The sequence below is a fragment of the Arthrobacter sp. P1_D4 genome, from assembly GCF_056406115.1.
On the sequence record NZ_JBFUAU010000017.1, the window covers coordinates 1 to 57,671 of the forward strand.

The 57,671-nt window shown below is 68.8% G+C and carries 46 protein-coding genes and 1 pseudogene; 21 read left to right on the forward strand and 26 right to left on the reverse strand.

Annotation, left to right across the window (positions count from 1 at the left end; translation table 11 throughout):
- Nucleotides 1–657: 657 nt before the first annotated feature.
- The 5 genes from AC1D0A_RS16720 to AC1D0A_RS16740 all read right to left on the reverse strand — a co-directional run bounded on the left by AC1D0A_RS16720 (nt 658) and on the right by AC1D0A_RS16740 (nt 6,997).
- Nucleotides 658–2,487, reverse strand: coding sequence for an ABC-F family ATP-binding cassette domain-containing protein (locus tag AC1D0A_RS16720; RefSeq protein ID WP_243179825.1), 1,830 nt, complete (start codon nt 2,485–2,487; stop codon nt 658–660).
- Nucleotides 2,488–2,559: 72 nt separating this feature from the next.
- Nucleotides 2,560–3,522: a 4-(cytidine 5'-diphospho)-2-C-methyl-D-erythritol kinase gene (locus tag AC1D0A_RS16725; protein WP_028276492.1), complete on the reverse strand. Its 963-nt coding sequence runs from the start codon at nt 3,520–3,522 to the stop codon at nt 2,560–2,562.
- A gap of 81 nt (nt 3,523–3,603) precedes the next feature.
- Nucleotides 3,604–4,443: a 16S rRNA (adenine(1518)-N(6)/adenine(1519)-N(6))-dimethyltransferase RsmA gene (gene rsmA, locus AC1D0A_RS16730; RefSeq protein WP_476942984.1), complete on the reverse strand. Its 840-nt coding sequence runs from the start codon at nt 4,441–4,443 to the stop codon at nt 3,604–3,606.
- Between the two features lie 216 nt (nt 4,444–4,659).
- Entirely contained in the window at nt 4,660–5,805 is a 1,146-nt protein-coding gene (locus AC1D0A_RS16735) for a ubiquitin-like domain-containing protein (protein ID WP_476849065.1), read from the reverse strand.
- A 304-nt stretch (nt 5,806–6,109) separates the two neighbouring features.
- Nucleotides 6,110–6,997: a TatD family hydrolase gene (locus AC1D0A_RS16740; RefSeq protein WP_476942953.1), complete on the reverse strand. Its 888-nt coding sequence runs from the start codon at nt 6,995–6,997 to the stop codon at nt 6,110–6,112.
- Nucleotides 6,998–7,175: 178 nt separating this feature from the next.
- Here AC1D0A_RS16740 and AC1D0A_RS16745 point away from each other — a divergent pair, with 178 nt between their 5' ends.
- The 3 genes from AC1D0A_RS16745 to AC1D0A_RS16755 are packed head-to-tail and all read left to right on the forward strand — an operon-like array spanning nt 7,176 to nt 12,417.
- Complete coding sequence (locus AC1D0A_RS16745) at nt 7,176–8,333, forward strand: AAA family ATPase (protein ID WP_476942952.1); 1,158 nt, start codon at nt 7,176–7,178, stop codon at nt 8,331–8,333.
- Nucleotides 8,334–8,347: 14 nt separating this feature from the next.
- Nucleotides 8,348–9,889, forward strand: coding sequence for a DUF58 domain-containing protein (locus tag AC1D0A_RS16750; RefSeq protein WP_476946337.1), 1,542 nt, complete (start codon nt 8,348–8,350; stop codon nt 9,887–9,889).
- Nucleotides 9,886–12,417, forward strand: a complete 2,532-nt coding sequence (locus AC1D0A_RS16755; protein ID WP_476946338.1) for a transglutaminase TgpA family protein — start codon at nt 9,886–9,888, stop codon at nt 12,415–12,417. Before AC1D0A_RS16750 ends, AC1D0A_RS16755 begins: the two co-directional genes overlap by 4 nt.
- 9 nt (nt 12,418–12,426) lie before the next feature.
- Here AC1D0A_RS16755 and AC1D0A_RS16760 read toward each other — a convergent pair whose 3' ends face one another.
- Together AC1D0A_RS16760 and rsmI are read right to left on the reverse strand one after the other, a co-directional pair.
- Nucleotides 12,427–13,926 (reverse strand): NAD-dependent succinate-semialdehyde dehydrogenase, encoded by a 1,500-nt coding sequence (locus AC1D0A_RS16760; protein ID WP_476946339.1) that lies wholly within the window; start codon nt 13,924–13,926, stop codon nt 12,427–12,429.
- A 288-nt stretch (nt 13,927–14,214) separates the two neighbouring features.
- On the reverse strand, nt 14,215–15,171 hold the full coding sequence (rsmI, locus tag AC1D0A_RS16765; RefSeq protein WP_439954114.1) for a 16S rRNA (cytidine(1402)-2'-O)-methyltransferase: 957 nt from the start codon (nt 15,169–15,171) through the stop codon (nt 14,215–14,217).
- A gap of 57 nt (nt 15,172–15,228) precedes the next feature.
- Between rsmI and AC1D0A_RS16770 the strand changes: the two genes are divergently transcribed.
- Nucleotides 15,229–16,986, forward strand: coding sequence for a dolichyl-phosphate-mannose--protein mannosyltransferase (locus AC1D0A_RS16770; RefSeq protein ID WP_476946340.1), 1,758 nt, complete (start codon nt 15,229–15,231; stop codon nt 16,984–16,986).
- 61 nt (nt 16,987–17,047) lie between these two features.
- On the forward strand, nt 17,048–18,877 hold the full coding sequence (locus AC1D0A_RS16775; protein WP_476946341.1) for an AMP-dependent synthetase/ligase: 1,830 nt from the start codon (nt 17,048–17,050) through the stop codon (nt 18,875–18,877).
- A gap of 21 nt (nt 18,878–18,898) precedes the next feature.
- Here the strand turns inward: AC1D0A_RS16775 and AC1D0A_RS16780 are convergent, their stop codons facing one another.
- From AC1D0A_RS16780 to AC1D0A_RS16800, 5 genes are all read right to left on the reverse strand, one after another.
- Nucleotides 18,899–20,221, reverse strand: a complete 1,323-nt coding sequence (locus tag AC1D0A_RS16780; RefSeq protein WP_476946342.1) for a TIGR01906 family membrane protein — start codon at nt 20,219–20,221, stop codon at nt 18,899–18,901.
- Between the two features lie 112 nt (nt 20,222–20,333).
- Nucleotides 20,334–21,560 (reverse strand): L,D-transpeptidase, encoded by a 1,227-nt coding sequence (locus AC1D0A_RS16785; protein ID WP_476946343.1) that lies wholly within the window; start codon nt 21,558–21,560, stop codon nt 20,334–20,336.
- A 157-nt stretch (nt 21,561–21,717) separates the two neighbouring features.
- Nucleotides 21,718–23,205: an adenosylhomocysteinase gene (gene ahcY, locus AC1D0A_RS16790; RefSeq protein WP_476946344.1), complete on the reverse strand. Its 1,488-nt coding sequence runs from the start codon at nt 23,203–23,205 to the stop codon at nt 21,718–21,720.
- 129 nt (nt 23,206–23,334) lie between these two features.
- A complete protein-coding gene (locus AC1D0A_RS16795) occupies nt 23,335–23,583 on the reverse strand; it encodes a hypothetical protein (RefSeq protein ID WP_243179906.1) in 249 nt (82 codons plus the stop codon).
- A 93-nt stretch (nt 23,584–23,676) separates the two neighbouring features.
- The gene (locus tag AC1D0A_RS16800; protein ID WP_028276503.1) at nt 23,677–24,066 is read right to left on the reverse strand and encodes a DUF3499 domain-containing protein; all 390 of its coding nucleotides are present in this window, start codon (nt 24,064–24,066) and stop codon (nt 23,677–23,679) included.
- 144 nt (nt 24,067–24,210) lie between these two features.
- On the opposite strand from AC1D0A_RS16800, the gene AC1D0A_RS16805 reads away from it, so the two are divergent.
- Nucleotides 24,211–24,762 (forward strand): metallopeptidase family protein, encoded by a 552-nt coding sequence (locus AC1D0A_RS16805; protein ID WP_028277395.1) that lies wholly within the window; start codon nt 24,211–24,213, stop codon nt 24,760–24,762.
- 29 nt (nt 24,763–24,791) lie between these two features.
- Here the strand turns inward: AC1D0A_RS16805 and AC1D0A_RS16810 are convergent, their stop codons facing one another.
- Genes AC1D0A_RS16810 through AC1D0A_RS16820 form a run of 3 tightly spaced genes read right to left on the reverse strand, consistent with a single transcriptional unit; the run spans nt 24,792 to nt 30,404 of the window.
- Nucleotides 24,792–26,453: a DUF5719 family protein gene (locus AC1D0A_RS16810; protein ID WP_476946345.1), complete on the reverse strand. Its 1,662-nt coding sequence runs from the start codon at nt 26,451–26,453 to the stop codon at nt 24,792–24,794.
- Entirely contained in the window at nt 26,446–29,832 is a 3,387-nt protein-coding gene (locus tag AC1D0A_RS16815) for a glycosyltransferase family 2 protein (protein ID WP_476946346.1), read from the reverse strand. Before AC1D0A_RS16815 ends, AC1D0A_RS16810 begins: the two co-directional genes overlap by 8 nt.
- A 29-nt stretch (nt 29,833–29,861) precedes the next feature.
- A complete protein-coding gene (locus tag AC1D0A_RS16820) occupies nt 29,862–30,404 on the reverse strand; it encodes a WhiB family transcriptional regulator (protein WP_052355088.1) in 543 nt (180 codons plus the stop codon).
- A 368-nt stretch (nt 30,405–30,772) separates the two neighbouring features.
- Here AC1D0A_RS16820 and AC1D0A_RS16825 point away from each other — a divergent pair, with 368 nt between their 5' ends.
- Nucleotides 30,773–31,477, forward strand: coding sequence for a TIGR03089 family protein (locus AC1D0A_RS16825; protein WP_243179927.1), 705 nt, complete (start codon nt 30,773–30,775; stop codon nt 31,475–31,477).
- 33 nt (nt 31,478–31,510) lie between these two features.
- Here AC1D0A_RS16825 and AC1D0A_RS16830 read toward each other — a convergent pair whose 3' ends face one another.
- Nucleotides 31,511–32,077, reverse strand: a complete 567-nt coding sequence (locus AC1D0A_RS16830) for a GtrA family protein (RefSeq protein ID WP_476942944.1) — start codon at nt 32,075–32,077, stop codon at nt 31,511–31,513.
- Between the two features lie 268 nt (nt 32,078–32,345).
- Between AC1D0A_RS16830 and AC1D0A_RS16835 the strand changes: the two genes are divergently transcribed.
- The 5 genes from AC1D0A_RS16835 to AC1D0A_RS16855 all read left to right on the forward strand — a co-directional run bounded on the left by AC1D0A_RS16835 (nt 32,346) and on the right by AC1D0A_RS16855 (nt 38,111).
- A complete protein-coding gene (locus AC1D0A_RS16835) occupies nt 32,346–33,494 on the forward strand; it encodes a 5-(carboxyamino)imidazole ribonucleotide synthase (protein ID WP_243180399.1) in 1,149 nt (382 codons plus the stop codon).
- A gap of 83 nt (nt 33,495–33,577) precedes the next feature.
- Entirely contained in the window at nt 33,578–34,102 is a 525-nt protein-coding gene (gene purE, locus AC1D0A_RS16840; RefSeq protein WP_223914232.1) for a 5-(carboxyamino)imidazole ribonucleotide mutase, read from the forward strand.
- 22 nt (nt 34,103–34,124) lie between these two features.
- Nucleotides 34,125–35,765, forward strand: a complete 1,641-nt coding sequence (locus AC1D0A_RS16845) for an LCP family protein (RefSeq protein WP_476946347.1) — start codon at nt 34,125–34,127, stop codon at nt 35,763–35,765.
- Between the two features lie 80 nt (nt 35,766–35,845).
- Entirely contained in the window at nt 35,846–37,135 is a 1,290-nt protein-coding gene (gene manA / locus AC1D0A_RS16850; RefSeq protein WP_476946348.1) for a mannose-6-phosphate isomerase, class I, read from the forward strand.
- A gap of 4 nt (nt 37,136–37,139) precedes the next feature.
- Nucleotides 37,140–38,111, forward strand: a complete 972-nt coding sequence (locus tag AC1D0A_RS16855; protein WP_243179943.1) for a lipid II:glycine glycyltransferase FemX — start codon at nt 37,140–37,142, stop codon at nt 38,109–38,111.
- An 83-nt stretch (nt 38,112–38,194) separates the two neighbouring features.
- Here the strand turns inward: AC1D0A_RS16855 and galE are convergent, their stop codons facing one another.
- Together galE and glpX are read right to left on the reverse strand one after the other, a co-directional pair.
- Nucleotides 38,195–39,166, reverse strand: a complete 972-nt coding sequence (gene galE / locus AC1D0A_RS16860; protein ID WP_243179952.1) for a UDP-glucose 4-epimerase GalE — start codon at nt 39,164–39,166, stop codon at nt 38,195–38,197.
- 150 nt (nt 39,167–39,316) lie between these two features.
- Entirely contained in the window at nt 39,317–40,339 is a 1,023-nt protein-coding gene (gene glpX, locus AC1D0A_RS16865) for a class II fructose-bisphosphatase (RefSeq protein WP_028277383.1), read from the reverse strand.
- Between the two features lie 213 nt (nt 40,340–40,552).
- On the opposite strand from glpX, the gene AC1D0A_RS16870 reads away from it, so the two are divergent.
- The 3 genes from AC1D0A_RS16870 (at nt 40,553) to AC1D0A_RS16880 (ending at nt 43,401) form a co-directional block, all read left to right on the forward strand.
- Nucleotides 40,553–41,269: a DUF4245 domain-containing protein gene (locus tag AC1D0A_RS16870; protein ID WP_439954115.1), complete on the forward strand. Its 717-nt coding sequence runs from the start codon at nt 40,553–40,555 to the stop codon at nt 41,267–41,269.
- 9 nt (nt 41,270–41,278) lie between these two features.
- Nucleotides 41,279–41,893, forward strand: a complete 615-nt coding sequence (locus AC1D0A_RS16875) for a carbonic anhydrase (RefSeq protein ID WP_028277382.1) — start codon at nt 41,279–41,281, stop codon at nt 41,891–41,893.
- A gap of 71 nt (nt 41,894–41,964) precedes the next feature.
- Nucleotides 41,965–43,401 carry a class II fumarate hydratase gene (locus tag AC1D0A_RS16880; protein ID WP_476946349.1) on the forward strand — a complete coding sequence of 479 codons (1,437 nt, stop codon included), beginning with the start codon at nt 41,965–41,967 and terminating at the stop codon, nt 43,399–43,401.
- Between the two features lie 102 nt (nt 43,402–43,503).
- Here AC1D0A_RS16880 and AC1D0A_RS16885 read toward each other — a convergent pair whose 3' ends face one another.
- Nucleotides 43,504–44,172 (reverse strand): VWA domain-containing protein, encoded by a 669-nt coding sequence (locus tag AC1D0A_RS16885; protein ID WP_459384191.1) that lies wholly within the window; start codon nt 44,170–44,172, stop codon nt 43,504–43,506.
- Nucleotides 44,173–44,356: 184 nt separating this feature from the next.
- On the opposite strand from AC1D0A_RS16885, the gene AC1D0A_RS16890 reads away from it, so the two are divergent.
- Nucleotides 44,357–45,073 carry a TetR/AcrR family transcriptional regulator gene (locus AC1D0A_RS16890; protein WP_476946350.1) on the forward strand — a complete coding sequence of 239 codons (717 nt, stop codon included), beginning with the start codon at nt 44,357–44,359 and terminating at the stop codon, nt 45,071–45,073.
- Complete coding sequence (locus AC1D0A_RS16895) at nt 45,070–46,785, forward strand: MDR family MFS transporter (protein ID WP_476946351.1); 1,716 nt, start codon at nt 45,070–45,072, stop codon at nt 46,783–46,785. The genes AC1D0A_RS16890 and AC1D0A_RS16895 overlap by 4 nt, the downstream gene beginning before the upstream one ends.
- Here the strand turns inward: AC1D0A_RS16895 and AC1D0A_RS16900 are convergent.
- Entirely contained in the window at nt 46,766–47,401 is a 636-nt protein-coding gene (locus tag AC1D0A_RS16900) for a prepilin peptidase (protein ID WP_476946352.1), read from the reverse strand. The two genes, AC1D0A_RS16895 and AC1D0A_RS16900, sit on opposite strands and share 20 nt — an antisense overlap.
- Nucleotides 47,402–47,459: 58 nt before the next feature.
- Here AC1D0A_RS16900 and AC1D0A_RS16905 point away from each other — a divergent pair, with 58 nt between their 5' ends.
- Together AC1D0A_RS16905 and AC1D0A_RS16910 are read left to right on the forward strand one after the other, a co-directional pair.
- Nucleotides 47,460–48,287 carry a hypothetical protein gene (locus AC1D0A_RS16905; RefSeq protein WP_476942938.1) on the forward strand — a complete coding sequence of 276 codons (828 nt, stop codon included), beginning with the start codon at nt 47,460–47,462 and terminating at the stop codon, nt 48,285–48,287.
- Nucleotides 48,288–48,335: 48 nt separating this feature from the next.
- A complete protein-coding gene (locus AC1D0A_RS16910) occupies nt 48,336–48,986 on the forward strand; it encodes a GNAT family N-acetyltransferase (RefSeq protein ID WP_476946353.1) in 651 nt (216 codons plus the stop codon).
- Nucleotides 48,987–49,406: 420 nt separating this feature from the next.
- On the opposite strand, the pseudogene AC1D0A_RS16915 reads toward AC1D0A_RS16910, so the two are convergent.
- Both AC1D0A_RS16915 and AC1D0A_RS16920 read right to left on the reverse strand, forming a co-directional pair.
- Nucleotides 49,407–50,780, reverse strand: a pseudogene (locus AC1D0A_RS16915) (PhoH family protein); the annotation flags it as partial.
- A 233-nt stretch (nt 50,781–51,013) separates the two neighbouring features.
- Nucleotides 51,014–51,775, reverse strand: coding sequence for an isoprenyl transferase (locus AC1D0A_RS16920; RefSeq protein ID WP_476946394.1), 762 nt, complete (start codon nt 51,773–51,775; stop codon nt 51,014–51,016).
- 154 nt (nt 51,776–51,929) lie between these two features.
- On the opposite strand from AC1D0A_RS16920, the gene trhA reads away from it, so the two are divergent.
- A complete protein-coding gene (gene trhA, locus AC1D0A_RS16925) occupies nt 51,930–52,646 on the forward strand; it encodes a PAQR family membrane homeostasis protein TrhA (protein WP_253906810.1) in 717 nt (238 codons plus the stop codon).
- A gap of 126 nt (nt 52,647–52,772) precedes the next feature.
- Here the strand turns inward: trhA and AC1D0A_RS16930 are convergent, their stop codons facing one another.
- From AC1D0A_RS16930 to mca, 4 genes are all read right to left on the reverse strand, one after another.
- On the reverse strand, nt 52,773–53,438 hold the full coding sequence (locus tag AC1D0A_RS16930) for an HAD family hydrolase (protein WP_476946354.1): 666 nt from the start codon (nt 53,436–53,438) through the stop codon (nt 52,773–52,775).
- On the reverse strand, nt 53,435–55,759 hold the full coding sequence (locus AC1D0A_RS16935) for a thioredoxin domain-containing protein (protein WP_476946355.1): 2,325 nt from the start codon (nt 55,757–55,759) through the stop codon (nt 53,435–53,437). Before AC1D0A_RS16935 ends, AC1D0A_RS16930 begins: the two co-directional genes overlap by 4 nt.
- Entirely contained in the window at nt 55,737–56,075 is a 339-nt protein-coding gene (locus AC1D0A_RS16940) for a hypothetical protein (protein ID WP_243180018.1), read from the reverse strand. Before AC1D0A_RS16940 ends, AC1D0A_RS16935 begins: the two co-directional genes overlap by 23 nt.
- A 105-nt stretch (nt 56,076–56,180) precedes the next feature.
- A complete protein-coding gene (gene mca / locus AC1D0A_RS16945) occupies nt 56,181–57,086 on the reverse strand; it encodes a mycothiol conjugate amidase Mca (protein ID WP_028277371.1) in 906 nt (301 codons plus the stop codon).
- 116 nt (nt 57,087–57,202) lie between these two features.
- On the opposite strand from mca, the gene AC1D0A_RS16950 reads away from it, so the two are divergent.
- Entirely contained in the window at nt 57,203–57,655 is a 453-nt protein-coding gene (locus AC1D0A_RS16950; protein WP_243180020.1) for a DUF4307 domain-containing protein, read from the forward strand.
- The last annotated feature ends 16 nt before the right edge of the window (nt 57,656–57,671 follow it).

Sequence of the window (57,671 nt, forward strand, 5' to 3'; positions counted from 1 at the left end):
GGGCGCGGGTGGGCGCGGGTGGGCGCGGGTGGGCGGCGTGGGCAGGCGGTGCGGCCGGCGCCACGGGACATGCCCATTCTTGGTCTGCGCGGCCGGACATGTGCCGCAGGATTCACGCGTTCCGTGGAACGTGCCTTCCTGGGCGTGCGCAGAGACCCCGTCCCCTAAGCGGGACATGCCCAGCGTTGGTCCCGAGCAACGGACACAATGCCAATATGCCCATCCCTGGCCCGCGCCGAGGGACATGCCCTGCGGGATTTCGGCCCTCAAAGGGACATGTCCAGCGGCGGGTGCTCACGCTGGGCATGTCCCGCGGGATTCACGCGTTCCGCGGAACGTGCCTTCCCGGGCGTGCGCCGCGACCCCATTCCCTACGCGGGACATGCCCAGTGCTGGTCCCGATCAATGGACACAATGCCAATATGCCCATCCCTGGCCCGCGCCCAGCGACATGCCCAGCGGGATTTGAGCCCTGCAAGGGACATGTCCAATACTGGCCCGCGCCGAGGAACATGCCCAGCGGAAATTCAGCCCTGCAAGGGACATGTCCCGTGCTGGCCCGCGCCGAGGGACATGTCCCGCGGGTTTTGAGGGCTGCAAGGGACATGTCCATCGGTGGGTGCTCACGCTGGGCATGTCCCGGGGATGGGCAGGAGGCTACTCCCCCAGCACTTCCAGGGCCTCGAGCCATTCGAGTTCAAGGGCTTCGCGTTCCCCGGCCAGTTCCTGGAGTTTCGCGTTGAGTCCGGCGAGCTGGTCGAACTTGCTCGCGTCCCCGGCCCCGGCGGTCATCTGGGCGTGGATCTTGTCTTCCTGCTGCTTGAGTTTGCCGAGCTGGCGGTCGATCCGGTTCTTGGCCTTGCGGGCGTCGCGCTTTTCGGCCTCAGACGGGCCGCTGGCGACGGGAGCGGATCCCCCGCCGGCGGAGGTGACGGGGTTGCCGCCGCCGGTGATCGTGGAGCCTGCCAGGGCCCCTTCCCGCAGTTCGAGGTACTGGTCCACGCCGCGGGGCAGGGCGCGGATCTTGCCGTCGCCAAGGAGCGCCATCTGGTGGTCCGTGACGCGCTCGAGCAGGTAGCGGTCGTGGCTGACGACGACGAGCGTGCCGGGCCAGCCGTCGAGCACATCTTCGACGGCGGCGAGGGTGTCGGTGTCGAGGTCGTTGGTCGGCTCGTCAAGCATCAGCACGTTCGGCTCCCCCACGAGCAGGCGCAGGAGCTGCAGCCGCCGGCGTTCGCCACCGGAGAGGTCCTTGACCGGGGTCCACTGCTTTTCGTTGGTGAAGCCCAGCTGCTCCACGAGCTGGCCGGCGGTGAATTCCTTGCCGCCGACGTTGAAGGAGCGCTTTTCCCGCTCGATCACTTCGATCACACGCAGGTCCGAGACGTCGTCGAGTTCCTTGACCTCCTGGGTCAGGACCGCGGTGACCACCGTCTTGCCGCGCTTGACCTTCCCGGAGGAGGGCTGGATCTCGCCGTTGAGGAGTTTGAGCAGGGTGGTCTTGCCGGCGCCGTTGACGCCCACGAGGCCGAGCCGTTCCCCGGGGGCGAGGCGCAGCGTGATGTTGTCGAAGAGCTTCTGCCCGGGCTCGCCGCCGAGGAAGTCCAGCGAGACGTGCTCGAGGTCCAGGACATCCTTGCCCAGCCGGGCGGTGGCCATCTTGCTCAGCGCCGTCGAGTCGCGCGGCTCGGGGACGTCCGCGATCAGGGCGTTGGCTGCCTCGATCCGGAACTTGGGCTTGGCGGTGCGGGCCGGGGCACCGCGCCGGAGCCAGGCGAGTTCCTTCTTCACGAGCTGCTGGCGCTTGCTTTCCATCACTGACGCAGAGCGGTCCCGCTCCGCGCGGGCCAGGACGTAGGCGGCATAGCCGCCGTCGAACGGGTCCATGATGCCGTCGTGGATTTCCCAGGTCTTGGTGCAGACTTCGTCGAGGAACCACCGGTCGTGGGTGACCACGAGGAAGGCGCCCTGGTTGGCCCGCCAGCGGGTCTTCAGGTGCCGGGACAGCCACGCGACGCCTTCGACGTCGAGGTGGTTGGTGGGCTCGTCGAGCATGATGACGTCGTGGTCCTCGATCAGCAGCTTGGCCAGCGCCACACGCCGCTTCTGCCCGCCGGAGAGCGCGTGGACGTTGGCGTGCCAGTCGACGTCGGACACCAGCCCGCCCATGACTTCACGGATCTGGGGATTGCGGGCCCACTCGTAGTCGGCCTGGTCCCCCACGATCGCGGCGCCGACGGTGAGGTCGCCGTCGAGCACGTCGCTCTGGTCCAGGTAGCCGATGTTGACCTCGCTGCGCTTGGTCACCCGGCCGGAGTCCGGGGTGGAGCGCATGGCCAGCAACCGCATCAGGGTTGACTTGCCGTCACCGTTGCGGCCCACCATGCCGATCCGGTCGCCCTCTTCAAGGCCGAGGGTAATGCCATCGAGGACGGTACGGGTTGCATACGAGACCGTGAGGTTCTCGCCGCCGAGCAGGTGTGCCACTGGGAACTGCTTTCTTAGGTGTATCGGTGAAGTGAAGCTGTGAAGTCATCGGATGCGATGCGTCAAAAGCTCCTAAAGGAGCGTATCGGAGATGATGCGGGCCCCGTGCACCGGCCCGTGCACCGCCATGGCGTCGAGGCTGTGGTGCCGCAGCTCTTCGGCGAGCCCGGCGGCCGCGGCGGGGCTGTGTGCGAGGAACGCGACGGTGGGTCCGGAGCCGGAGACGATGCCCGCGATCGCGCCGCAGGCCTCGCCGCGGCCCAGGGTCTCGCGCAGGCCCGGGGCCAGTTCGATCGAGGCGCGCTGGAGGTCGTTGACCAGCACTCGGCTCAGGGCGTCGGCATCGCCGCTGCGCAGAGCCGTGAGCACGCCGGGATCCACGGCGTCGGGTTCGTCCACCGCCAGGCCCTCGGCCGCGCGCAGGCGGTCCAGGGTGCGGTAGACCTCAGGGGTGGGCAGGCCGAAGTCCGCGCTGACCAGGACCCAGTCCGTCTGGGCCTTGACCAGGGCCGGCGAGAGGTCATCGCCCAGGCCCAGTCCGACGGCGGTGCCGCCCAGCAGCGCGAAGGGAACATCGGCGCCGAGCTCGGCGGCCAGGTGGGCCAGCTCATCGCGGGACAGTCCGCTGTTCCACAATGCGTCGCAGGCCAGCAGGGTGGCGGCGGCGTCGGCCGATCCGCCGCCCATGCCGCCAGCCACGGGCACCCGTTTGGTGATCTCCAGGTGGACACCCGTGGAGTGTTCCGAGACGTCGGCCATGATGGCAGCGGCTTTGTAGGCCAGGTTGCGGTGATCGAGCGGAATGTCCACCCCGTCGAGGTCCACGGTGCTCGCGTCGCTGATGCTGACGGTGATCTCGCCGGTATCGGTGCTGGTGGCGGCAATTTCTTCGTAGAGCGAGACAGCCAGGTAGACGCTGGCCACGGAGTGGTAGCCGTCCGGCCGCAGCGGTCCGACATCCAGTGAGACGTTAACCTTGCCTGGAGCTTTCACCCGGACGGTCCTCGCGGCAAAGCGCCCTCTCACTGCGTTCATGGCTCCACGCTATGGCATCGCGGCCCGGGCTCCAAGCACGCAACCGCCCCCGGAGGCGCCCATGCGGAGCTCACAAGGAGCTCAGGAGTCCGGTTGTCCGTGGGCTTCGGCGATTCTGGCGAACGCCGCGATGTCGATCACTTCGCCGCGTGCGGTGGGGTCGACGCCGGCGGCCCGCAGGCAGCGTTCGGCCTCGGCGGCGCTGCCGGCCCAGCCGGCCAGCGCGGCCCGGAGCGTCTTGCGGCGCTGCGCGAAGGCGGCGTCGATCACGGCGAAGACCTGCTCCCTGGTGGCGGTCGTGACGGGGGGCTCCCGGCGCGTGAAGGCGACGAGTCCGGAATGGATCTTGGGCGCTGGCCAGAAGACGTTCATGCCGATCACGCCGGCCTTGCGCATGCTGCTGTACCAGGCGGCTTTGACGGATGGAACGCCGTAGGTCTTGGAGCCGGGGCCGGCCGCGAGCCGGTCGGCGACTTCATCCTGGACCATGACCAGGCCGTGCTGCAGGCTCGGGAAGTGCTGCAGGAGGTGCAGCACCACGGGAACGGCCACGTTGTAGGGAAGATTCGCCACGAGGGCGGTCGGTTCGACGGGAAGTTCGGTGACCCGCATGGCGTCGGCCAGGACGAGGTGGAAGTTCCCGGCGGCGTGCGGACGCCACTCGGCCACAGTGGCCGGCAGGCGCCCGGCAAGGACCGGATCGATTTCGACGGCGACCACGCTGCGGGCGGCGTCCAGCAGGCCAAGGGTCAGTGACCCGAGTCCGGGGCCGACTTCCAGGACGGTCTCATCGGCGCGGATGTCGGCGGCGTTCACGATCCGCCGGATGGTGTTGCCGTCGATGACGAAGTTCTGCCCGAGGGTCTTCGTGGGCCGCACGCCGATTTCCTCTGCCAGCCGGCGGATATCGGAGGCACCCATCAGCGGTGCGGGCGCCGCTCCGGGCAGGCTTTCGGGGGCGGAGGGGCTCGGTTCAGTCACCTAGGTATCCTATCCCGGCGCCGGTACGCCGCAGGCCGGGTCCGGAGGGAATCCGGACCCGGCCTGTGCTCTCCCTGGCTGTGGTCGGCAGCCGCGGGAGTCGGGCGTTCAGTGGCGGGCGGTCAGTGGCGGGCAGTCAGCCGCCGGCCTGGCCTGCTAGCTGGAGGCGGCCCAGCCGCAACCCCAGGGCTGCAGTCCGCGCTGGGCGTAGACCCGGTTGGCGACGGCGATCTGCTGGGCCTTGGTGGCGGCAGCGGCGTTCGGGGCGTAGGCGCCGCCGCCCGAGCTGAGCCAGGTGCCGACGTCGAACTGCAGGCCACCGTAGTAGCCGTTGCCGGTGTTGGTGGACCAGTTGCCGCCGGATTCGCACTGGGCGATCTTGTCCCACATGCCCTGGTTCATCATGGCGGGGGCGGCCGCACCGGTGTTGGCGGCGGGCTTGGGCTTTTCCTTGGTGCCGACAGTGACCTTTTCGGTGACGGGCTGGACGCTGACGGTCTCGGACACCAGGGTCCGGGAGGCTTCGCGGCCATCCACGAGGACCAGCTTGAAGTTCTTGCTGGTGGTGCCGGCGACGCCGGCCTGGGTGACCTTCTTCTCACCCTTGAACATGTCAGCACTCTCGGTGGTGAGTGTTTCGAAGGCGACGGGCTCGGTGGTGTTGGCCGTCTTGCTGACGTCGACGCGGGAGACCTTAATCACCATGTCATTGACCACCGGGGCGTTCCCGGGCTGGGATACGCGGTCGCTGGCCCCGAGCGAAAGCCCGGCGTCCTCGAGCACTTTGGCGACTGTGGCCGCCGTCGTGGTGGTCGCTGCCGCCTTGCCGTCCGCAACGAGGCTCACCTTTTTAGGCGTCGAGATGGAGACGAAGGAGCCGGAGACGGCGAGCTGGGCGTCCTTGGGCACGGAGACCTGCGAGGCGCTGGCCACGCCGAGTTCGGTCACGAGCCCCTCGACGGTGGGTGCGGTGGTGGAGATGGTCCGTTCGGCGCCGTCCAGGCTGACCTTGACGGCCTTGGCGAGGTTGACGTTGATGACTGACCCGTCCTGCACGTGGGCGTCCGCTGAAGGCGACACCCTGTCAGATGGCTGCAGTTCAACCTTGGCACTCTTGACGACTTCCCCGACGGTTCCGCCGAAGGTCTGGACGGAGCTGACTTTGCCATCCACGTTGAGTGTGATCGTCTTGTTATTGCCGACGAAGGCCACGAGGCCCAGCACCAGTGCCACCAGCACCACGAGCTGCGTGCCAACCTTGACGAAGCTGAACTTGCCGTCCGATGTGAAGAACTTGACCACAATTGCCCGAATCTCTTGGACCTTCCGGGCACGGGGAAAAGTGCACGTGGCCATCCACCGCGAGCGCGCCAACGGCGGCTCCGGACAGCGTCCGGAGCGTCACGGAACATGCGTGCACTGCCTCACCCAAAACGAGAGCGCGCATGTGGTTTGTTGGCCACAATGCACGCCCTGCTGGAGTGAAATTATCCGTAGGCCTTCCCCGACCCCGGCTAATAGTTGACCACTGTAATCGAAGCGTTATAAAGGAACCAAGAATTTGTGCATACCTGGTATCTATGCCGGGGAGCTGGATGAGGGCGGTTCAGTCCCAGGATCCGTACGCCCGCACCGTATTTGCGGCGATCTGCGCACACAGCCCGGAAAGCTCCGACCCGGTCACATCGGCCATAGCCCGCACGGTGTACGGAACCATGTAGCTCGCGTTGGGCCGGCCGCGATGCGGGTGCGGGGTGAGGAAGGGCGCGTCGGTCTCGACCAGGATCCGGCTCGGCTCAGCGATAGACAGCGCGTCCCGCAGGTCCGTCGCGTTCTTGAATGTCACAGTTCCGGCAAAGGACATGTACCAGCCCTCCGCGTTGCAGGTCCGGGCGAGTGCCTCGCCGCCGGAGAAACAGTGGAAGACCACCCGCTCCGGGGCCCCCTCTTCGCGCAGGACCTGGACGACGTCGTCGTGGGCGTCGCGGTCGTGGATTTGCAGCGTCAGTCCGAGCCGTTTGGCGATGTCGATATGGCGGCGGAACGAATAGCGCTGGTGGGTCAGGCCCTCCCCCTCGGTCCGGAAGAAGTCCAGGCCGGTCTCCCCGATCGCCCGGATCCTCGGATGGCCGGCGAGCGCCTCGATCTCGGCCAGGGCATCCTCCAGGCCGCCGCGCCGGGCGTAGCCGGGGGCGTCGTTGGGGTGGAGGGCAACAGCGCCCAGGAGCCGGGAATCGAGGTCGACCGCGTTGACCGTAAACCGGGACGATTCGAGGTCGCAGCCCACCTGCACGGCGCCTTGCACGCCCACGGCGGCGGCGGCATCGAGGGCGTCCTTGATGCCCACCTCAAGCTCCGCGTCGGGAAAGTCCAAATGCGTGTGGTTGTCCATGACCGGCACGGGAAGCGGTTCCGGTGCGGGCGGATACCCGCTGCGTCCGGTACCGTCGTTTCCAGGCGACCGGAAGGGGACGGGAGTGAGGGGATTGAGCATTCATCCACCCTAACCGGAGGCCAGATTTCCCCGGAACTCTCTGTCAGGGCCGGCAGTTGTGTTAGTAGTCTGTTAATACTCTGTAATTTCCCCGTTAGGAAACAGGTGAATGCCACTGCGGGGCCCCGGCCGCCGCGGGCGGTCAGATCCGGGACCCACCAGGGCTGAAAGGCTGCCGATGGATTACCACCGCACTTCCGTAGACGACATCCTCCCCCAGGGACAGAGTCTCCCAGGCCGCCCGTCCTTGGACCCAAACGCATCCGGACAGCGGCCCCCGCGGCATGAACTGCCGGCCATGGATGCCGACGCTTTCCACTCAGCCAGCACCCGGATCCTGACGGCGATCAATACGGTCATCGACGGCAAGGCCGAAGCGGCCAAACTGGCGCTCACGGTCCTCCTCGCCCAGGGCCACCTGCTCCTCGAAGACGTCCCGGGGGTGGGCAAGACGCTCCTGGCGAAGACGCTGGGCCGCACCATCGACTGCTCCGTCAGCCGGATCCAGTTCACCCCGGACCTGCTCCCGTCCGACGTCACGGGCGTGTCCATCTACAACCAGGCGACCCGGACCTTCGAGTTCCGGCACGGCGCGGTGTTCGCCAATATCGTCATCGGGGACGAAATCAACCGCGCCTCGGCCAAGACCCAGTCGGCCCTGCTGGAGTGCATGGAGGAGCACCAGGTCACGGTGGACGGCACGTCCTACCGGCTGGATGAGCCCTTCATGGTGGTGGCGACGCAGAACCCCATTGAGATGGAGGGCACGTATCCGCTGCCGGAAGCGCAGCGGGACCGCTTCATGGCCCGGATTTCCATGGGCTACCCGGACCGTGAGTCCGAGATGGAGATGCTCGAAACCCACCAGGCCTCCTCTCCGCTGGCGCGTGTGACGGCAGTGGTCACCGCGGCGGAAGTGGCCGCCATGATTGCCACGGTGCAGCAGGTATACGTGTCCCGGTCCATCAAGGAATACACCGTGGCCCTGGGCCGGGCCACGCGGGAAAGCGGGCTTCTCCGGCTCGGCGCCAGCCCGCGGTCCATGCTGCAGCTCCTGCGTGCGGCGAAGGCCACCGCCGCGTTGGAGGGCCGGGACTTTGTGCTGCCGGACGACGTCGTCAGCGTCGCCGAAGCGGTGCTCGCCCACCGGATCATCCTCGACCGCAAGGCGGCCAGCGCGGGTGAGACGCCGCAAAGCGTCATCCGGGCAATCATCGCCAAGATACCCGTCACCCCGGACGTGACGGCCTCACCCAACGGAACCGGCGGCCCTGGCCGGAAGAAGGCCTCGGCCATGGCAGCCGCGCCGCCGCCCAACGTGCCCAATCCGCACTAGGGAATGGCTCCGCCGTGGCGATAAGGGATCGGTTCCCCGGGCACTTCTTCAGCAGCCGCGGCTGGGGCCTGCTCGGCGCGGGTGCGGTGTCGCTGCTGGCCGCGCAGATCATGGGGCGCCGGGACCTGCTGGCCCTGGCCGTCCTGCTGCTGGTGCTGCCGGTGCTCGCCCTGGCTGGAACCCGGGTCCTGAAGCCGAGGTTCCGGGTCTACCGCGAATTCAGCCCGTCGCCGGTTGAAACGTCCGCCCGTGCCACGGTGCGGCTGGCCGTCGCGCGGACCGGGGCGGGCACAGGCCACGCCGTCATGGAGGAACACTTGCCGGCCCGGTTCGGCGAATCGCCTGTCTTCCGGTTCCCGGCCCGTGCGGCAGCCGGCGGCACCAGCCGCTATGAGTACCACCTCCGCTCGGCCAGGCGCGGCCAGTTCCTGATCGGGCCCGTCACGGCGGAATTCAGCGATCCCTTCGGGCTCTCCTTCCACCGCCACGCGATTGACGACGGCGACCTCCTCACCGTGACGCCCGCCGCCATCGAGCTGCCGGAGACCGGGCTCGCCGGTGCCCGCGGGCACGACGGTGTCACACCCACGAGGGCCCGGGCCAATCCCAGCGACGACGACGTCATGACCCGCGAATACCGCCACGGGGATCCGCTGCGCCGGGTGCACTGGGCCGCGACCGCCCGCCACGGTTCGCTCATGGTGCGGCAGGAGGAATCCGTCACGACCCCCGAGGCGACCATCATCCTGGACCAGCGGCTCTCGGCCTACCCCCACGGGGTGTTCGGCCACAGTGCACATTCCTCCGGCGGCCACCCGGGCGGCGGCGAGGGGGACGGCCACGACCTGCTGACCTCTGATGCCTTCGAGTGGGCTGTCACGGCGGCGATGTCGATCGGGGCGCACCTCGCGGAACGCAACTACTCACTGCGGTTCCTGGACAGCGCGGGCGCGCCGGCCTTCCGGAATTCGCCGTCCGCTCCCGACCCGGAAGCCGAGGAATACACCGGAACGGCCGGGCTGCAGTCCATCGCCGAAAGCCTGGCTGCCATCGAGCTTTCCGGCCCGCACCACACCCACCACCACAACCACCCGCGCCGTGACCGCCCGGCGCCCCGCCCCCAGGCCCGCCCGCAGGAGGCCGCGGCGGGAACCAGCACCGGGTCCTCCGCGGCGGGTGGATTCCGCTCCGGGGCCGCTGCGGGCACCGGGGGTGCCCCGCACGCCTTCGACGACACCCTGATGGACAAACTTTCCGCCCACCGGCTCCGCGGACCTGTCCTGGCGGTCCTGGGCAGCCTGACTCCGGCCGAGGCCCGGGCGCTGTCCCCGGCCGCCGGGTTCGGCGCGAACGCCTTCGCGCTGCTGGTCACGGACCGGGCACAGGACTCCGGCGAAGTGCCCGAGGTGCTGGAGGCGCTGCGGCTGGGCGGATGGCGGGCCCTGGCGGTATCCGCCCAGAGCTCACTGCCTGACGCCTGGGCAGCCTTCGACCAGGCAGACCCGGGGATTTCCGCCGGGGCCGACGTCCGCCGCGGCGTGGGGGGCCGGCCATGACCCTCGCCCCGCAACGCAGCCACGGAACCGGCACCGGCACGGCCGGCGAAGAAGAACCGACAGCCCTCTCCCCCGGTGCGGCGTCCCGGCCGGACGGACCCGGTGCCAAGCCCTGGGTGATGGCGACCGCCGTCGCGGTGGCCGTCGCGGGCGCGGCCCTCGGATTCAACGGCGTCCTGCGGGGCTGGGCCTGGTACTCCCCGGTGTTCAGTACCGTCCTCTCCGTTGCGTTCTCCCTCGCGGTGCTCCGGTCCCTGCGTGCCCGGCCCTGGCTGGTCACCGCCGGCGGCCTGGTGGCGCTGATCGTGGCCGTGACCTTCATCTTCTTCCGGCAGCACAGCATTGCCGGGTTCATCCCCTCCCCGGAGACCATGAACTACCTGGGAAAGTTCCTCCGGCGGGCCAGCGAAACGGTCCTGGCCGAGAGCACCCCAGTGGCCCCCAACGCCGGAATCGTCATGCTGATCTGCGCGGTCCTCGGACTGCTCGTGATCCTCATCGATGCCCTGGCGTTCCCGCTGGCGCTGCCGGCCACGAGCGGGCTCGGGATCCTGGCAATCCTCGTGGTGCCGGCCATGGTCAAGCCGCAAAGCGTGGGGGTGCTGGGGTTCGTGGGCGCCGCAGTCGGGTACCTTTTGATCCTCGGCTGCAGCCATTGGTACACGCCGGATACCCGCACCCTGGCCGACACCGCCCGCAACCCCGGGCAGCTGCGGCGCGGCACGGTCACGGCCGTCGCGGCGCTGACCCTCACGCTGGTGCTGCAGCTGGCCATCCCGGGTTTCGACCAGGGCACGTTCCCGCAGGGCTCGCGGCTGAACCCGTTCGGCGGCGCCACCGGCCTCAATCCGATGATCAGCCTGGGCAACAGCCTGCGCAGCCCCTCCGGCGAGGGCCGGATCACCTTCGCCACGAACGCGCCGACGACGCCGTACCTGCGCTCGGTGACGGTGGACACCTTTGACGGCGATGCCTGGTCACCCGATGACCGGGAGTCGAGCCGGCAGCCGGGAACAGGCCGGCTCGAGGCCGGGCATGAGACCGCCCCGGCCGAGCTCCGCGTGATTACGGCCGTCAACACCGGCCAGTACACGAGCCCGTACCTGCCCGCGCCGTATGCGCCGGAAGCGGTCAACGGCCTCTCGGGGCGCTGGAGCTGGGACCCCGCCACGCTGAGCATCAAGGGTGTGGACACAAATTCCCGCGACCAGCAATATGTGGTCTCGTCCGTGACTCCGCAGCTCACGGCAGCGCTGCTGGCGGGCGCTTCCGGGCAGGTGCGCGGTGTCCCCGAACTGTTCCTCCGGGAACCGTCGAATGTTCCGGAGGTTGTGCGCAGCACGGCTAGGACTGTGACGGCGGGTGCCAACTCGCCGTATTCGCGGGCCATGGCCATCCAGAGGTATTTGCGCTCCGCCGAGTTCACCTACTCTCTGCAGTCCCCCGTGCAGGGCGGCTACGACGGCAACGGCCTGTCCGTGCTGGCGGACTTCCTGACCCAGAAGAGCGGCTACTGCATTCATTTCGCCTCCGCCATGGCCGTGATGGCCAGACTGGAGGGCATTCCGAGCAGGATCGCCGTGGGCTACGCGCCGGGGCGGCCCACCGGGGCCACGGTGGCGGTCTCGGGCCAGGGCCCGCTTCCGGAGTTCGAGGTCGATGCCCGGGACGCCCACGCCTGGCCGGAGCTCTACTTCCAGGGCGTGGGCTGGGTCGCGTTTGAGCCGACACCGTCCCGCGGCGTCGTTCCGGCGTACGCCACGGATGCCGCCGCCCGCAGCGGTGCCAGCACCAACGACCGCAACGACGCCCTGACCCCCGGTGACGGTTCCACCCAGGCACCGTTCCCGGCCCCCGGCACGGTCCCGCTTCCCGGGGCGGGCACACCGGCGCCCAGCGGCGCGCAGGCGGCACAGGCGCTGTACGGTGTTGCCGCCGTGCTGCTGCTGGCGCTGCTGGTGGCCTCCCCGCGGCTGGTGCGCAGCGGCGTGCGGCGCCGCAGGCTCAGGACGGCGGCCCGCGGCAATCCCGGCGTCACGGCCGGGACGGCGCTGCCGGCCTGGGCGGAACTGCGGGATCTGGCCACAGACTACGGGGTGGCGCCCGGAGCGAGCGAAACGCCGCGGAATTTCTCCGAGCGGTTGCGCGCCTCGACGGTTTTCGGGGAACCCGGCGGTGCGGACGGGCCCGGCCAGCGGGCCGCGGCGGCCCTGACCGAGGACTTCGAACGTGAGCAGTACGGCCGCCCGGGCGGCGTGGCCGGCCCGGCGCGGACCGCAGGCTCCGCGGATCCGGCCGACTCCGCCGCTGCCAGGATCGCCCTGGTGCAGGCCTCGCTGCGCGCAAACGCCGGCTTCCTGGTCCGGCTGCGCGCGGCATGGCTGCCGCCGTCGGTCATGGCCGGCTGGCGGCGGGCCCTCCGGCTGCCCCGCGGGTTCCTCTCCCGGACAGCACTACGCACCCGGCGGGGGTTCGCGGGATCCTGGGGGAAGATCCGCAACTCCGTCCGCCGGGTGCGCCGCGGGTAGCTGGTGTGGCTAGCCGGCGTAGGGGTCGGCGATGCCGATGTACTGCGTGTAGAGGTATTCCTCGATGCCCTCGAGACCGCCTTCGCGCCCCAGGCCGGACTGCTTGACGCCGCCGAACGGGGCGGCAGCGTTGGAGACCACGCCGGCGTTCAGGCCCAGCATGCCGGTCTCAAGCCGTTCGCCCATCCGGATGCCCCGGTTCAAGTCCCGGGTGAAGACGTAGGCCACCAGCCCGTATTCGGTGTTGTTCGCGAGCCGGACAGCCTCGTCCTCGGTGTCAAAGGTGATGATCGGGGCGACGGGTCCGAAGATTTCCTCGGACAGGATCCGGCTGCCCTCGGTCACGCCGGTGAGGATCGTGGGCTTGTAGAAGTAGCCCGGGCCCTCGACGGCGGAGCCGCCGGTCACTGCGACAGCACCGGAGTTCACGGCGTCGGTGACGAGTTCGTGGACCTTGTCCCGGCTCTTGGCATCGATCAGCGGGCCGACCTTGGACTCGGCCTCGGTGCCCCGGGCCGTGGTCATCTCCGCCATCTTCGCGGCGAACTTCTCCGCGAACTCGGCCGCGACGGACTCGTGCACGATGAACCGGTTCGCCGCCGTGCAGGCCTCGCCCATGTTCCGCAGCTTCGCCAGCATCGCCCCGGCGACTGCGGCGTCGATGTCGGCGTCCCCGAACACTACGAACGGGGCGTTCCCGCCGAGTTCCATCGAGGTCCGGAGCACCGTCTCGGACGCATCAGCGAGCAGCCGGCGGCCGACCTCGGTGGAACCGGTGAAGGACAGCTTGCGCAGGCGCTGATCCTTGATCAGCGGACCCGTGGTGGCGCCGGCCGTGGAGGTCGGGATGACGTTCAGGACACCGGCGGGCAGGCCGGCCTCGACCATCACGGCCGCGAACAGCTGGGAGGTCAGCGGGGTCAGGTTCGCGGACTTGAGCACCATCGTGCAGCCGGCCGCGACCGCGGGGGCGATCTTGCGGGTGGCCATCGCCAGCGGGAAGTTCCACGGCGTAATCAAAAGGCACGGGCCCACGGGCTTCTTGGTCACCAGCAGCCGGGACCTGCCGTCCGGGGAGACCGAGTAGCGGCCGAACGCGCGGACGGCCTCTTCCGAGAACCAGCGCAGGAACTCGGCGCCGTAGGTGACCTCGCCACGGGCCTCGGCCAGCGGCTTGCCCATCTCCAGGGTCATCAGGAGCGCGAAGTCCTCGGCCCGTTCGGTCACCAGCTCGAAGGCGCGGCGCAGGATCTCGCCGCGTTCCCGGGCCGGGACCTTGGCCCAGGACTCCTGCGCGGCAGCGGCCGCGTCCAGGGCCGCTTTGCCGTCTTCGGGACCGGCGTCGGCAATGCTGAGCAGGACCTTCCCGGTCGCGGGATCCTCGACGTCGAAGGTCTTCCCGGACACGGCCGGACGCCATTCGCCGTTGATCAGCAGACCCGTCGGAACGGACGCCAGCAGGGCGCTCTCCCGGTCCGCGGAAACAATAGGCTGGGCAGTTACAGTCACAATGACTCCCTCGTCAGCAATTCGGTTGAACTAGTGTGGGCACAAGTTTTTGAATGAGTTTTCGTTGTAGGCGCTCGTTCCCACAGGCAGGCACGGGCGTCTGGATTACTGCCACGCTACTGCCGCGCTCACTGGCAAGTCTATGCATGTGCGCACTACTGTATCCAAACTATGCTGTGCAGCTGCACAACCGTTCTGCGTGGGCGTGGAGCCCGGTTCCGGCCCCCGAGGCACGGCGGCGCGCCGGAACCCGCCTCCCGGCACCCACCACCTGGCTCAGCGCACGGCTCAGCGCGCGGCGAGGACCGCGGCATAGAGTTCGCGCTTGCTGACCTTCGCGTCATCGGCCACTGCGGCGACGGCCTCCTTCAGCCGGATGCCCTGGGCTATCAGCCCGTTGACGGCAGCCACATGATCCTCGGGACGGCCGGGTTCGCGTTCCGGGGCGCCGCCCACTACCACGGCAATTTCGCCGCGCACTTCGCTTGACTCGGCCCATTCAAGCAGTTCGCGCAGGGTGCCGCGGATGACCTCTTCATAGGTCTTGGTGAGTTCACGGCAGACGGCGGCCCGGCGGTCGGCGCCAAAGCTCTCCCGCAGGGCCCTCAGCATGGGCTCCAGCCGGTGCGGCGCCTCGAAAAACACCATGGTGCGCCGCTCGGTGTCGAGATCGGCCAGCCGCGAGGAGCGTTCACCGGCCTTGCGCGGCAGGAAGCCCTCGAAGCAGAACCGGTCCGTCGGCAGGCCCGACAGTGCCAGGGCGGTCAGCACTGCGGAGGGTCCGGGCGCGGCGGTGACGGTGAGGCCGGCCGCCACGGCGCCTTCAACCAGCCGGAACCCCGGATCAGAGACCGAGGGCATGCCGGCGTCGGTCACCATCACCAGGGTCTTGCCGGACCGGACCTGCGCCAGCAGGTCAGCCGTCTTGGCTGCCTCATTGTGCTCGTGATAGCTGATGATCCGGCCCGCCACAGTGACGCCGAGGTTCTGCACGAGGCGGTGCAGCCTCCGGGTGTCCTCCGCGGCGACGATGTCCGCCGTCGCGAGCAACTCCACGAGCCGCGCCGAGGCATCGCCCGCATTGCCGATCGGCGTCGCGGCGAGGACGATCCTGCCGGGCCCGCCGGAGGCGGACACAGAGGCGGAAACAGACGCCGAATCAGGGGCGGGAACGGCGGCGGCGTCATCGCCGTCGAAGGGAGGATCGAGGGGAGGAAGGGGGGAAGGGCTGGGTTCGTGGTCCACAGGACCAGCCTACTGCCGCCGGGGCGGGGGCCTGCGAGCACAGCTGCGAAAGGTAGCATGGGCAACGTGACCCAGACCCCCACGCGGCAGCCCGAGACTGGCCCTGATGCATCGCCGGCAACAGGTCCCGGCCGTCCCGACGGCCGGGCGGCCGGCAAGGACCGGAACCGCTTCAGCACCGGCCGCAACCTTGAAGGGCACCGCTGGATCGGCCGCCCCGCCGAGGCCAACACCCCGGAGGCCCTCCGGGAGCGCCTGATCGGCGGCCTCCAGAGCTGGCGGGACTACCCGGCGTCGCTTCGGCTCTGGTACTGGCTCATTCCCGTCCTGACGGCCGCGCTGGGCGGCGTCCTGCGGTTCGTCCGGCTGGACACGCCGCGCAACCTGGTCTTTGACGAAACGTACTATGTCAAAGACGCGTACTCATTCCTGGTCAGCGGATACGAGCGCAGCTGGCCGGACCGGGCGAACGACTCGTTCATCGCCGGCAACCCCGGCGTGCTGCTGAACACGCCGGAGTACGTCGTCCACCCGCCGGTCGGCAAGTGGATGATCGCCGCGGGCATGTGGCTGTTCGGGGCGGACAATCCCTTCGGCTGGCGGTTCGGTGCGGCCCTGACGGGGACACTGTCCATCCTCCTGCTGGCCCTGATCGCGCAAAAGCTCTTCCGCTCGCTCACCCTGGGTGCCGTGGCCGGCATCCTGCTCGCCGTGGACGGTCACCACCTGGTCATGTCCCGGACCTCGCTGCTGGACATCTTCCTGATGTTCTGGATCCTCGCCGCGTTCGGGGCCCTGCTGATGGACCGCGACGACGGCCGGAGGCGGCTCGCTGCCCGGCTCGGCCGGCAGGCCGCGGCCTCCGCCACGGGGCGGCCCTCGGCGCTGCAGCTCACCTCCGGGCCCTGGCTCGGCATCCGGTGGTGGCGCCTCGCGGCGGGCGTCTGCCTGGGCCTGGCGGTCGGCACGAAATGGTCCGCCCTGTTCTTTCTGGCCGGATTCGGCCTGCTGACCGTCTTCTGGGACCTCAGCGCGCGGCGCATAGCCGGCGTGCATGCCTGGATCAGCGGCGGCATCCTCAAGGACGGCGTCCCGGCCTTCCTGAGCATCGTTCCGGTGGCCGCCCTGGTCTACGGCGCCACATGGACCGGGTGGTTCCGGTCCACGGACGCCTACTTCAGGCATTGGGCCGACGCCAACCCCTCGGCCGAGTGGGGCTGGCTGCCGAACGCCGTCCGGTCCCTGGCGCATTACCACCTGGAGGCCTACAAGTTCCACCAGGGCCTCAGTGCCGACCACCCCTACGAGGCCAGCGCCTGGAGCTGGCTGGTCATGGGCCGGCCCACGTCATTCTTCTACGAATCCCCCGGGCAGGGCACCCCGGGCTGCGAGCTGACCAACTGCACCACCGCCATCCTCTCCGTCGGCAACCCGTTGATCTGGTGGAGCGCGGCCGTGAGCCTGGGTGTCCTGCTGTTCTGGTGGGCGGGCCGCCGCGACTGGCGCGCCGGCGCAGTCCTGGCCGGAGTGGCCGCAGGATATCTCCCCTGGTTCATGTACCCGGAGCGCACCACCTTCTTCTTCTACGCCGTGTCCTTTGAACCGTTCCTGGTGCTGGCGCTCGTCTATTGCCTGGGGCTGGTGCTCGGCCAGCGCGGTGACCCCCTCTGGCGCCGGCGGTCCGGGTTCTACCTGGTGGCGCTGTTCGTGGTGGCGGCCGTGCTGGTGTCCGCGTTCTTCTACCCGGTCTGGACGGCCGAGGTGATCCCGTACCAGGACTGGCGCATCCGGATGTGGATGCCGTCCTGGATCTAGGGCAGGATTGCAGGGAAATGTCCGCCGAACTCCGGGCGGACCAGGAAATGGAGACTCGGCTGTGAGAGAAGCAAGCACCGGACTGCTCGTGGAGCTGGACCCGGAGAGCAACGTGACTGACCTGCTCCTGGAGCAGCACGCGAAGGATCCCGTGCACGCCCTCTACTCCCGCAAAGGCCCCGGCGGCTGGACCGACGTCTCCGTCCAGCACTTCCTGGAGCAGGTCACTGCCCTGGCCAAGGGCCTGATCGCCGGCGGACTCACGCCGGGCGAGACCGTCGCGGTCATGTCCGCCACCCGGTACGAGTGGACGGTGGTGGACTTCGCCATCTGGTTCGCCGGCGGCGTCACCGTTCCGATCTACGAGACCTCCTCCGCGTCCCAGGTCGAGTGGATTCTCCATGATTCGGGGGCCCGGCGGGTGTTCGTCGAGGACCACGCCAGGGCCGCTCTCGTCCAGGGCGTCCTGGACGCCTCCACCGTCCTCGGTGACCGGCTTGTTGCCGTCGTGCGGATGGAGGACGACGGCGCCGCACCGAACCTGGCGAGCATGGCCGCGGCCGGCACCGGGGTGACCGACGCCGAGCTGGAACGCCACCGGACCGCGGCGTCCCTGGCGGATGTCGCGTCCCTGGTCTACACCTCGGGCACCACCGGCAAGCCCAAGGGCTGCGAGATCACCCATGCCAACTTTGCCCTGGTGGCCAAGAACATCGTCCTGTTCCTGCCCGAGCTCCTCATGCAGCCGCGTTCCCGGACGCTGATGTTCCTGCCCCTGGCGCACGTCCTGGCCCGGGCGGTGCAGGTGGTCTGCCTTAGCTCCGGATCCACCCTCGGCCACACCGCCAGCGCCAAAGAGCTCCTGGACGATCTGGACAGCTTCAAACCCACCTTTCTGCTGGTGGTCCCCCGGATCTTCGAAAAGGTCTACGCCGGAGCCGCGCAGAAGGCGGACGCCGCCGGCAAGGAACGTATCTTCACAGCCGCAGCGGCGGCCGCGATCGACTACTCCAAGGCCCTCGACGCCGCCTCCCGGGGCAACGGCACGGGCCCGGGGCTCCTGCTGCGTGCCCGGCACGCAGTCTTCGACCGGATCCTGTATCCCAGGCTCCGGCAGGCCTTCGGCGGCCAGTTGCGGTACACGGTCTCCGGCGCGAGCCCGCTGAGCTCCAACGACGCCCATTTTTTCCGCGGCGTGGGTATCCCCGTCCTGGAAGGCTACGGCCTGACCGAAACCACGGCGCCCTGCACAGCCAACACCCCGGCACGGACCAAGGTGGGCACCGTCGGCATCCCGATTCCGGGCACCACGGTCCGGGTGGCTGACGACGGCGAGATCCTGGTCAAGGGCATCGGCGTCTTCAAGGGCTACCACGCGAACGAGGCCGCCAACGCTGAGGCCTTCGTGGACGGTTTCTTCCGGACCGGCGACCTCGGTTCCCTCGACGAGGACGGATTCCTGACCATCACGGGCCGGAAGAAGGACCTGCTGGTCACGGCCGGCGGCAAGAATGTTGCCCCGGGCCCGCTCGAGGAGAAGATCCGGGAGCACCAGCTGGTCGGGCAGGCCGTGGTCGTTGGCGACGGCCGGCCCTTCGTCTCTGCACTGGTGAACCTGGACCCGGAAGGACTGCGCAACTGGTGCGCCGCCCGGAAGGTGCCCGTCATGGCGCCGGCCGAAGCCGCCGCGGACCAGACGGTCCGCGCCGCGATCCAGGAAGCCATCGATGCCGCGAACCTCACGGTCTCCAAGGCCGAGTCGATCCGCAGTTTCGTCATCCTGGACGCCGACTTCACCGTGGAATCAGGGCACCTGACCCCCTCGCTCAAACTCAAGCGGGCCGCCGTCGTGCGGGACTACGAACAGCACATCAACCGGATCTACGGCTGACGCCGGGCAACCGGCCCGTCGTCAGACGGTGTGCCGGGTGCGCGCCGGGCCCTCTGCGTCGCTGCCGGCCGTGCCGTCCGCCGCGGGCGCAGCCTCGGCGGTGGCGCCAGTGCCGGCATCAGTATCGGTGCCCTTGGATGTGGCGGCGGCCTTCTTGCCGAGGCCGCGGCGCCGGCGCGTGGGCCAGGTCAGGACGAGGGTGACCAAGGAAGCGAGCAGCACGAGGCTTCCGATGACGATCCCGGCGTCCATCCAGAACTGGCCCGGGAAGAGCCGGATAAGGGTGTCCTGAAGCGTAAATGTCCAGGTCCCGTTGGCGAAGAAAATACGGTGGAAATCGGTGAAGAACTGCTCCCAGCCGAGTACCGCGAGGGTCCCGAGGCCGATGATGAGCGCAAGGGTGACGATCGAGCCGGCGAACAGGCCGCGGCGGACTCCCCCGTTATGGCGGCGCTTGAGGTAGATCACGGCCACCAGGCCCAGCAGGATCAGCAGGGTACCGGCGCCGAAAGTGGACAGGATCACGGCCTTGACGTCGGCCATGTGGCTGACTTCGCCGTCCTTGAACAACCGCTCCCCGCTTTGGTCCACAAGATCGCCGAGGTAGCGGGGGCCCGACCAGTTGCTGAGGTAGTCCACCGCGTAGGAACCGTACGTCATGCGGTCATCGGTGCTGAAGCCGTAGCCGTCACCGGGGAAGCCCGGACGGTTGTATTCCACCCAGAGGAACAGGGGGCTGGTCACGGCGCGGACGGCGAGCACCAGCAGGATGACCGGGTAGAACACGGCGAGCAGCACCTGAAGCACCCGCGGGAGGACGGGCTTGGCCTTGGCCGCCTGCTCGCGTTCGGCGTTCCGGCGTTCGGCGTTGCGGCGTTCGACTTCGTCCTCGGGGGCGGTGTCAGGACGTGCGCCGGCTGATACGCCGGCTCCTGCCCCGCGCGCCTTGTCATCCGACGGGGGAGCATTCGACGTGGCCACATCCGACTGGGCAGTATCCGACGGCCCCGTGGCGGCGGCCTCGGCCGCCTTGCGGTCGGCGCGGCTCTCCGGCTGGCTGGCGGTGGGCGTTGCCGACGGCGCCGCCGTGCCCTCTGCTGATCCCGCTGCTGCGGCTGATCCTGCCTTGCCGGCGGCTGCGGCCGGCCCTGCCTTGCCGGCGGCTGCGGCCGGCCCTGCCTTGCTGGCGGCTGCGGCCGATCCTGCCGGGCCGGCTGCCGTGCCCGCCGTGGGCTTGCCGGCGGCGGCCGGCTTCATCCAGTCGAACGCCGGTTCGTCGGTGTCGTCCGACGGATCCAGGTGCGGATCCGGCCGGTCGGGAGGGGTGGGACTCTTGTCAGTCACGTGGAGCTTCGCTTCCGTAGGCTTCTGCGCTGCCCGGCCCGCGCCCGGCTGCGCAACTTATCTGGCTCTGAGCCTACCGTCCGAGGATTGGGCTCAGCGAGGTGCCACCCCGTCAGTTGGCGTATTGGGCCCAAGGGATGTTCCAGTCCCCGAAGCCGTCATCGAAGTTGGCGTACTCCCCCTCGGTGTTCACCACCTGGACGACGTCGCCGGTGGTCATGTTGTCGAACACCCACTTCGCGCCGTCCGGGCCCAGGCCGATACAGCCGTGGGAGAGGTTCGTCTTGCCGATGTAGGGCATCGCGGACTCCGTGGCCTGGTGGATGAATTCCCCGCTGGGCGTCAGGCGCGTGGCATAGTTGACGTCCAGCTGGCCGTAGTAGGCCGGGTCCCCCGGTTTGAGCCCGATCGTGGAGGCATCCATGTGCTCCACACGGTGTTTCTCCATGAACACGAGGAAGCCCCGTGCCGACGGGAACCGGGTGTCGCCCAGGGTCGCCGGCCAGTGGCCGGCCGGCTTGTCGTTGATGCTGACGGAGAACGTATGGGCCTTGGCGTCGGCGACGGCCACCTTCTTGTCCCCGATGTGGACCGTTACCGTCTTGTTGAAGTTGCCGACCTGCCCGTTGCCGAGCTCAACGCCGAACAGCTTCATGTCCATGGTGATGGTGCTGTTCGCGGCCCAGAAGGCCTCCGGCCGGTACCTGACAGTGTTGTTGTTGAACCAGTGGAAATCACCCACCTGGCCGGACGTCGAGGTGATCTTGATGGCCTTTTCGACGGCGGTCCGGTTCAGGACCGGCTCGCTGAAGGTGATCTGCAGGGGCTGGGCCACACCCACCTTCATCCCGTCCAAGGGGTATATGGCGGCGTCAGCCTCGTTGGCGGTCGAGACGGTGGTGAACGCGCGCGTGCTGTGTGTCTCGCGTCCCGCGTCGTCCACCACGGAGTACGTGAAGTTATACCGCGTGTTGAACGTCAGGTTGCCGGAGGACGTCCAGGTGGACCCGTCCGTGCCCAAGGTGCCGTCAACGGTGTCGCCGTCATCGCTCGTCAGGGCCACGCGGTCAATCCGGCCGTTCGTGACCTTGAGGGAAACCGGCGCCGCAGGGTTGACCTGCTTGGCGCCGTCGGCGGGCGAGACGGCCAGTTCAGCGGGGGCGACCACCGGGACGGCGAGTCCCGGCGTCGTCCGGGCCGGGGATCCGGCCTCGGAGGAAATCCCGGACTGGGCCAGCCCCGGAGCCGCCGCGGCGAAGGCTCCGCCGCCGGCTGCCAGGGCACAGAGCACCCCCAGCAGGGCGATCTTTCGGCCGGTACTCCAGGTTTTCAGGGCCATCACAGGACCCGGGCGTTTCCACACGTCATCCTGCCAGCATAAGCGAATTACCTTGGAACCCCGGCCCGATTCGACCACGATCCGGTTACAAAAGCGCCCCCAAAACGGTCACAGCAAAGGGCCCCGGACCTTCGTCCGGGGCCCTTTGGGAGGGTTCCTAGTAGCGGTAGTGGCCGGGCTTGTACGGTCCGGCTACGTCGACGTCCAGGTACTCGGCCTGTTCCTTGGACAGCTCGGTCAGCTCCACATCGAGGGCACCCAGGTGCAGGCGGGCGACCTTTTCGTCCAGGATCTTGGGCAGGACGTACACCTGGTTCTCGTATTCCCGCTCGCCCTCGGGCTGGCCGGCCTTCGTGAACAGTTCAATCTGGGCGATCGTCTGGTTGGCGAAAGAGTTGCTCATGACGAACGAGGGGTGTCCGGTGGCGTTGCCGAGGTTCAGCAGGCGGCCTTCGGACAGGACGATGATGGAGCGGCCGCCCTTGCCCGTGGCCGGGTCAGTTTCGAAGACCCACTCGTGCACCTGGGGCTTGATCTCGACCTTCTTGATGCCGGGGACCCGCGCCAGCCCGGCCATGTCGATCTCATTGTCGAAGTGCCCGATGTTGCCCACGATGGCCTTGTCACGCATCTCGGCCATGTGCTTGGCCATGATGACGTCCTTGTTGCCCGTCGTGGTGATGAAGATGTGGCCTTCGCTGAGCACGGATTCCAGCTTGGCGACCTGGTAGCCGTCCATGGCCGCCTGGAGCGCGCAGATCGGGTCGATCTCCGTGACGATCACGCGCGAACCCTGGCCGCGGAAGGCCTCCGCTGCGCCCTTGCCGACGTCGCCGTATCCGCAGACGACGGCGACCTTGCCGCCCATCAGGACATCGGTGGCGCGGTTGATGCCGTCCGGCAGGGAGTGGCGGATGCCGTACTTGTTGTCGAACTTGCTCTTGGTGACAGAGTCGTTGACGTTGATCGCCGGGAAGAGCAGCTTGCCCTGCTCCGCCAGCTGGTACAGGCGGTGCACGCCCGTGGTGGTCTCCTCGGTGACGCCGAGCAGGAGAGCGCCGATGCGGGTCCATTTCTGCGGGTCGGCCTCGAGGGATGCGCGCAGCACGTCGAGGAACACCCGGCCTTCCTCGGACTCGTCCTCGGCGGCGGCTGGGACAGCACCGGCGGCCTCGAACTCGACACCCTTGTGCACCAGCATGGTGGCGTCGCCGCCGTCGTCCAGGATCATGTTCGGGCCCAGCTCAGGGTTGGCGTCGGCGCCCGGCCAGGTGAGGATCTGCTGGGCGGTCCACCAGTATTCCTCCAGCGTCTCGCCCTTCCAGGCGAAGACGGGGACGCCCTGGGGGTCCTCGACGGTTCCGTTGCCGACCACCACTGCGGCGGCGGCTTCGTCCTGGGTGGAGAAGATGTTGCAGGAGGCCCAGCGGACTTCGGCGCCGAGGGCGGTAAGGGTCTCGATCAGCACCGCGGTCTGGACGGTCATGTGCAGGGATCCGGCGATCCGGGCGCCCTTGAGCGGCTGGCTGGCGCCGAACTCCTCGCGCAGGGACATGAGTCCGGGCATCTCGTGCTCGGCGAGGCGGATCTGGTGGCGGCCCGCCTCGGCCAGGGAAATGTCCGCAATCTTGTAATCGAAAGTCATCTGAGTCCTTTGTTGTGGCCGGTGGCATCGCGTGTCTGGAGCTGGGCGATTCTGGATTGGAGCAGGATCTAAGCAGTCATTCGGTGCCGCGGGCCTCCCCGATGGGTGCCCGGCGGCGTTTTGGGGCGGCTATTCCGCGGCGTGGCGCGGGGCGGCGTCGTGCAGCTTCGCGTCGTGCTGGTCAGCGGGGGCCGCCGCTGCGGCGGGCAGCAGTTCCGGCGGCAGCAGCAGCGGGATGCCGTCCTCGATTTTGTACCGCAGCTTGTTCCCGGCGCCATCTGCCGTGACGGTGACGAGCTCGTCGCCTTCCTGCACCAGGCTGGAGCCGGTGACGGGGCATCGCAGGACAGACAACAGTTCGGAACTGAGCTTGGGCATGGTGAACGCTCCCTGATGGGCGCCGCAACAGGGCGCCGGTGGCTGAGTGGCTGACGGCTTTTTGCAGTTTCCACCCTACCGCCAGTTGGAGCCTTAGGAAGGTTCGCGCAGGACGCGCAGATGTCCGCGCCGGGCGCCCTCGGCCGGGGCCGGTGCCTCCAGCGCCGGGTGCAGCGTGCGCTGCCCCTTCGCCGTCTCCCCCGCAGCCGGACGTGAGGCCGCCTCGCGGACCGCGTTGGCGAGGGCCAGGAGGTCGTCGGGGCCGGGACCGGCCGGAGTTGCGGGCATCGCCAGCCGCATGACTTCCCAGCCGCGCGGCACGGTCAGCGAATCGGCGTGCTGTTCGCACAAGTCGTAGCAGTGCGGTTCGGCGTACGTCGCCAGCGGACCCAGAACGGCCGTGGAGTCGGCGTAAACGTACGTCAAAGTGGCCACCGCAGAATTGCGGCAGGCAGACCTAGAACAAATACGAATTGCACCCACGACATCACAGACTACTCCCCCTCGGACCGGGCGCTGCGCATTGAAACGGCTGTGGTTGTGCCGCGGCGCGGCCGGGGCTGCGCGGCGGCGGATCGCCGTCGGGGCTGTATCGCGTATTTCATTGCGCGGGTTTAGAGTCAAGATATGCAGTCATCGCACCACGATTCGGGTTTCACGGTCCGGTTGGCTGACCCCGACGCCGGACGTACAGGCGCCGGTTCCGGCCCCGCCGGCGCGCCTCTGGCCGGGTCGCCTGCCGCCGTCCAGGGAAAGACCTTCCGGCAGCGCCGCAGGAACAGGCACGGCCGGGGCCTTCGCGGCGAGCTCATTCTCCCCACCCTGCCCGGCTACCGGACCCGCTCCGACCGCTTCGATGACTTCGTCCTGGACTCGGCCCAGCGGCTGCACGATATCTGGGGCAAGCCGCTCGACGGCGTCCGCTTCGCCGTTGACGAGATCCCCCCGGGCCTGGAGCAGCTCGTGGCGGACCGCACGCCCGCGCCGATGGGCGCTTTCACTGCTGCCACGGCCGAGGACGGACCGGTCATCACGCTGTACCGCCGGGTGGTGGAGCAGGTGTGCGGAACCCGGGACGAACTCCAGGACCTCGTGCACGACGTCGTCGTGGAATACACGGCCGAGATGCTCGGCGTACCCCCGGAGTCCCTCGACCCCGTCTATCGCCGCCGGTACTAGCCCGAGCCTGCTTCCGACCTGCCCCGGGCCTAGTAGCCCAGCGTGACGGGGACTTGCCGTTGTCCTGCCGCTTCCGGCGCCAGCGCCACCGCGGAAATGTCCTGCCGGCCGTCCCGCGCCAGAACAAGTGCCCCGTATGCCGGATCCCCGGCGGCGGACACCACATAGCCCACGAGCGGCGAGCCGCCCACGTCAGCGGGGATCTTGATGGACACGGTGGTTCCGCCGGCAATGTCGGCGGTGCCCGCGGTCCGGATCTTGCCGTCCGCAGTGATCGGCGTGTAGGTCACGGTCGCCCGGCCGGCGGGGGCACCGAGAACGAGCTGCCGGTCGCCCGCGCGCGGAACCGCAACGATGTGCTGGCTGCCCAGCCGGGCCGAGGCGGCGGAAAACGCGATGTCCGCCGCGTCCCCGGCCTGCAGTCCCCGCGTGAGCCGGGCAGTGGCCGCGAACGAGACATCCGAGCTCGCCGCCACGGTGTAGGTCCCGGCCGGGACCCCGGCCAGGGAAACTTCCGTGACCGCGCCGGCCTTCGCCGTCACCACGCCGCCCCCGGGCAGCGCCTTCTGGCCGTCGGGACCATACAGCTTGATCTCGACCACGGCGTCGGTGGCCCCCGGCACGGCGACTTCGAGGGCCGGTCCGGCGTCGGCGAAGCCGGGCTTTGCCTTGAGCGCGGCCAGTGCCGCGGGATCCTGGATGTCGAGACCGGCGGCCACCTGGCTGACGGACGGGGCGGTGCCGGGGGTGATGAAGTCGACGCCGCCGGGAGTGAGGCCGCGGAGCACGCTTTGCTGGATCACGGCAGCCACCGGGCCGCCGGTGCTGCGGACCCGCACGCCGAGCCGTTCCTGTCCCGGCGCGAGCCCGGCCAGGATGATGGAGCGGGAGCTGCCGGGCGCCACCAGCAGGCCGCGGCTGCCGGGAGCCTGGATCGGGCCTTCGGAACCAAAGAGGTCCAGGCTCACGGTCGCCGGCGTGCTGGAGGCATTGGTCAGGTTCAGGACTGCCGACCGGCCGAGCGCCGTGTTGGCGCCGACCAGCCAGAGATCGTTGCCGGGCTGCTGGCACGCGGCGGCCGCGGAACCCTGGAGGTCGCCGTCCTCGGCCGTGTAGCTCAGGACGGCGCCGGCAGCCGCCTGGTGGTTGTTTTGGGCATCGGCGCTGAGGACGCTGATGTTGTCCACCTCGCGCTGGGGCAGGACGCCGGCGACCAGCACGGGCGTGCGGGCCGGGGGCGCGGAAGCTGCGGGCGCGGAAGCTGCGGGCGCGGCGCCCGGCGCGATTTCGGCGAGGGGGGCACCTTTGAGCGGGGCGAGCCGGCTGCCGGGGATGATGCCGGCGCTTGAGCCGAGCACGGCGGCGCTGACGGCTGTCTTCGCGGTGGCGGATTCCGGACTGAACTGGGGGTCGGTGCCCACGGGGGTGCCCTCAAGCAGCCGGGCCGGGCCCGGGCAGACCCCGACGCTGCTGCCGGCCGGAACCGCGGCGACCGGGGCCTCGAGCTGCCTGCTGGCGGGGTTCTGGGGCGTCAGCGACGCCGCCGATACCAGGCCCCCGCCCGCGGCAACGAGGGCGACCGCGGAGAGGATGCCGCCGATCACTCCAGCCCGCGGCAGGCGCCCCTTCCGCGGCGACGGACCCGTCGCGGCCTCCGTTTGGGTTTCTTTTTCGTTGTCGCCCTTAGACATGCTGAGGTTCCTTACGCAGGGAGGCTTCGTCCCTGGACAGGCCGGTGTTGGACCGGCGGGCAGGCATGGGCACGGCGAGGAGGACGGTCAGCCCGATCATCACGGCCTGCGCAATCCCAATCAGGACCGCCCACGGCGCTTCGTAACGGATGCTCAACTGGCCGCCCTGGGCCGGCAGGGTGAAGGCCTGCGACCATCCCGACGTCGTTGAGGTCAGGCGGCGCCCGTCAAGCCAGGCGCTCCAGCCCGGATCGGCCCGCTCGGCGAGCACCACCAGGCGGCCCTCGGGGCCGGCCGGGACCGTGCCGGCCGCCGAGACTTCTTCGGAAGGGAGCAGTCCGATGGCGGCGCCGCTGCCGTCCACTACCCGGACCCGGTGCGCGACGTCGGAGTCCGTGATGCCGGGCCGGTCCTGCGGGCTGACCCGCCAGAGCCAGCCCGTCCCCGTCTGTCCGACGGCAACAAGTCCGGGAACTGCGTCCATGCGGCTGGCCGTCAATTCGGAGGCTGAATCGGCAACCCGGAGAACGACAAAGCCGACGCCGAGCCGCTCGAGGTCTTCCCGCGGATCCACGCCTTCGCCGGCGACGATGGTGGCCACGACGTTCCGGAGCGATCCGGCGACGGCGTCGTCGTCGCGGACCGTCTCCTGGCCCGGCGCTCCCAGGATGCCGCGGGCGGCGGCGATCGTTGAGAGTGCGTCCAGGGTTGTCCCGGCTCCGCGCATGAGTGTTGCGTCGAAGCTTCCGTCCTCGTTGCTGGCAATCAGGAGCGTCCTGGACTGTTCCGGGCCCTCGCCGCGGTCAACCGCCGTGGCGGGCAGCGTGCGGGCCTGGGCAGGCTGGACGAGCCTCGGGGTCCCGAGACCGGAGTGTCCCGCGGTGGCTGCCGGTGCCTGTGTTGGTGTCTGCGACGTAGGCTGCAGCAGGTTTTGTGCGGTCCACACGGTGAACCCGGCCAAGGGGGCGGCCAGCAGCAGGACCATGGATGCCGCGGCCGTGCCGCGGATCAGGACCTTCCGTGCCAACCCGGTACCGGCGGTCCGGTCGGCGGCGTCCAGGAGCCCTTCGGCTCCGATCAGGGCAGCGCCCAGGAACGCGAACGCGGCCGCCGAAACGGCGGGGCCGGGGAACGGCGTGACCAGGACCTCGTCGCTGGCGCCGGAGGCGACATGCCCGGCGAGCCAGCCGCCGGCCAGCATCAGGACGGCCACGGCCCACAGGCCCCGTGCCGTCCGGGTGCGTCCGGCCAGCACAAGCCGGCGCGGCATGAAGAGTGCGGCCAGGGCCAGCAGCAGCACCGGCAGCCCGAACAGCAAGGCCAGCAGCAGTGCCCACGGCAGACCGGCCGGCCCGGCGGAACCGGCGGCGGACCCGCCGAAGGCGGTGAGCCCGGTGAGTCCGGCGCCGGCGTCGAAGTTCAGTGGCTGCCCCAGGGCCTGTTGCCACAGTGGGGCGGCGTCGAAACCGAGCGGCAGGCCCGGGTCGGCAAGGAGCGCCCGCGGCCGGTCCAGGACCGAGAAGGCGAAGGGCAGGAACAGTGCCAGGCTGGGCAGGAGCGCCCACCACACCGTGCGGCCGCGCCGGCCCAACAGCACGCCGCAGAGGGCCACGACGGCCATGGACGGCAGCAGCAGCGAGGGCGCCGCGGCGGTGACGACGGCCAGGGCGAGGCCCGCGGCGGCGGCAGCCGTCCACGACGGCGTCCCGTTGACGCCGGGACGGGCGGCCGGCGTGGGGATGGGCCGTCCCTGTCCCGGGGCCGGGACGGCATGGATGCCGCGGCCCGCGGCCGTGCCGGTCGCGCGGAGCAGCGCCAGGACGACCACCGGGATCATGACGTGCGCGACCAAGGCGCCGAGCCGGCCCTGGTTCAGGGACACCTGGAGTGCCGGCGCCGCGGCCCACAGCAGGGCGGCCGCAAGGCGCAGCCTCCGGCGGGCAGTCAGGGCGTCGGCAGCGAACCACGCGCCCAGCGCAGACAGCGGCATGGCGAGGATCAACAACCAGCCCACGCCGCCGTTGGCATCGCCGGCACCGAGCACACCGAGCACCCACAGCAGGTAGCCAAAGGGGTCGCCGTGGCCCGGAAGGCCCGCGTTCAGACTGATCCACCAGGTGGAGGCATGGTTCCAGATTTCGGAGAGGCGCAGTGAGACGGGGATCAGCGCGCCGCCGGAGACGGCCGGGGCCCGGAACAGGCTAAGCAACCCTGTCAGGGAGACCGCCAGGGTCAGGAGTATGGCCAGCACCGCACCGCTGCCCACCCACCCGCGGTCCGGGGTGGCGATGGCGGCGAAGTCGTCGGTGTTCCCGGTGGGCTGCTCGGCCAGCGGACCGGCACCCGTCAATTCGCTGCCGAAGTCGTCGGCGCCGAGCGCCTCAATCAGGGAGCGCCGGTGCGCCCAGACCTCACGGCGCGGCGTCTGCAGTCCTTTCATGACGGAGCGCCGGATCCGGCGCGTGCGCGCGGCATTGCGGCGTCCGCGGACCACCGCCGCCGGGCGGCCCAGTGCGGCAAAGGTCGCCAGCAGTTGGGAGAACCCGTGCCCCGGGTCCTTGACCGCAATGCTCAGGACGAGTTTGAAGAGGCTGCCCAGGAGGGCGCCGGCCGCGTGCAGCGGAACTTTCCAGCCGGCCGCGTGCTTGAGCCGCAGGTGCACCTGTGCCTTGCGTGCGGCCGTCGCGTTGCCAAGGGCGTGGGGACGGTGCGAGACATGGAACATCCGGGCGCTGGGGACCACCACCACGCGGTGCCCGGCGAGGCGGTTGCGCCAGCAGAAGTCGACGTCGTCGCCGCTTCCGGGCAGGGCCGGATCGAAGCCCCGGAGCTCCTCCCAGATGTCGCGGCGGACCAGCATGCCGGCGGAATTGACCGCAAAGGTATCGCTGCGGCCGTCGTACTGGCCCTGGTCGAGCTCGTCGGCGTCGATCAGCGTCAGCCGCTCGGCCCAGCGGCTCGTGGAGAGTCCGACGTCGATCAGCCGCCGCTCGGCATGCCAGTCCAGCTGCTTGCAGCCTGCCACCGTGACCGACGGCGCCCGTTCGACCGCGCGGAGGAGTTCGGCCAGGGCCTCGGGTGCCGGTGCGGCGTCGTCGTGCAGCAGCCAGATCCAGTCGGTGCCCGGCGCCGTGGCGGCGGAGCCCTCCGCAGGCCACGGCGCGAGGGCCTTGAGTCCGGCCATGACGGCTCCACCCATGCCGGACCGGGGCTGGTCGAAGACGGTGACGTTGGCCTTGCCCAGTTCCTGTTCAAGGAGGGCGGCAGAGTGGTCGCGGGATCCGGTGTCGACACCGATCACGGCGTCGGCGGGCCGTGTTTGGGCCGCCAGCGCCGCAAGGGTCCTGGGGAGAAAATCACCGCCGTCGTGGGAGACCACGACGGCGGTGACTCGTACTTCTTGAAGAATTAGACTGCTCGCTTCCTAAGCCGGCGCCGCTCGCGCTCGGAGAGGCCTCCCCAGATCCCGAAGCGCTCGTCGTTGGACAAGGCGTACTCGAGGCACTGGGAACGCACGTTGCAGGCGCCGCAGACTTTCTTGGCGTCGCGGGTGGAGCCGCCCTTTTCGGGGAAGAAGGCTTCGGGATCAGTCTGGGCGCACAGGGCATCGGTCTGCCAGCCGAGCTCGCCCTCGTCGTCGAAGTCCTGCCGGGACGGCAGTCCGATCCAGACTGGCTGCCCGGCGGTACCGGAACCGGGCGAATGGAGCTCCATCGGCGGGTCGAGGGGATCGGTGTCATGATCCGGGCCGGACAGGAGCTCGTCGTGCGCTGCGAGGAAGGCCGTGGCGGCCTCCTGCAGGGAATCCTTGGTGTGTTCGTTATAGCGGTCAGCTGCGTCCGGATCCGCCGGATCTACGTACCAGTCAGTCGGCACGCCGCGTGACCGGTATTTCGCCGTGGCCTGGCCGGCAACTACGGCATCTTCATGGATACGCTCTGCTAGCCCCATGGCGTCCCCCTCCTGATTTGCAGCCACTGCAAGACCCCCTTGGACACTCGGTTGAGTGCCGGTTTTGTGCAGTGGCTTTAGATAACTAATTACACGCGTGTAAGTATCCGGGAGTCAAGCCACGGCGGAGATAATAATCAACTTGATACACAAAGTGGAGGCACGCCACGCCCGGAATTTTTTCGCCTGTCCCGCGAGAACCCGCGGAATAATCAGGGTACTGAGCACTTTTGGGGCTTTTCATTGAATTTTCGGGAAATTTTCCCGCGCCCTGCGCGGACCCCGCCGAACACGGGGCCGCCGGGGTGACGGACGTCACGGAGCCGGGGGCTGATTGGCCGTGACAACAGCCGTGGCAAGATGAGGGCATGAGCATTCCGGCAATCGACCTGATGACAGCGCTGCGCTCCGGCCAGGCCACGGCGCCCCGGCTGACCTGGTACGGCCCCGATGCGGAACGGGTTGAACTCTCTGGCCGCGTGCTGGACAACTGGGTCGCGAAGACTTCCAACCTGCTGCAGGACGAACTCGACGCCGAACCGGGCATGCGGCTGCGCCTGGACCTGCCCGCGCACTGGAAGTCGGTGATCCTGGCCCTCGCGGCCTGGCAGCTTGGCATGGAAGTGGTCTTCGACGACGCGGAGGCGGACCTGCTGGCCACCGCGGACCCGGGTCCGGGCGCTGCCGCGGGCGGGTTCGACGCCGTCCTGGCCGTGTCGTTGCCGGCACTGGCCATGCGGTGGACGGGTGAACTGCCCAGCGGCGTCCTCGACTATGCCGCCGAGGTCCGCTCCCACGGCGACATTTTCATGCCCCACGTGGATCCGGAGGCGGAACGTCTCGCCGTCCGCACCTCCGACGGCGCAGTCCATGCGCACGGGGCGCTCCTGGACGGTTTTGCCGCGGCCCAGGACCCCGGACTGCGGCTGCTGGTTCCCGCGGCCGACGGCCTCGAAACCGTCCTTGCGCAGTCATTGGGGACCTGGAAGGCCGACGGTTCCGTGGTCCTGGTGCACCCCGAGGTAGTGGTGACCGGCAAACTGCGGGACGCCGAGCGCATCAGCGGGGACTGATCCCCTGGCACTGACTTCCGGGACGGCGGTTCCTTAGGCCGGCGGGCCGGGCAGTTCCGAATCGTTGACGCGTTCTCTGACGGCCGACGTGGCAACGGGCTGGGAGTGCGGGTGCCGTTCGATGATCTCGTGGTCGTGCGAGAACTCCGGCTCTGCGTCGAGTTCCTGGTTGAACACCAGGAAGCGGTAGGCAAAGAACCGGACCACGGTCGCGACCAGGATGCCGACCACCCCGGCCAGGAAGAGCATGTTCTTGTCGGTGACTCCCATGCCGTACTTCGCGACGGCGGTCAGGCCGGTGGAGATACCGATGCCGATCCCGTTGATGATGAGGAACATCACGAACTCGCGCAGCACGTTGGCCTGCCGGCGGTGCCGGAACGTCCAAAAACGGTTCGCAACCCAGGAAAAGACCGTCGCCACGCTGGCCCCGAAGAAGCGGGCCTTGGCCTCGCTGTCGGTCATGGGACCGTGCATCAGGTAAAACGTCAGTCCGTTGTCGATGACGAACGCGATGCCGCCGACGGCACCGAACTTGGCCACTTCGCGCCAGAACAGCGAGGCAAGCCCGCGCATGCGCTCGTTAAGTGTAGTAATCATGACCCTCCGTGGCCTTCTGGAACTGTCGGCCATTGGGCCAAACGCCCATTTTAGCGCCGTTTCCCGGGAGTTCGCCCGCAGCGGCCACTCAGACGGCTCCCTGCGGACCCGGCGGCGGGCGCCCGGCGCGCGGGTGCGAAACCCCCGTCCCGGCACCGTTCCCGCGCTTGCCAATCCCCAAAAGCCGGGTTCCCGTGAGGTTTTCGGTAGGCTGGGACTTGTGACTTTTCCTGTAATCGGTGTTGTTGGCGGCGGCCAGCTTGCCCGCATGATGGCCCCTGCCGCGACCGCCCTGGGCTTTGAGCTCCGTGTTCTCGCCGAAGGCGAGGACGTCTCCGCAGTCTCTGCCGTGGCTAACGCCCCGGTCGGCGACTACAAGGACCTGGAGCATCTGCTCGAGTTCTCCCGCGGGCTCGACGTCCTGACCTTCGACCACGAACACGTCCCCACCGCCCACCTGCGGTCCTTGATCGGTGCCGGCGTGAACGTCCATCCCGGCCCGGATGCCCTGGTCAACGCCCAGGACAAGCTGGTGATGCGCGCCGCGATCGACCGGCTCGAGCTTCCGAACCCCACGTGGGCCTCCGTCGCCAATGTCGCGGACCTCGTCGCCTTCGGCGAGCAGACCGGCTGGCCGGTGGTGTTGAAAATGCCCCGCGGCGGCTACGACGGCAAGGGCGTGCGCATCGTGTCCTCGGCAGAGGACGCGGAGGCCTCCGCCGACTGGTTCGAGGCCATGTCCCCCCTGCTGGCCGAAGCCAAAGTGGAATTCAGCCGCGAACTCTCGGCCATGGTCGCGAGGACGCCGGACGGTGAAACACGGGCATGGCCGGTGGTGCACACCATCCAGGTGGACGGGGTGTGCGATGAAGTCATTGCCCCGGCCCTGGACATCTCCGTCGATGTTGCCGCAGCCGCGGAAAACGCCGCGGTCCGGATCGCCGGCGAACTCGGCGTGACCGGTGTCATGGCCGTCGAACTCTTCGAGACCCCGGGCGTGGGCGCAGGCTTCCTGATCAATGAACTCGCCATGCGCCCGCACAATACCGGGCACTGGACCCAGGACGGCTCGGTGACCAGCCAGTTCGAGCAGCACCTGCGGGCCATCCTGAACCTGCCGCTGGGCGCCACTGACCTGCTGGGGCCGGTCGTGGTGATGAAGAACTTCCTCGGCGGCGCCAACCAGGACCTCTATTCCGCCTTCCCCGCCGCCCTCGCGAGCGAGCCGGCGGCGAAGGTGCACTGCTACGGCAAGGCCGTCCGGCCCGGCCGGAAGATCGGCCACGTCAACCTGGTCGGGACCTCAGCCGCCGACGTCGACTCCGTACGGCAGCGGGCCACCACCGTGGCCGACATCATCCGGAACGGCCGGGCCCACGCCGGCGCAATGCCGGCAACTTCCGAGGAGACCGCATGAGCACCGCACCCAGCCCCAAAGCCAACGAAGCGGGAACCCCCCTCGCCGGCACCCGCGCGGACACCCCGCTCGTTGGCCTCGTCATGGGCTCGGATTCGGACTGGCCGGTCATGGAAGCCGCCGCAGAAGCCCTCGCCGAGTTTGGAATCCCGTTCGAGGCCGACGTCGTCTCGGCCCACCGGATGCCCACGGAGATGATCCGCTACGGCCAGACGGCCCACGAGCGCGGTCTTCGCCTGATCATTGCCGGCGCCGGCGGCGCCGCGCATCTTCCCGGCATGCTGGCCTCGGTCACTCCCCTGCCGGTGATCGGCGTCCCCGTGCCGTTGAAGACCCTGGACGGCATGGATTCCCTGCTGTCCATCGTGCAGATGCCGGCAGGCGTTCCGGTCGCCACCGTCTCGATCGGCGGCGCGCGCAACGCCGGCCTCCTGGCTGTGCGCATGCTGGCCTCGGGCACGGATGAACTGGCAGTCCAGCTCCGGGCGGACCTCCTGGAGTTCGCCCAGGAGCTGAATGACGTCGCAACCAGGAAGGGCGCGAACCTGCGGCACAAGGTCAGCGAAGTGTTCGCCGCCGGAAACGTCACCCCGCGTAGCGGCAATTAAGGCAGCCATTAGGAATCCCGGCATGAGCAGCAGCTACGCCCCCACACACCGCCCTGAGCAGTCCGGGCGGGCACTGGGCGATCCGGTCCGGCACCCCTCCGGCGCCCCGTCCCCGGTGCTCACCAAGCGGGCGTTCGTCCTGATCCTCATGACGCTGCTGGTTCCCGGCAGCGCCCAAACCGTCGCGGGCAACCGCCGGCTTGGCCGGGCCGCGCTGCGCGTGACCTTTACGGTCTGGGCGCTGGCCCTGCTGGCCGTACTGCTCCTGCTCGTGTCCCGCTCCACGCTGATCAACCTCCTCACCGGCACGGCGCCTTCGCTCTTGCTGGTGCTCGGCTTCGCCTGCCTGGCCATCGGCTGGGCCGCCCTGTTCCTGAACACCTTGCGGCTGATCCGGCCCGGGATGCTGGCGCCCAGGATCCGTCCCGCGGTGGTGCTGGCGCTCGTGCTGGCCATGATCCTCAGCAGCGGATCCCTGGGCTACGCGGCCTATCTGCTCAATGTCAGCCGCAACGCCATCGGCAGCATCTTCTCCGGCTCCGGCCCCACCCTTGAGCCGTCCGAGGGCCGGTACAACTTCCTGATGATGGGCGGCGACGCCGGAGCGGACCGCACGGGCCGCCGGCCGGACAGCCTCTCGGTGATCAGCGTCGATGCCAAGACCGGCAGCACGGCGATCATCTCCGTGCCCCGCAACCTCCAGAACGCCCAGTTCAGCGCGGAGTCGCCGATGCGCCAGGTGTACCCGGATGGCTACAACTGCGGCGACGAATGCCTGATCAACGCGATCAACACCGAGGTCACCAACCAGCACCAGGACCTCTATCCCGGGGTGGCCGACCCGGGGGCGCAGGCCACCCTCGAAGCGGTGTCCGGAACGCTGGGCATCAAGGTCCAGGCCTACGTGCTCGTGGACATGGACGGTTTTTCCAAGCTCATCGACGCCATGGGCGGCATCCGGATCAAGGCCGGCGGCTGGGTCCCCATCAGCGGGCCGATGGTGGATGAGGCCAACGGCATCCACGGCATGCCGGACGGCTGGATTCCGGCGGGAGACCAGACGCTCGACGGCTTCCACGCCCTCTGGTACGGCCGGTCCCGGGAATTCGTGGACGACTATGCCCGCATCCAGCGCCAGCAGTGCGTGCAGCAGGCGATGCTGAAGCAGCTCGACCCGGCAACACTGCTGGCTAAGTTTGAGGACATCGCCAAGGCCGGCACCAAGGTGGTCGAGTCGAACATCTCCTCCGGCCAGCTCGGCAGTTTCGTGGACCTGGCCATGAAGGCCAAGGGACAGGACGTCAGCCGCCTGACCATCGGTCCGCCGGACTTCGACGCCGCCTTCTCCACGTCCCCGGACTTCGACGTCATCCACGCGCGGGTGGCCAAACTGCTGGCCAGCCCGTCCGCCGGCGCCGCAGCTGATGACAACGCCGTTGACGATGCGGTCCTGCAGCCCGGAACGGCCGCGGGGCCGGTCTCCGCCGCCGGCCCCGTCCCGGCCACGGATCCCCCGCCCGCGCCGTCGGACTTCACCCCCGTGACCACCACGCCGGACGGCGAGCCGATCACCGAAGAGATGCTGAACCAGTTCAAGCGCAACGGCGACGAGCAGTCGATCCGCGACCTCGTCGCCACCAACGGACAGTGCGCACCGCTCTAACCCCGGCAGCAGCCTTGAGCGCAGCAGTGCGACCACATTTCTTTGACGAGACATTTCATTGATCAGACAGGGACCAGGCCATGTACGAACTTGAGAACGTCCTCCGGCCCTACGCCTGGGGCTCCCCGACGGCCATCGCCGGGCTGCTGGGCAGGCCGGCTTCCGGCGGTCCCGAAGCGGAGCTTTGGATCGGCGCCCACCCGGACTCCCCGTCCGTCGCGCTGACGCCGGCGCCCGGCGGTGCCGGCCGGCACGCACCCGCAGCGAACGACGGCGGACGGCTGCCGCTGGACGCCCTGATCGCCGAGGATCCGGAACATTGCCTGGGCAGCGCGAGCGTGGCCGCTTTCGGTCCGCGCCTGCCGTTCCTGCTCAAGGTCCTCGCGGCCGAGGCGCCCTTGTCCCTGCAGGTGCACCCGACGCTCACCCAGGCCCGGGAGGGCTTCGCGCGCGAGGAAGCCGCCGGCGTCGACCCCGCCGCGACGGAGCGCAACTACAAGGACGATAACCACAAGCCCGAAATGATCTTCGCGCTGACTCCGTTCGAGGCCCTCTGCGGGTTCCGGCCGGCTGCGGAATCCCGTGCGGTCTTCCAGCATCTGGCGGCGTGCTTCGAGCTCGCCGGGCTGGAGCTGCCGCCGCTGGTCCCGCTGCTGCTCGAGGATCTGGCGCAGCCGGACGAACCCGCGGGCCTGCGCTCCGCCTTCGAACGCCTCATCACCGGCGACGGGGACGTCGCCGAGGCGACGGCGACGATCGTTGCGGCCCTCGTCTCCGGTGCCCCGATGGCCGGGCACGAGGCGGAACTGTCCACCGCGGTGAGACTGAACGGCCGGTACCCCGGAGATCCGGGCGTGCTGATCTCCCTGCTGCTGAACCGGATCTCCCTCGCCCCCGGTGAGGCCGTGTACCTCCCGGCCGGCAATGTCCATGCCTACCTGCACGGCCTCGGCATCGAGGTCATGGCGTCCTCGGACAACGTGCTCCGCGGCGGGCTCACGCCGAAATTCGTCGACGTGCCGGAGCTGCTGAAGACCGTGGCGTTCGAGGCCGTCGCCGTGCCCATGCTCCCCGCCGAGACCACCATGCTGGGCCAGGAACTCTTCCGGCCGCCGTTCCGGGAATTCCAGCTGCAGCGAATTGTTGTGGCGCCCGGCGCGGAGCCCGTCCCGCTGGCGCAGTCCGGTGCCGCCGTCGTCATCGTCACCCACGGCTCCGTCCGCCTCGACTCCCCCAAGGGCGAGCTGCGGCTGGAACGGGGCGCCAGTGCCTTCTTGCCCGCCGCCGAGGCACCGGTCAACGTCCACGCCGTCTCCGGCGCCACCGGCCCCGCCCTGGCATTTGCCGTCACCACCGCATTGGAAGCCTGACACCATGGACTATTTCCTGCAGAGCCCGCAGTGGGCACAGTTCCAGCGTTCGCTGGGACGCACCGTCCACGAACAGTCCGGGCCCGGGTGGCGCTTCCTCGCGGTCGAGGAATCCAATCCGGCCGGCAAACTGCTGTACTCCCCGTACGGCCCGGTCGCCGAGTCACTGGCAGCCTTCGACGCCGCGCTGGCGGCCCTGACGGACCTCGCCCGGAGCAGCGGGGCCGTGTTTGTCCGGGTTGAGCCGGTCACCGCAGGCTTCACCGCCGCCGAGGCCGACTCGGTACTCCGTAGCCGCGGCCTGCAGCCGGCGCCGGCCAGCCAACAGCCCGAGCTCAGCTGGATTGTGGACCTCGACCGGGATTTCAAGGAAGTCCTGGCGGATATGAAGCCGGCGAACCGGAACTTGTTCCGCAACATCCACAAGAAGGGCGTGACGTTCCGCTCCAGCCAGGACCCGGCAGAGATCGCCGTCCTCCTGGAGTTCTTGCACATGACGGCCGCGCGCAACGGCTTCAAGCCGCAAAGCGACAAGTACCTGACCCAGGTGGCCCGCTCGCTGATGCCGGCCGGCGCGGCGACGCTGTTCATCGCGGAGCTCGACGGCCACCCCATCGCCGCAGCCCTGGCCTACGACTCGGCCGACACCCGGACCTACGCGCACGCCGCCCTGGACGACACCCACCGCAAGCTCAGCGCGGGCATCCCCCTGCTTGTCACCCTGATCGCGGACGCCCAGGCGAAGGGCCTGAAGCACGTGGATCTCTGGGGCGTGGCGCCGGAGGACCAGCCCGACCACAAATGGGCCGGGTTCACGGCGTTCAAGAAGTCGTTCGGCGGCCGCGGGATCGCGTATCCCGGAACGTGGGACCTGCCGGTCCGGAAGGTCCGCTACGGCAGCTACCAGCTGGCCCGCAAAGGCGCCCAGCTCGCGAAGAAGCTGCGCGCCCGGTCCCGGGCCCTCGCTAACCGCTAAGGGCCCAGCAGGCGGCACCGGCTACCGGGTCACCCCGGCCAGCCGGGCCGGCGTGCCCCGGTGGCCGGTGTTGGTGGCGGGCGTTAGTTGGCCGTGATGGCGTGCCGCTGGGCGTCGTAGGCGCTGGCCACCATCTGGTCCACGGAGTGCCGCATCTTCCAGTCGAGATCGCGGGCAGCCAGCGTGCCGTCGGCCACGATCCGGTCCGGATCCCCCGCCCGCCGCGGACCGATTTCGGGTTCGAAATCGATCCCCGTGACGTCGGCCATCGCCGTCATGATCTGGCGCACGGACAGCCCGTCCCCGGATCCGAGGTTGTACACCCGCTCCAGCGGCTTGCCCGCCTCGAGCGCCTGGGCGGCGGCCACATGCGAGGTGGCCAGGTCGGCCACGTGCACGTAGTCGCGCACGCAGGTGCCGTCCGGCGTGTTGTAGTCGATGCCGTTGATGCGCGGCGTCTTACCGGCCGTGAGCGCCCGCAGCACGATCGGGAAAAGGTTATGGGGGCTGGTGTCGTAAAGCTCGGGCGCACCTGAGCCGACCACATTGAAGTACCGCAGCGAGGTGTGGTTCAGGCCCCGGGCCCGGCCCTGGTCACGGATCAGCCACTCGCCGATGAGTTTGCTCTCGCCGTAGGGCGATTCCGGGTTGGTGGGCGTCGCTTCGGTGACGATGTCGCCGGTGGGCGTGCCGTAGGTAGCCGCGGACGAGGAGAACACCAGCTTGTCGACGCCGCTGAGCTCCATGGCCTTGAGCAGTTGCGCGGTGCCCGTGACGTTCTGTTCATAGGTCAGCAGCGGCTCCTGGACGGAAACCCCGGCGTACTTGAAACCGGCCAGGTGGATCACCCCGGTCACCGCATGCTCCCGCAGCGTGCGGGCTACGAGGTCGGCGTCGAGGATGCTGCCATGGATGAACGGCACATCGGCCGGCACGAACTCACGGTGCCCGCTGGAGAGGGAGTCAATCACCACCGGCTGGATCCGGGCACCGCGCAAAGCGGAAACCACATGAGAACCGATATATCCTGCACCGCCAGTTACGAGCCACGTCATGGCTCCACCCTATCTAATCCCACGGGCCCCGGCCGCCCCACCGCAATACACATCATCATGCACCTGGTTTAAGACGACGAATCCCGGACCGCGGAGGCGGCCCGGGATTCGCTGTGCTCTATCGTGCAGTTCAGTGTTGCCGTTCAGGTGCTAGCTCCTGCGGGCATAGCCTTCCCACTTGCTGGCCTGGTGTTCGCCGTCGACAAAGCGGATCGTGCCGGACTTGGAGCGCATCACGATGGACTGGGTGAGGACCTTGTCCTTGGAGTAGCGGACGCCCTTGAGGAGGTCGCCGTCGGTGATGCCGGTGGCCGCGAAGTAGCAGTTGTCGCTGGAGACGAGGTCGTTGGTCGAGAGCACGCGCTCCAGATCGTGGCCGGCGTCGATCGCCTTCTGCTTCTCTTCGTCGCTCGTGGGCCACAGGCGGCCCTGGATGACGCCGCCGAGGGACTTGATGGCGCACGCCGCGACGATGCCTTCCGGGGTTCCGCCGATGCCCATGAGGGCGTCGACTCCGGTGCCGGCACGCGCAGCGGCGATGGCCCCCGCGACGTCGCCGTCCATGATGAACTTCGTGCGGGCGCCGGCTTCGCGGATTTCCTCCACGAGGGGGCGGTGCCGGTCGCGGTCCAGGATCATGACGTTGAGCTGGTTGACCTTTACGCCCTTGGCCTTGGCGATCAGGTGCAGGTTCTGCTTGACCGGCAGGCGCAGGTCCACCATGTCGGCCGCTTCCGGGCCGGTGACGAGCTTTTCCATGTAGAACACGGCAGAGGGATCGAACATAGAGCCGCGTTCGGCCACGGCCAGGACCGCCAGGGCATTGTTGATGCCAAGGGCAGTCAGCCGGGTTCCGTCGATGGGGTCGACGGCGACGTCGCACTCGGGCCCGGTGCCGTCACCGACGTGCTCGCCGTTGAACAGCATCGGGGCTTCGTCCTTCTCGCCCTCACCGATGACAACGACGCCGTTGAAGTGCACGGTCTGCAGGAAGGAGCGCATGGCGTCCACGGCGGCGCCGTCGGCCTTGTTCTTGTCGCCGAAACCCACCCAGTGGCCGCCGGCGATGGCCGCGGCTTCCGTGACGCGGACAAGTTCCAGCGCGAGGTTGCGGTCAGGCTCATCGATCCCGACGGCGAGCGAGGGGGAAAGCGTGGAGTACTTCTGGGACATGGGCGCTGGTGTCACGTGAACCTCTTCTTCGAGTGGCGGTCGTTGAACCCGTACGGCCAGGATCGATCCGTCGCGGTGATTCGTCTGATATTGATCATAGTCGGGGCGGGCCCGCAAGGTCATGGGATGTCCGGCGCGTGACGCACTTCACCGTCGGAGGGGCCGCTGCGCCGCGAATGTGAGATCGGCCCGGACATGCGCGACTATAGAGGGGTGAGTGAATTGCAGGACGCTTCCCCCGCCGCCCCCGGTTCGCCGGCTGGCAGCTCCCCCGCGGCAGGCCCGGACCCTTCCGGACAGCCCCCCGTGAAGCCCGTCATCGCCGCCGCGGCGGCCAAACGCGCCAACGCCTCCGTGATGGGCATGATCATCGCCCTGGTGGTGAGCATCGCCGCGTTCCTGCCGATCGTCCTCATGAATCCTTCTCCGAAGACCGACGGTTACCGGCCCAACGTCAATGTCAGCGCCACCGCGCAGAACGCGGCGGGTGTGGCGGGATTCACACCCGTGGCGGCCGATACCGGCGACACATTCCGCGCCAACTACGCCCGTTGGGAGTCCGGCGCCGGCAGCGGCGTCCCCGCCTGGGAAGTCGGCTACCTGACGCCCAAGGAATCCTTCATCGCCCTCGTGCAGACCCGCACGGCCAACCCCACCTGGCTCCTGCAGCAGACCAAGAACGCTCCCGTGACCGGCACCCGCAACGCCGGCGGCCGCGACTGGGAACTGCGCGACACCGGCAAGGGCGAGAAATCCATGGTGCTGACTGATCGCGGCACCACCGTCATCCTCTCCGGATCCGCGACGCTGGAGGAGTTCTCCGCCCTGGCCACCGCCGTGGTGAAGTCACTCGAAAGCAATCCGCCCGCCGGGGCATCGTCCAGCACGCCGGGCGCAACAGTTTCACCTTCGGCCAGCCCTTCACCGTAAAGTGGCCACGTGGCTACTTATCTGACTCCCGCACTCGCCTGGCAGCGTCTCCGTGAAGGCAACAAGCGTTTTGTCGCCGGCACGTCATCACACCCCAACCAGGACGCGTCGCGACGCTCGTCGCTGGTTGAAAACCAGCACCCCTTCGCGGTGATCTTCGGTTGCGCCGACTCCAGGCTTGCCGCCGAAATCATCTTCGACCTCGGCCTCGGGGACGCCTTTGTGGTCCGCACCGCCGGCCAGGTGATCGACGACGCCGTGCTTGGCTCGCTGGAATACAGCGTCAGCGAACTGGACGTCCCTCTGATCGTCGTCCTGGGGCACGACAGTTGTGGTGCTGTCACCGCAACCAAGAACGCCGTGGAAACCGGCCAGATGCCGGTCGGTTTCATCCGCAGCCTGGTGGAGCGGATCACCCCGTCCGTGTTGACCTCGCTGCGTAACAATCAGACCGACGTCAACGACATGGTGGTTGAGAACGTCAAGCAGACCTCGCAGCGGCTGGTGGACAGTTCCCGGGTGATTTCGGGCGCAGTCGACAGCGGCCGCACCGCCGTGATCGGCCTCGCCTACAGCTTGGCTGACGGCCGGGCCGATCTCGTTTCCAGCATCGGCAGGCTGTAAACCCCGGCGCCCGGCCGTCGCAGCCTGCTCACGGTTTTCGGTGGGACTCCTACTCCCAATAAGCTAGCCCCATGACTTCCACAGATGAGTTGAACACCGAAGAGTTCCGCATTGAACACGACACGATGGGCGAAGTCCGCGTTCCCGTGAACGCCCTGTACCGCGCACAGACGCAGCGGGCAGTCGAGAACTTCCCGATCTCCGGCAAGACGCTGGAGCGCGCCCACATCGAAGCCCTGGCACGGGTGAAGAAGGCCGCCGCCCAGGCAAACGCAGAACTGGGGGTGCTCGACGGCGAGCTCGCCCAGGCGATTGCCGACGCAGCCGACCAGGTTGCGGCCGGCAAGTACGACGGCGACTTCCCGATTGACGTCTTCCAGACCGGGTCCGGGACGTCCTCGAACATGAACACCAACGAGGTCCTCGCCGAGCTCGCCTCGCGGGCCCTGAAGTCCGCCGGTAGCGAGAAGGTTGTCCACCCGAACGACCACGTCAACGCCTCGCAGTCCTCCAATGACGTCTTCCCCACGTCCGTCCACGTCGCCGCCACGTCCGCCCTGATCAATGACCTGATCCCGGCCCTCGGCTACCTGGCGGAGTCGCTGGAACGCAAGGCCACCGAATTCAAGGACGTCGTGAAGTCCGGCCGCACGCACCTCATGGACGCCACCCCCGTCACGCTGGGCCAGGAGTTCGGCGGCTACGCCGCTCAGGTCCGCTACGGCATCGAGCGCATCAACGCCGCCCTCCCCCGCGTCGCCGAGGTCCCACTCGGCGGAACCGCCGTGGGCACCGGCATCAATACGCCGGCCGGATTCCCGGAGCGAGTGATCGAACTGCTGGCGGCCGACACCGGACTGCCCCTGACCGAGGCCCGCGACCACTTCGAGGCCCAGGCCAACCGCGACGGCCTCATCGAAGCGTCCAGCCAGCTGCGCAACATCGCGATTTCCTTCATGAAGATCAACAACGACCTGCGCTGGATGGGCTCCGGCCCCAACACCGGCCTCGGCGAAATCGCCATCCCGGACCTGCAGCCGGGCTCGTCGATCATGCCGGGCAAGGTCAACCCCGTCATCTGCGAAGCCTCCATCATGGTCTGCGCCCAGGTGATCGGCAATGACACCGCCATCGCGTGGTCCGGCACCAACGGCGCCTTCGAACTCAACGTCGGCATCCCGGTCATGGCCGCCAACCTCCTTGAATCCGTGCGCCTGCTGGCCAACACCAGCCGCGTCATGGCCGACAAGATGATCGACGGCATCACCGCCAACGTCGAGCGCGCCCGCTTCCTCGCCGAGGCCTCGCCGTCGATTGTGACCCCGCTGAACAAGTTCATCGGCTACGAGAACGCGGCCAAGATCGCCAAAAAGGCCGTGGCCGAGGGCCTGACCATCCGTGAGACCGTCGCCTCCATGGGCTTCCTCGAGCGCGGCGAACTGACCGAAGAGCAGCTGGACACCGCCCTGGACGTCATGTCCATGACGCGCCCGCCGCATAAGGCCTAACGGCTCCGGGCGGCGCCGCCCCCGAAGAGTACAACCGCCGACGGCCGGCATCCTTTCTGGAAGGGTGCCGGCCGTCTGCATGTCTGCACCGCAGGTCAGAACTTAGACCCTGGGCGGTTCCCCGCCGGCGGCCTCCCGCTCCTGCGCCGTGTACGCCGCCGCGGCCGCGGCATCCGCCATGCTGGCACCGCCGATCCGCGCCTCCCGCAACCGCCGCGTCTTGGCGGACTGGACGGAGAAGGCAGCATCGACGTTCCCGGCGGCATAGGTCAGGGCGTCTTCGGCGCGGATGCCGAGGCCGCCGGCGGTCAATACGGCGTCCTGGTTGGCGCCCAAATACGTGAACTGCCAACCCCACTGGCTCTGCTGCCGCTGGACCAGGGCCTTGACCAGCTCGCCTGTGGCCTCGCGCGAGGAGTTCTCGTGGCCGTCCGTCAGCACGGCCACCAGCACAGTGCCGGGGCGCTGATCCTCCGGGAGGGCCGCCAGTTCCGCACCCGCTTCGCCGATCAGCCGGACCATGGCGTCGTGCAGGGCGGTGCTGCCCCGCGGCTGCAGGTCAAGGGCCGGCACGTCCTGGATGTCCACCGAGGCGTAGACGCGCTCGTAGGTGTCATCGAACTGCGCCAGCGACAGCCGGCACCGGCCCGCCACTGCCCGCTGTTCGCGGATGAACGCCGCAAACCCGCCCACAGTGTCATCGGCGATGGCACTCATCGACCCGGAACGGTCCAGGAGGACGTACACGTGCGTCAGGGCTGAATCTGTCATGCTTCCCCATTTCCGGCCCCGACGGCGCTTCTGCCTCGTCGCGGGCCATCTGTTGCCAGCGGTATGGCTGGACAGGAGCAGGCTACGGCCGGGCAGCGACATTATTGCCGGCCACAGCCCAAACAACCCAAACAGTTCACAGTATCTTTTGCACTATTTATGATTAAGTGCAAAAATACACTCCATGGGAAACAGTGCAATTACTTCGGGGGGCCTCCGCGAGCGCAAGCGGGCCGCAACACGGGCGGCGATCACCGCCGTCGCGCGTTCCCTGACCGCCGAACGCGGCCTCAGCGGCTACACCGTGGAGGAAGTCTGCGAGCGCGCGGGCATCTCCCGCCGGACCTTCTTCAACTACTTCCCTGCCAAGGAAGACGCGATCCTGGGCCACGTCGACGACGACTTTCCCGAAGAGGTGGTGGCCCGGTTCATTGCGGGCGGCGCGGGTTCGCCCGCTGGGGAAATCTCGGCCTCACTCCTCGCCGACCTCGTACGCCTGTCCCTTGATCTGTCGGAGCGGATGAGCGGCTCCGAGGAAGAGACCCGCCAGCTGATCGGGGTGATCAAGAAGGAGCCCCAGCTGATGCTGAAGATCATCGGCGCCACCGAGGAACGCGAGGCCGACTTCGCCCGGCTGCTCGCGGCCAGGGAAGGCGTACCTGCCGATCATCCCGTAGTCCGCATGGCCGTGGTCCTCCTGGGAAACATCGCCAGGAAAACCAGCGCCGACTACTTCTCCGAGGGCAACGCCCGCCCCTACAAGGACTTGCTGCTGGAAAACATTGCAGCAGCCCGCATGCTCTTCTCCCTGCCGTTCACCATGTCCCAGTTCGACACAGTCCACTTCGACGGAGTCGAGTCAAATACTGTCCAGCCCAACCCTTCCGAAGGAGCGCAATGAGCGCCGCCGTCAGCACCAAGCCAGCAGCCGAGCCGCTGCTGCTGACCCAGAAACGCATCTGGATCATCTTCTCCGCCCTCATCGCGGGCATGCTGCTCTCCAGCCTTGACCAGACCATCGTCTCCACCGCCATGCCCACGATCGTCGGCAAGCTCGGCGGCGTGGAACACCAGGCCTGGATCACCACGGCCTACCTGCTCGCCACCACCATCGTCATGCCCATCTATGGAAAGTTCGGCGACATCCTGGGCCGCCGGAACCTGTTTCTCATCGCCATCGGCCTCTTCACCCTCGCCTCCGTCGGATGCGCCCTCGCCACGGACTTCTGGGGCTTCGTGGTCTTCCGCGCCATCCAGGGCCTCGGCGGCGGCGGCCTGATGATCCTGTCCCAGGCCATCATCGCCGACATCGTTCCGGCCAAGGAGCGCGGCAAGTACATGGGCCCGCTGGGCGCAATCTTCGGCCTCTCCGCCGTCGCCGGCCCGCTGCTGGGTGGTTTCTTCGTGGACCACCTGAACTGGGAATGGGCCTTCTACATCAACATCCCGATCGGCATCGCCGCGTTCACCATCGCCTGGTTCACCCTGACGCTGCCGAACAAGAAGGCAGAGAAGCGGATCGACGTCCTGGGCGTGCTGCTGCTCTCCGCAGCCACCACGTGCCTGATTTTCTTCACCGACTTCGGCGGCAAGAAGGACGAGGGCTGGGATTCGCCGCTGACGTGGGCGTTCGGCGCCGGGCTGGTGCTCGCCGCTACGGCCTTCATCCTGGTGGAGCGCCGGGCCGAGGACCCCATCATTCCGTTGAGCCTGTTCAAGAACCGCATCTTCGTGAACTCCACTGCCATCGGCTTCACCCTCGGGCTGGGCATGTTCGCGGCGATCGCTTTCGTCCCGACCTTCCTGCAGATGTCCTCCGGGACCTCCGCCGCCGAATCCGGCCTGCTGATGCTGCCCATGATGGTGGGACTCATGGGCATGGCCATCTTCTCCGGCATCCGCATTTCCAAGACCGGCAAGTACAAGATGTTCCCGATCCTCGGGGCCATACTGACCATCGCGGCAATGCTGTGGTTGACCACGCTCACGGCCGCCACGCCCATCTGGGTCATCTGCGTGCAGCTGTTCGTCTTCGGCGCCGGCCTGGGCTCGATCATGCAGGTGATTGTCCTGGTGGTCCAGAACTCGGTGCCGGCGGACCAGATCGGCACGGCCACGAGCACCAACAACTACTTCCGCGAGGTGGGCGCGTCCCTGGGCGTCGCGGTGTTCGGTTCCATCTTCACCACCCGGCTCTCCGAGTCCCTGACCAATGCCTTTACCGGCGCCGGGGCCTCAGCTGAGCAGGCGTCGCAGTCCACCCGGACGATGGACCCCCAGGTCCTCAGCCAGCTCCCGGCGCAGCTCAAGGACGCGATTGTCAACGCCTACGCTGACTCGCTCGCCCCCGTCTTCTGGTACCTGCTGCCGTTCCTGGTCATCGCCCTGATCCTGGCCCTGACCCTCAAGCAGATCCCCCTGTCGGACACCGCCGGCATGGTGGCCCGCGGCGAAGCAGTCGGCGGCGAGGAAGCCGAGCGGCTCGAGGCGGAACGGGCGGCAGCCCGCCACGCCGCCGACGCCGCGGAGCCCACGGGACCGGAAGGGCTTTCAGCCCACGGCAACACCAGTGGGTCCGGCCACGACGACGAGCTCACCCGCCTGCGCGGCTGACGGTCCGGAAACGGCCCGGCAGCAGCCGGTGAGTGCCGGCAGGGGCGCCGCAACCTTTGGGGGCGGCCGTGGGCAGCATCATGGCGGCGGCCGTGCCGGCCAGCATGAAGGGCCCGAAGGGAATGGCCGACTGCAGCGTCCCGCGCCGCGCGGCGAGCAATCCGAGACTCCACAGCCCGCCGAGGACGAACGCCGCAAAGGTCCCCGCCATGACGTGCCCCCAGCCCAGGAATCCCAGGTACATTCCCAGGACGCCCGCGAGCTTCACGTCGCCGAATCCCATTCCCGGCGGATAGACCGCGTGCAGGAGAAAGTAGAAGAGCCAGAGGGCTGCCCCGCCGGCCAGGACACGGAGACCCGGAATGCCGAATGCCCCGGCGTCCGCTGTGCCGGCCACGTCCTGCCCGCCGGGAAGCAACTGGCTGGCCGCCGCCCCCAGCAGAAGGACTCCGGCGATCCCATAGGAGGGAAAGACGATCCTGTCCGGGAGCAGGTGGTGCCGGACGTCAATGACCGTGAGCCGAACGGCCATCACGAAGAAATACGCACACGCAGCCAGGGCAAGCCAGAAAGCCAGCGGGTTGGCGGCGCCCAGGATGCCGAGTCGTTCGATCACCCTCGGATGCTACTTGATATTCGTCCGGCCCGGCGGTCCCCGCGCGTAAACTGTGGATATGGCCGCATGGGACAGCACGAACCGGCGCGGGCCGGACGCGCCCCGCGGCCCGGCGGAGAAGGCCGCGGCCTTCCGGAACCTGTGCCGGTCATCGCCCTGGAAGTGGCAGTCGCTGAGGTTCGAGTACCTGGACCGGCCGCTCACGGGTTCCTCGGGGTCCCCGGCGGCCCCCTCCCCCGGCGACCTCGTCAGGGGGTGGCTGCGCCGGCCCGGTGCCTTGCGGCTGGAGACTGCCGACGGCCTGGTCATCGGCAGCACCACCGGCATCAATGATTCCCGCGGCGGCTTCTATATCAGCTCCACGAGGAAGACCTGGCTCCTGCCCCCGCATTTGGTTACGCCGGTGTACGACGACGACGGGCTGGTGCGCCGCCGCCCGGAGGCAGCTTATGGCGAGCCGTCGTTCGGCAACGGCAGGTTCGCCGCCGTCCTGGACCCGGTCGAGCTTGCGGGGAACGCCCCCGTCCCGTTGGAGTTCCCCAACTCCAACGCAGTGGAGCTTGGCCCCATCACGGAGGTAGACCACGAGGGCCGGCCGGCCCTGGAATCGACGGTCAGCCCGAACCTCTCCTACCGTCCCGCCGATCCCGGAGCCCCGCTGTGCCGTCCGGGACGCACGCTGCTGAGGATTGACGCCGGCACGGGCGTCTGCGTTGCGAGCCGCTGGCTGGACGCGCCCGGGACCGGCTCGGAGCAGGACGGCTACGGGCACTGGCTCCGCATCCTGGGCGTCGACGAATACATGCTCGATGACCTGTTCCTGGCCGAATCGATGAACCTCACGGACGTCCGGCGCCACATCAGCTGGGACGTCCCCGCGGAGTAGCCCGGCCGTGACTCGCATCCGCCCGCCGGCCCCGCTAAGCTTCCTGCGATGACTGAACCCGCCGACTACTGGCCCCCTTTCGGCCTGAGCCTGACCACGCCGCGCCTTCAGCTGCGCCCCATCCGCGACGCGGACATTCCGGCCGCGGTCTCAGCCGCCCTGAGCGGCGTGCACGAGCCTGGCCGCAGCCCCTTCAGCAGGCCCTGGGCCGAATCCCCCGCTGAGGAGCTCGGCCCGAACATGGCGCAGTGGTACTGGCGGTGCCGCGGGAACATGTCACCGCAGGACTGGACACTCCTGCTCGGCATCTGGCACGAGGGCGAGTTCATCGGATGCCAGGACATCGCGGCCAAAGACTTCGCCACGCTGAAGACGGTCACCACGGGCTCCTGGCTGCGGCAAAGCGTGCACGGCCAGGGCTTCGGCAAGGAGATGCGGGCCGCCGTCGCCCTCTATGCCTTCGACTGGCTCGGCGCCGAAGTGGCGGAATCCGAGGCCGCCGCCTGGAACCAGCAGTCCCTGGGCGTCTCACGCTCCATCGGCTACGAGCTCAACGGCGTCACCCGCGCTGCCTGGGGCGGCAAGGCCCAGGAGGTCCAAAACGTCCGCCTCACCCCCGCCACCTTCAAACGCCCCGACTGGGATCTCGGCGTCGAAGGCCACGAAGCCTTCGCGAAGTACCTGGGCATCCACCAGTAGCAGCCCCCAAGCGGGGCAGCGGCCCCCCGCCGTCGCTGAGACGCCTCCTGTCGCTTCCCGTCGCTGGGTTGCCGTGGTTGTGGGTGCCGTGGTTGGGTTCGCCGGACCGCCACCTTTCGCCGTCGCTTAGACACGACGCATGGGACCCGCTGCGGTCGCTGGGCGACCTCCGGGGATCCGATGCGCCGCGATGCGCTCCTCTACGAAAGACAGCGACCCGGCTGGTGGGCGTCTCAGCATCGCGGGGCAGCGGTGTCCCGCTAAGGAGCGCATCGCCGACCAAAGCGAAGCGAAGGTCGCCCAGCGACCGCAGCGCAGCGACGGGAGGTGTCTAAGCGACGGCGGGACGCCGCTGCCCGGCGAACCCAACCACGGTTTCCTGACAACGTCGAAGGGCCGTGGTCCGGCGAACCGGACCACGGTGAGGGTGATGTGGCCGAACAGCGGGTGTCCCTTCAGGGTCTCGACGACGGCCGCCACGCCGTCGTGCCGTCCGACCCGCAGGTTGTCCCGCTGGGCGACGTCGTGCGTCAGGACGATCTTGGAGTTCTGGCCGATCCGGCTCATCACAGTCAGCAGCACATTCTTCTCCAGGGACTGCGCCTCGTCGACGATCACGAATGCGTCGTGCAGGGAGCGTCCGCGGATGTGCGTCAGCGGCATGACCTCAAGCATGCCCCGGTCCATCACTTCCTCCACCACTTCCTGGCTGACCAGCGCGCCCAGGGTGTCAAAGACCGCCTGCGCCCACGGGTTCATCTTTTCCGCTTCGGACCCGGGCAGGTAGCCGAGTTCCTGGCCGCCCACCGCGTACAGGGGCCGGAAGACGATCACCTTGCGGTGCTCCCGGCGCTCCAGGACGGCTTCGAGCCCGGCGCACAGGGCCAGTGCGGACTTGCCGGTGCCGGCCCGGCCGCCGAGGGACACGATGCCGACCGACGGGTCCATCAGGAGGTCGATCGCCAACCGTTGCTCGGCCGAGCGGCCGTGGAGTCCGAAGACGTCGCGGTCGCCCTTCACGAGCCGGACCTGTTTGTCCGCCCCTACCCGTCCGAGGGCCGAGCCGCGGCTGGACAGCAGGACCAGCCCGGTGTTGGTCGGCATCTCGGCCGCCGCCGGGATGAATACCGGCTCGTGCCCGTACAAGGTGGCAACCTCGTCCTCGCCCGCGTCGAGCTCGGCGACGCCGGTCCAGCCGGAGTCCTTGACGAGTTCATTGCGGTACTCGTCGGCCAGCAGCCCCATGGCCGAGGCCTTGACGCGCATCGGCAGGTCCTTGGACACCACCGTCACGTCGCGGCCCTCGTTGGCCATGTTCTTGGCCACCGCGAGGATGCGGCTGTCGTTGTCCACCCCGCGGAACCCGGCGGGCAGCACCTCGGCGGAGATATGGTTCAGCTCCACCATGAGCGTGCCGCCGTCGCCCAGCGGGATGGGACGGTCCAGGCCGCCGTGCTCGAGCCGCAGGTCATCGAGCAGCCGGAGGGCTTTGCGCGCAAAGTATCCCAGCTCCGGGTCGTGGCGCTTTCCTTCGAGCTCGGTGATGACAACGATCGGCAGGATGACCTCGTGCTCGGCGAAGCGCAGGAGGGCCCGCGGATCGGAGAGCAGGACGGAGGTATCGATCACGAAACTGCGGGCCGTGCCCCGGCTCCCTGTTCCTTCCCCGGAAACAGCAAGACCGGCCGCCGCGGAATCCGCTGCACCGGTCTTTGAGGTGGCTCGCTTGGCGCGAGAGGTAGCTTTCTGTCCCTGATCGGAAATGACGTCGGGCAGTTGCTCAGAAATAGCCACATCGACTCCAGCCCCGGGGCAATGCCCGGAATTGTTATTGGTGAGGCGGCTCGGCCTGGAGGCCGGACGCGGCCTCCCATACACCCGGTGCGAAAATCCGCTCCATGTACTGGCCTCCCCGATCGGCCGGCGAATTGCCTGCCGATGGGATTAACGTACGTCTCCGGGGGCCGGTTTGTCCGATAATTTTTCGGCGATTCTTGTTGCCGTCTTGTGAATTCCGCGTGAACCGCTCAGGCGCCGAAGCGGCGCTGCCTGCCGGCGTAGTCGCGCAGGGCGCGCAGGAAATCCACCTTGCGGAACGCCGGCCACAGGGCCTCGCAGAAGTAGAACTCACTGTACGCGCTCTGCCACATGAGGAATCCGGACAGCCGCTGCTCCCCGGAGGTCCGGATCACCAGGTCCGGATCCGGCTGGCCCCGGGTGTAGAGGAAGCGCGAGATGTCATCCACGGTGAGTTCATCGGCCAGTTGTCCGATGTCCGCTCCCCGGGCGACGGCGTCGTGCAGCAGTTCCCGGACGGCGTCGACAATCTCCCGCCGTCCGCCGTAGCCGACGGCGACATTGACGTGCAGCCTCTCCTGCGCGGGCGTGCGCGCCGTCAGGTTGTTCAGCCGCTCGGCGAGGTAGTCCGGCAGCAGTTCGGGGGCGCCCATGGCGTGCACCGAGATATTGGCGTCGTCGTCCAGCCGGTCCAGGGTGTTGGCGATGATGCCCATCAGGAGGTCGAGTTCCTCGCCGGAGCGGTTCATGTTGTCCGTGGAGAGCATGTACAAGGTGACCACCTTGATGCCCAGCTCCTGGCACCAGCCGAGGAATTCGTGGATCTTGTCCGCACCGGCCTGATGGCCCTGGCTCGTGGGGGCGTTGAACTGGCGCGCCCAGCGCCGGTTGCCGTCGACCATGACGCCGACGTGGCGCGGGATCCGTTCAGGATCGAGGGAGCGTTGGAGCTTGCGCTCGTAAAAGCCGTAGAGGAATCCGGGCATTTCCATCCGGAGATTCACCTGGCTTCCTTGAGGTACTTGTTCAGTGCACATCCTAGGCTACCTGCCGGAGGGCCGTGCCGGGTGCAGCTCCGTCACAGGACAGCGCCGGACGACTTGCTACTCACCGGTAACTTACTACGGCGTAGGTTATTATTACGGCATGGAAAGCAACAGTCCGGAGCCCCGGCCGGAGCCTCCGGCGAAGCGGGCAACCCCGGTGGACGACGCCGCGGTGCGCCTGGCTGAACTGCTGATGATCAAGCCCAAATGGCGGGGCTGGATCCACACCGTCACCGCCCCGCTGGCGCTGGCCGCCGGGCTGGTGCTGGTGATCCTGGCGCCGCCGGACCTGAAGGTGGCCTGCGCCGTCTATGCCGTTACTGGGGTCCTGCTGTTCGGCGTCAGTGCCGTCTATCACCGGGGGAACTGGTCACCGCGCGTGAAGATCGTCCTGAAGCGGCTGGATCATACGAACATCATGCTGGTGATCGCCGGCAGCTACACGCCGCTCGCCTGGGCCCTGCTGGACCGGCAGCAAGCCGAAGTGCTGCTCTGGGTGATCTGGTCCGGGGCCATCCTCGGCGTGCTGTTCCGCCTGCTGTGGACCAATGCCCCGCGGTGGCTCTACGTGCCGATCTATATCGCCCTCGGCTGCGGCTCGCTGTTCTACCTGCCGGACTTTTTCGCCGCCAACGCTGCCTCGGCGGTGCTGATCTGCGTCGGCGGAATCCTGTACATCACGGGAGCCGTGTTCTATGCGCTGAAGAAGCCGAACTTCAGCTACAAACACTTCGGCTTCCATGAACTCTTCCACGCGCTGACGGTCTTTGCCTTCGCCGCGCACTACATCGCCATTGCCATCGCGGTCCTGGGCTGACGCCGGCTGCGCTGATTCTCCCCACCTTTGAAACTGCGACGCCGGGACTCGCCGGCAGTCCGGCCCAGCACGCCGGGCGCCGGCCTCAATGGTGGGGAATTCCGGCGTCAGGGGTTGGCCCCCGGCTCAGCCGGGATGCCCTGCCGCAATGAGCTCGGGCAGCAGCCGCATGTCTGAAAAGACGGTGGTTCCGGGACCGGCCAATCGGGAAGCCGGGGTGACACCTCCGGCATACGCGAAGACGTGCATTCCCGCCGCCCTGGCGGCCTGGACGCCGTAGGCGCTGTCCTCGACGACGGCGCACCGCCCGGGAGCGGCGCCCTGGCCCGCCGCGGCGTGGAGGAACAGGTCCGGCGCGGGTTTGCCGTTGGCCACCTCTGTGGCGCTGTAGATGCGGCCCTGAAAACGGCTTAGCAGCCCGGTCTTGCCCAGGGTCCGGCGCATCTTTTCGTGGCTGCCGCTGGAGGCGACGCAGTGCGGCAGGGACAGCCGGGCCAGGGCGTCCTCGATCCCGTCAACGGCCTCGAGATCACGTTCAAACGCCTCCTGGTACCAGCGACCGTAGTCGCGGTCCCAGCCGTCGGCCAGCCGGATCCCGAGCTGCTGTTCGACGGCGGCCACAAAGTGCGCCTCGGACTTTCCGACGAACCGTTCCACGATGTCATCGAGTTCCAGCTCCCAGCCGAGATCGGCCAGCACGCGCTGGTCCACCCGGATGGCGATCACCTCGGAATCCACCAGCACACCGTCACAATCGAACACCACCAGCTCGAAGCCGTCCTGACCAGTCATGAGGACATCCTAGCCAGCTGCCCGCGCATTTCTTCGACGGAAGTCGCAGGGAGGCCGCAGACCATGCCGCGGCACAGGAACACCTGCGGGGCGCCGTCCGGGCCCGCGCCGCGGCCCTGCAGCAGGGGTACTGGCCGGGCGGCGCCGTCGTCCTGGACCGCGACCACCAGCCCGGGGCTGGCCGAGAGCAGCAGCTCCCGGTGCAGCACGACCCGTTCCGGGGTGTCCGGTCCGGCGACGGCGGCCTCGATGGGACCGGCGAGGGCGGCCTGGGCGGTCGCGAGCAGCCAGCCGGCGGCGCGGGGTGCCTGGCCCGCAAGCGGAGGAAGCAGCAGGGCGAGGATGCTGGCCGCCAGGGTGCGGTGTTCGGACGAGCCGGAGAGGGCCGAGTGGGTCAGCAGGGCACCGGCCAGCGCGGCGGCGCCGCTGGGGGTGGCGCCGTCGAACGGTTCCAGGCCGTCGCGGCCGCCCTGGGCGGCCGTGACCTGCGCGGACTCCCCCGCAGCGTCCCTGAGGCCGCCGTCGGCCGCGAACCGCCTGCAGGCGGCGTCCAGAATGGCCTCGGCCAGCCCGTACCAGCGGGTGTGCCCGGTAACCGCATGGAGCGCGAACAGCCCTTCGGCGCACAAGGCGTAGTCCTCCAGTAAACCGCCGATTCCCCGCGCCACTCCGTCGTGGGAGACGCGCATGAGCCTGCCGGGGCCATCCGCCGCGGGCCGCCAGTGCACGCGCTCAAGATAGTCCGCGATCCGCTCCGCCGCGGCCACCAGCTCCGGGCGTGCCAGGACGGCGCCGGCGTCGGCGAGGGCGGCGACGGCCAGTCCGTTCCAGCCCGCCACCACTTTGTCATCCCGGCCGGGCTGGGGCCGGTTGCTGCGTGCCTGCGCCAGCAGCGGGCGCACCCGCTGCCACAGCGCGGCGTCCCCGCCGGACATCTCCCGGCCCGGATGCAGCGGCGAACCGCCGGCGCTCACGCTTCCGGGCATTCGGACGTTCATGAGGGCAGCCACGGCGGCGCCGTCGGCCGGGCCCAGGAGCGACTCAAGGCCGCCGGGAGTCCACAGGTAGCTGGCCCCTTCGGCGTGCACGCCGTCGACGACCGTGTCGGCGTCCAGCGACGATGCCAGGGCCACGACCCCGGTGTCCGGTCCCGCCGCAGGGCCCGCCACAGGGGCTGGAGCCGGTCCTGGCGCCGGGCGCGTCGCAGGTGCCAGCCCGAGGCGGGCCAGGAGCCAGTCGGCGGTAAGTCCGGCAATTCCGGCGGCCTCGGCCGCCGGGTACTCCGGCGTGCCGCCCAGCCGGACCCAGTGGACATAGACGCGCAGTAACTGGGCGTTGTCGTAGAGCATTTTCTCGAAGTGCGGAACGGACCAGTCCGCCGTCACCGAATAGCGGGCGAAGCCGCCGTCGAGCTGGTCGAACAACGCCGAGCGGGACATTGCTGCCAGGCACCGACCGGCCATGTCCCGGGCCGCCGTCGCGGTCTCCAGGCCCGCGGAGTCCTGGCCCCCTGTCTCCAGGTCCGCGGAGTCCTGGCCCCCTGTGTCCTGGCCCGCGGTGTCCGGAGCGGCTGCCGGCGGCATGCTGTCCGAGGGCACTGCGGCGTGACGGATCAGGAATTCGAGCACGGCCGCGGGCGGGAACTTCGGCGCGCCGCCGAAGCCGCCGTGGGCCCGGTCCTCGGCGCCGGAGAGGGCGGTGACGGCTTCGGCAAGGAGCGTCGCGTCCAGGGCCCCGGGCGGCCCGTCCAGATGCAGGGCGGCTGCCGGCTGGGACGCGGCGATGCCGCGCGCCAGGGTGTCGGCGTTGGCCTCGACGGCGCCGCGGCGTTCCGTCCAGGCCTCGTTCACGGCTTCAAGGACCTGCCGGAAGGACGGCCGGCCCGGCATGGGCCGGGGCGGGTAGTACGTGCCGGCATGGAAGGCCCGGCCATCGGGCAGGAGGAAGACGGACATCGGCCAGCCGCCCTCGCCGCTGATCGCCTGCGTCGCTGTCATGTAGACGGCATCGACGTCAGGGCGCTCTTCGCGGTCCACTTTGATGGAGACAAAGTGGGCGTTCAGGTAGTCGGCGGTGTCCCGGTCCTCAAAGGATTCATGGGCCATGACGTGGCACCAGTGGCAGGCCGCGTAGCCGATTGAGAGGAACACCGGCACGTCCCGGGCGGCAGCTGCGGCGAAGGCCGCGTCACCGAACGGCTGCCAGTGCACGGGGTTGCCGGCGTGCTGGCGCAGGTACGCAGAGGGTTCCGCCGCCAGGGCATTCGAGGCCCCGGACGGCGGGTTGGGGAATCCGCGGTCAGCGGGTTCCGGGTCCCGCATCGCCGTTGACTTCCGGCCGGTTAACCGCGCCGTCGGACCGGGAAACCCCGCCGTCGGCGGGGAAGGCGGTGCCGTCGGCAGGGAATCCGGCGTCCCCGGCGGCCTCACGTTCGGCCTCCACCTGGGCACGGTAGCGGACCCGGCGGATGCGCCGCACCATGTCCACGATCAGCAGCGCGGTCAACACCACGATGAAGGCTGTCAGCAGGAAGCCCAGCAGACCCGGGGTGACCTGGTCCTCGGACAGGCCCGGGCGCAGCGACGGCGTAGGGGTCGGCGCCGGGGCTGTTGCGAGGGCGATGAGCAAGGAATGCACGGTGGGGAACCTTCTGTGGAACTGGGTGTCTTTACTGCGGTGACTTTTCTACAGTGCTTTGTCTACAGCATCTTTTCTACACTGGATAGAAGAGCCCTTTCGTCTCTATCTTAGCCCGGCGAAGAGGTCCGTTTCGGGCAGATCTACGGGGATCCGGGATTCGATCAGGGAGTAGTCCTCCCACGGCCAGACCTTGCGCTGCATGGCCGAGGAGACCGCGAAGAAGAATCCTTCCGGGTCCACCTGGGTCCGGTGTGAGCGGAGTGCGTCGTCGCGGGCTTCGAAGAAATCGCCGCACTCGACCTGGGTTGTGGTGGCGTGTGTCGGCGGCGGCGGGGTATGCCCCTCGGCGTCCGCTTCCAGCCACGCAGCGAGCCGCTCGGCATACGGGGACTGCAGGCCGGCCTCCTCCAGCGCGGAGTGGAGGGCACGGAAACGGTCCGGGCTGAAGGCGCGGTCGTAGTAGAGCTTGCTGGGCTCCCAGGGCTCCCCGGCGTCCGGATACCGGGCAGGATCGCCGGCCGCCGCGAAGGCCTCGACGGCCACCCGGTGCGCCATGATGTGGTCCGGGTGCGGGTAGCCTCCGTTCTCGTCATAGCTGAGGATCACGTGGGGCTTGAAGTCCCGGACCAGCCGGACCAGCGGCGCGGCCGCCCGCTCCAGCGGCTGCAGGGCGAAGCACCCGGGCGGCAGGGCCGGCAGGGGGTCGCCCTCCGGCAGCCCGGAATCGACGAAGCCGAGCCAGCGCTGCCGGATGCCGAGGACGTTCGCGGCGGCGTCCATCTCCAGCCGGCGTGCCCCGGCCATGTCGCGTTTGGGGTGCGGTTGCCCCTCCATCGCGGGGTTCTGGATGTCGCCGCGGGAGCCGTCGGTGCACGTGGCCACCAGGACTTCCACGCCTGCGGCGGCATACATCGCCATCGTGGCGGCACCCTTGCTGGATTCGTCGTCGGGATGAGCATGGACCGCCAGCAGACGAAGCGGTGCTGACGGGCGGGGGGATGCTGTCATCGTGGGACGGCTCCTCTTTCTGCTGTGCTGCCCTGTTGGGTGCGTCTGTTGGTGTGCGGCTTGGTCTGTGCGGCCAGCCGGAAATATCCCGGTCCGATCCACACTAAACTGGACTGGTGACTTCCGAGGACCAGCCTGCCGCGCCGGCACCTAACAGCCTATCCAATCGTTACGGCGGCCAAAAGCGCGCGCTGTCCCGCAAGGTCAAACGCAACATCCTGATCGCCGCCCTCGCCGTGGGCATTGCCTTTCTGGCCTGGGTCTCGACGTCGGCGGCCATCGGCGGCGTCAGCTACAAGGATGTCGGCTACAGCACCCCCGACGCCACGGTCACGGAAATCGACTTCCAGGTCACGAAGGACCCGGCAGCGGAGGCGAAATGCGCTGTGAAGGCCATGGACTCGAAGTTCGCGATTGTCGGCTGGAAGGTTGTGGACATCGGGCCGAACGCGGCCGATGCCGGCACGGACGGCGGACGCACCACAGCCCACCGCGCCCAGCTGCGCACGGAATCCCAGGCGGTCTCCGCCGTCGTGGACAGCTGCTGGATTACCGACGCCGGACAATAACGGGACCACAGGCCGC

Excerpts from the sequence above, each read along its gene's own strand:
- AC1D0A_RS16755 (WP_476946338.1), top strand. The coding sequence starts at position 9,886 with ATGACCCTCGCCCCGCAACGCAGCCACGGAACCGGCACCGGCACGGCC.
- AC1D0A_RS16825 (WP_243179927.1), top strand. The coding sequence starts at position 30,773 with ATGAGCATTCCGGCAATCGACCTGATGACAGCGCTGCGCTCCGGCCAG.
- AC1D0A_RS16820 (WP_052355088.1), bottom strand. The coding sequence starts at position 30,404 with ATGGGGCTAGCAGAGCGTATCCATGAAGATGCCGTAGTTGCCGGCCAG.
- AC1D0A_RS16835 (WP_243180399.1), top strand. The coding sequence starts at position 32,346 with ATGATGGCCCCTGCCGCGACCGCCCTGGGCTTTGAGCTCCGTGTTCTC.
- purE (WP_223914232.1), top strand. The coding sequence starts at position 33,578 with ATGGGCTCGGATTCGGACTGGCCGGTCATGGAAGCCGCCGCAGAAGCC.
- AC1D0A_RS16905 (WP_476942938.1), top strand. The coding sequence starts at position 47,460 with ATGGCCGCATGGGACAGCACGAACCGGCGCGGGCCGGACGCGCCCCGC.
- manA (WP_476946348.1), top strand. The coding sequence starts at position 35,846 with ATGTACGAACTTGAGAACGTCCTCCGGCCCTACGCCTGGGGCTCCCCG.
- AC1D0A_RS16855 (WP_243179943.1), top strand. The coding sequence starts at position 37,140 with ATGGACTATTTCCTGCAGAGCCCGCAGTGGGCACAGTTCCAGCGTTCG.
- AC1D0A_RS16845 (WP_476946347.1), top strand. The coding sequence starts at position 34,125 with ATGAGCAGCAGCTACGCCCCCACACACCGCCCTGAGCAGTCCGGGCGG.
- AC1D0A_RS16740 (WP_476942953.1), bottom strand. The coding sequence starts at position 6,997 with ATGCTCAATCCCCTCACTCCCGTCCCCTTCCGGTCGCCTGGAAACGAC.
- AC1D0A_RS16935 (WP_476946355.1), bottom strand. The coding sequence starts at position 55,759 with ATGCGGGACCCGGAACCCGCTGACCGCGGATTCCCCAACCCGCCGTCC.
- AC1D0A_RS16910 (WP_476946353.1), top strand. The coding sequence starts at position 48,336 with ATGACTGAACCCGCCGACTACTGGCCCCCTTTCGGCCTGAGCCTGACC.
- AC1D0A_RS16920 (WP_476946394.1), bottom strand. The coding sequence starts at position 51,775 with ATGGAAATGCCCGGATTCCTCTACGGCTTTTACGAGCGCAAGCTCCAA.
- glpX (WP_028277383.1), bottom strand. The coding sequence starts at position 40,339 with ATGTCCCAGAAGTACTCCACGCTTTCCCCCTCGCTCGCCGTCGGGATC.
- AC1D0A_RS16890 (WP_476946350.1), top strand. The coding sequence starts at position 44,357 with ATGGGAAACAGTGCAATTACTTCGGGGGGCCTCCGCGAGCGCAAGCGG.
- mca (WP_028277371.1), bottom strand. The coding sequence starts at position 57,086 with ATGACAGCATCCCCCCGCCCGTCAGCACCGCTTCGTCTGCTGGCGGTC.
- AC1D0A_RS16795 (WP_243179906.1), bottom strand. The coding sequence starts at position 23,583 with ATGCCCAAGCTCAGTTCCGAACTGTTGTCTGTCCTGCGATGCCCCGTC.
- AC1D0A_RS16745 (WP_476942952.1), top strand. The coding sequence starts at position 7,176 with ATGGATTACCACCGCACTTCCGTAGACGACATCCTCCCCCAGGGACAG.
- ahcY (WP_476946344.1), bottom strand. The coding sequence starts at position 23,205 with ATGACTTTCGATTACAAGATTGCGGACATTTCCCTGGCCGAGGCGGGC.
- AC1D0A_RS16725 (WP_028276492.1), bottom strand. The coding sequence starts at position 3,522 with ATGAACGCAGTGAGAGGGCGCTTTGCCGCGAGGACCGTCCGGGTGAAA.
- AC1D0A_RS16885 (WP_459384191.1), bottom strand. The coding sequence starts at position 44,172 with ATGACAGATTCAGCCCTGACGCACGTGTACGTCCTCCTGGACCGTTCC.
- galE (WP_243179952.1), bottom strand. The coding sequence starts at position 39,166 with ATGACGTGGCTCGTAACTGGCGGTGCAGGATATATCGGTTCTCATGTG.
- AC1D0A_RS16770 (WP_476946340.1), top strand. The coding sequence starts at position 15,229 with ATGGGCAACGTGACCCAGACCCCCACGCGGCAGCCCGAGACTGGCCCT.
- AC1D0A_RS16880 (WP_476946349.1), top strand. The coding sequence starts at position 41,965 with ATGACTTCCACAGATGAGTTGAACACCGAAGAGTTCCGCATTGAACAC.
- AC1D0A_RS16785 (WP_476946343.1), bottom strand. The coding sequence starts at position 21,560 with ATGGCCCTGAAAACCTGGAGTACCGGCCGAAAGATCGCCCTGCTGGGG.
- trhA (WP_253906810.1), top strand. The coding sequence starts at position 51,930 with ATGGAAAGCAACAGTCCGGAGCCCCGGCCGGAGCCTCCGGCGAAGCGG.
- AC1D0A_RS16805 (WP_028277395.1), top strand. The coding sequence starts at position 24,211 with ATGCAGTCATCGCACCACGATTCGGGTTTCACGGTCCGGTTGGCTGAC.
- AC1D0A_RS16930 (WP_476946354.1), bottom strand. The coding sequence starts at position 53,438 with ATGACTGGTCAGGACGGCTTCGAGCTGGTGGTGTTCGATTGTGACGGT.
- AC1D0A_RS16810 (WP_476946345.1), bottom strand. The coding sequence starts at position 26,453 with ATGTCTAAGGGCGACAACGAAAAAGAAACCCAAACGGAGGCCGCGACG.
- AC1D0A_RS16895 (WP_476946351.1), top strand. The coding sequence starts at position 45,070 with ATGAGCGCCGCCGTCAGCACCAAGCCAGCAGCCGAGCCGCTGCTGCTG.
- rsmA (WP_476942984.1), bottom strand. The coding sequence starts at position 4,443 with ATGGGTGCCTCCGATATCCGCCGGCTGGCAGAGGAAATCGGCGTGCGG.
- AC1D0A_RS16830 (WP_476942944.1), bottom strand. The coding sequence starts at position 32,077 with ATGATTACTACACTTAACGAGCGCATGCGCGGGCTTGCCTCGCTGTTC.